Consider the following 56,624-nt stretch of genomic DNA (forward strand, 5'->3'; position numbering starts at 1 on the left):
GGATCGGCAGGCCGCGTGCGCGGCGCTTCAGGTCGGCGAGGTTGGCGTCGAGACAGTCGAGATCGACGAAGGCGGCCGGCAGCCGGCGGCCCGCGAGCGCGTCGCGATAGGTCGGATAGTCGTGGATGGCGGCGGGTGCGCGATGGGGAAGGTCTGCACGGCTCATGGAACGGGCTCGGCTGGGTGGGGTCTGCGTCGCGCCGACCGTTCGGCGCGTGTCGGAAATCAGCATAGGGCTCGCAAAAATGCCGACCAAGCGCTGAGCGGGTCGTTCGACGGGTCCGATCCGGCCATCCGTCGCGGCCGCGCGCATCGGCGGCCGTCGTGCGGCGCGCGGCTGGATCGCTGCTTGCTTGGCATTGCGATACGTCCGGCGCGTGGCGACGCGAAGCGCCGCAGGGCGGGCGCGGCGCGCACGTTGGCGGGTTCATGCGAGCGGCACGCGCATGCGTTTCAAACGTCGCGCCGGGCGTGGTCGACGCGCGAAGGTTTAGTGCCTGCGTTCTAGCGACGCTTTTGACTGCCTGCCGGATTCGACCTAGAACCTACTCGCGGATGCACCGGCGCAGAACGGCATGACGTGACGAGGAGGCGACGTGAAGAAGAACAGGGCACTCTGGCGGCGCACAGGCGCGATCGCGGCGATCGGCGTGGCGGTCGCGGTCTGGCGATACGAATCGGCGACGCCGGCGCACGCGGCGTCCTCCGCCGTACCCGACGCGACGGCGCGCGCGCAAACCGATGCGGCGGACACGTTCGGCACCGGCGCCGCGACGCCCGGCCCCGAGGAGCGGCGGCTCGACGTCGACGCGCTGCGCCGCAGCCTCGCGGGTCGCCCCGACGCGGATGCCGAAGTGAAGCGCATCGTCGCGTTCGCGCGCTTTCGCGACGAAGTCGCCGCGTACGGCAACGGCCGCAACAGCCTGCCGCCGGCGGAACGCACCGCGCTCGCGCGCCGGATTCTCGACGAGCTGCCCGACCATGTCGCGCGCAACGAGATCGTGCCCGTGCAGGCCGAGGCGCTCAGCGCGGCCTTGCTGACCGATACCGAAGCCGATCCGGCGACGCGCGGCGCGGCGATCCGGTCGATGCGCGCGCAATGGGACGCGTATGCGCAGCAGACGGTCGGCCCGTCGCCCGCGCAGGACCCGCGCTATCTCGCGTACGAGCAGCAGAGCCGCGACGTGGTGCGCCAGGTGCAGGCGAGCATTGCCGATCCCGATCAGCAACAGACCGTCATCGCGCAGCGCCTGCAGGCGCTGCGCGTCCAGCTGTACGACGGCGCTTCACCGTCCGGCGCGCACTGAGCGCCGCATCCGCGCCGCCGGGACGATGCCCGGCGGACGCGTCACGTCCATCGACCAGGAGGGGAAATGTCATCAGCACGATGCCTGCTGCGCGTCGCCGTCGCGACGCTGCTCGGTTGCGCGGCACTGAACGGCCATGCCGCCGATACGACGGTGCCGGACCCGTCGATTCCATATTATTCGTGGTACGAAGTCACGCTGCCGGAGAGCAGCGGCGCGTCGTGCGGCAACGGCACGCCGATGCGTTTCTACGTCAACCGCGCGCAGTCCGACAACCTGCTGTACATGATGGAGCCCGGCGGCGCGTGCTGGGACTACGGCACCTGCACGCAGACGTCCACCGGCGCGGAGGCCGGCCTCGGCGGCTTCAATCCGGACGGCATTCCGCACAACTACATGAACGGCACCGCGAGCGAGAGCCTGCTGTCGTCGTTCCTGTCGCCGCTGATCACGCGCATGGATCTCGCGCACATCCTCGTCGGCGAGCCGAAGGTTGAGACGCAGCAGTGGACACAGGTTTTCGTGCCCTATTGCACCGGAGATATCCACATGGGCAGCGCGGTGCGCGACTACACGTCGCCCACCGGCGACTGGCGCCTCCAGCACTTCAGCGGGCTGAAGAACGTCCAGGCGGTTGCGCAGTGGCTGGTGTCGCACGGCTTCGGCAAGCCGAGCCGGCTGCTCGTGTACGGGATGAGCGCGGGCGGCTACGGCACGCTCGCGAACTATGCGACGCTGCGCAACACGCTGCAGCCGCAGGCGCATAGCTCGCTGCTCGACGATGCCGGCACCGTGTTCAACACGCCGTTCGATGCGGACGCGGCCGCGCATCCGTCGGTCGGCCTGTACGACCGGGCGCGCACCGAGTGGGGGATGACGGGCCCCGACGGGATGATCACCGTGAACAGCCGGCTGACCCGCCAGTTCGACCCGGGCAACATGGGGAGTGCGTATGCGGCGCTGTCGGCCACGTATCCGCACGACCGCTTCGGCTTCTCCAGCTACCAGCGCGACAAGATCATCGCCGCGTATCACTATCGCGCGTTCGTGCCGGCGGTGATCGCGGCGCCCGACGACGCGACCAAGGATTCGCTGTCGCTCGCGATGTTCGCGCAGGAGCTGGACGGGCTGAAGCAGACGCTGAACCCGCTGCCGAACTTCGGCTACTTCATGCCGTGGGCGCGCAACGACTTCATCGACAACCACCAGGTGACGGCGGTCAGCTTCACCGGCTCGGGCATCCACGAGAACGGCATCGACGGCGATATCGGCACGTTCGTCGACAACCTGCTGAACCAGCAGGACCCGGCCGATACGCCGGTGATGAAGGCGTTCCGCACGCAGCAGTGGTCGGATTTCACGTTCTCGACGTTTCTCGCGTGGATCGACAGCGTGCTCAACCTGACCGGCGAGGCGGGGCCGATCTCGGGGCACCGGGCGTGACGGAGCGGCGGCAGGCCTGAACGGACGACGGCGGCGCGGTGCGCCGCCGTTTCGTCAGCGCGGGTACATCCGCGCTTAAAACGGATCGTCGTCGAAGCGGGACGATGCGGGCCGGCGCTTCATCGCCTTCAGCCATTCCCTGACGTTGTCCGGATCCTCGAACTCGCGCAGCGCGACGGTCAGGTCGTGGTTGCTGCGCTGCATGTCGGCCATGTCGCGTGCGAGCATGCGCAGGACGGTGTCGGGCGCGATCCTGACGGACGGCGCGATGCCGTAAGTCCGCCGGAAATCGGCCTCGACGTGCAGGATCTCCTGCTCCAGCTCGCGAAGCTGTTCCTCCAGGATGCCGTTGTAGTGCGTCAGCCGCTCTTCGCTCAGGCCGTCGATCGTGCGCCGGTCGATCTGCTCGATCTCCAGTTGCAGTTCGAGCAGTTGCAGCAGGTTGCCCTTCGCATACGCGTGGTTGACCCGCTGCATCAGCACCGTCTTGCGTTCCTGCTCCCGCGGATCGGTTTCACGATCGGGGTGCAGCGCGCTGGCGAGCTTGCGATAGACGTCGCGGATCGACTTGCTCGATGCGGCCTGCTCGGCTTCGCGCCTGACCTGCGCGGCCGACGGCCTCGGCGCTTTCCTGCGCTTCGCGCGCCGGGCCTCGCGGGCCTCGTGCGCGGCCATGTCGCGACGGAACTGTTCGTCCTGCTCGGCCTGCATGCGTTCGAGGAGCGCGTCGGGCGACAGCGTGTCGAGATCGACCGGCGGTTCGGCGCCGGGCGTCGGCTCGGGTTCCGGCCGTGCCGCCTCGGGATCGGTATCGCTGCCGTCGTCGTCCGCGCCGTACCGGTCGTGGATGGCTTTCAGCCGTGCGTCGTCGCTGATTTCCAGCAGGTTGCGCGCCATGCCTGCGATCAGCCCGGACAGCGTGCGTTGCTCGGCCTTGCTCAGGCCTTTCTGCAGGAACGCATCGTCGAGACGCTGAAGCAGCTCGATGCGCAGCGCGGTCGACGCCTGTTCGAGCGGCAGCAGCCCGTCGACGAATTTTTTCTGGAAGGCGGGCGTGATGGCGTCCCACGCGACGAGACGTTCGCGCCGCTTTTCGATCTGCTTGACGAGCGTGTTGAACGTTTTCTGGGCTTTCGACAGGCTGGCTGTCTCGTGGCCGGGCGCGATGGCGACCGCGGTTCCGCGACGTGCGGTCATGATGGCTTTCCTTCGGCTGCGGCAGGGGGCGCAGCAGGCCGGTATTTTAGCCGGATGCGCGCTTATTCCAGGAACAGTTGCCCCTGCCCGGAGATCACGCGTTCGAAATCGTCCTTGAGGAACGGCAGTATCGCATCGGCGACCGGCTGGAGCTGGCGGCTCAGGTAGAACGCATAGTCGATCGGCGAGCGCATCGTTTCGAGCGGCTCGGGGCCGGCCGTCGTCATCACGTAGCTGATCCAGCCGCCGCGCTGGTACTGCAGCGGCCGGCCCTGCGCCTGATTGAATTCGTCGGCGATCCGGGCCGCGCGCACATGCGGCGGCACGTTGCGCTCGTACTCGCGCAGCGGCCGGCGCACGCGCTTGCGGTACACGAGCTGGTCGTCGAATTCGCCGGCGAGCGTGCGCCGCACGTAGTCGCGAACGAAGTCCTGGTAAGGCTCGCGCAGGAACACGCGCCGGTACAGCTCGCGCTGGAACTGCTGCGCGAGCGGCGTCCAGTCGGTGCGCACCGTCTCGAGCCCCTTGAAGACGAGATCCTCGCCGCCGCCGGCGGCCGCCGCGAGCCCCGCGTAGCGCTTCTTGCTGCCTTCCTCCGCGCCGCGCACGGTCGGCATCAGGAAGCGGCGGTAGTGCCGCTCGTATTGCAGCTCCAGCGCGCTGTCGAGCCCGAAGTGCTCGCGCAGGTGCGACTGCCACCACCGGTTCACGTGCTCGACGAGCGCGCGGCCCTTGCGTCCTGCTTCGTCGTCGTCGTGCGCGCGGCCGAGCCACACGAACGTCGAATCGGTATCGCCGTAGATCACTTCGTAGCCCTGCGCCTCGATCAGCTCGCGCGTGCGATGCATGATCTCGTGCCCGCGCATCGTGATCGACGACGCGAGGCGCGGATCGAAGAAGCGGCAGCCGGTCGAGCCGAGCACGCCGTAGAACGAGTTCATGATGATCTTCAGCGCCTGCGACAGCGGCGCGTTGCGCTGCCGCTTCGCGTCGTCGCGGCCTTCCCATACCCCGCGCACGATATCGGGCAGGCAGTGCGCGGTACGCGAGAAGCGGGCGCCGAGAAAGCCGGGCACCGATGCGTCGTCGCCGGGATGCGCGAGCCCTTCGATCAGCCCGACCGGGTCGATCAGGAACGTGCGGATGATCGACGGATAGAGGCTCTTGTAATCGAACACGAGCACCGAATCGTACAGCCCGGGGCGCGAATCCATCACGAAGCCGCCGGGGCTGTTCTGGCCCGTCACGTCGCCGAGGTTCGGCGCGACATAGCCGAGCCGGTGCATGCGCGGCAGGTACAGGTGCGTGAAGGCCGCGACCGATCCGCCGGTGCGATCGGCCGCGAGGCCCGTCACGCTCGCGCGTTCGAGCGCGAAGGACAGCAGGTCGGCCTTGTCGAAGATGCGCGTGACGAGCTCGCAGTCCTTCAGGTTGTAGCGCGCGAGCGCCGGCTTGTCGTGATCGAAGCGGCGCTGGATCTCGTCCATCCGCTGATACGGGTTGTCGATCGACTTGCCTTCGCCGAGCAGCGACTGCGACACGTATTCGAGGCTGAACGACGGGAACGTCCACGTCGCGGATTTCAGCATGTCGATGCCGTCGAGGATCAGCCGGCCGGCCGCGCCCGCGAAGAAGTGGTCGGGCTGCTGGCCGTGCGCGCGCCAGTCGAGCACGGCGCCGCCGCGCCCGAGCTTCAGCGGCACGCCGTATTGCTCCGCGTGCGCGTGCAGGATGCGCAGGTCGAACTGCACGAGATTCCAGCCGATCACCGCGTCGGGATCGTGTTCGTCGAACCAGTCGTTGAGCCGCGCGAGCATCGCGGGCCGGCTGTCGCAGTAGTCGAGGCGGAAGTCGATGGCGGCCGCGTCGTCGCCGTCGCCGCCGCCGTTCGGCGGGCCGAGCATGTAGACCTGCCGCTGGCCGCACCCTTCGAGCGCGATCGAGTACAGCTCGCCGTGCACGCTGGTTTCGATGTCGAGCGACACGCAGCGCAGCGCCGGGCGGTAGCCGGTCGCGGCTTTCAGCTCGGCGCCGGTCAGCATGCCGTCGCGGCCCGGCTGCCCGCGAAACCGGACGCACGCGGTAATGAAGCGCTCCATCGCATAGCGGTCGGGCGGCTGCACGTCGGCTTCGTAGACGTCGACGCCCGCTTGCGTCAGCCGTTTCTGCAGCGCGGACAGGTGGCGGTAGCGGCGGCAGTAGAGGCCGACGACCGGGCGCTGCCGGAAGTCGCGCAGCGTGAGCGGGCGCAATTCGGCATCGTGCTCGCCGGTCAGCACGCGTTCGGCGAGCGCCTGCTGCTCGGCCGGGATGAACGCGACGGCTTCCTGCGGGCGCAACCGCACGCGGCGCGGACCGTGTTCGGTTGCCAGCCAGAACTCGATCTCGATGCCGGATGCGGTGTCCCGCCAGTGGCGGGTGAGGATGAAGCCCTGCTCGAACGCCGTCAAAACGCTTGCTCGTCGTGGATGCCCAGGCGGCGGATTTTAGCGCCTGGCGGCGGGCTGTGCCGCATCGGCGCGATCGACGGCCGCCTCGCCGTGCGCGATGAGCGGGCGGATGGCGGGTGCGGGCGTCCTGCCGAGGGTGCAGGCGGCGGTCGCACCGGGCGGGAGTATTGCCGTCGATTCCGCGCCGTCGCGTGCAGCGCGGGAAGCCGGCGCGGCGCGGATTCAGGCGACGGGGAGCTTCCGTGCGACGCGCCACGCGGTGTGCGTCGTACCGGACGGCTCGAGCAGCCAGCGCCGCGCGGCGACCGGGTGCCGCTTGTGCGTCACGTACGCGTCGACGGCGAGTTCCAGCGCATTGGCGTCGATGCGTACGAGCGTCGCGGCGGCGCCCGAGCCGTCGGCGAATTCGATCACGACGGCGTGCGGTTTCGCGGTGCGCGGCGCGTCATGGTCGAGCGTCACGATGCTGCCGGGGTACAGGTGCGAGCGGGTCGTGCGGAGCAGCAGGGCGGTGGGCATGGCGGGCGCTCCGTTGGTCGTCTGGCGATGGTGGCGCGCGATGGCCGAGGCGTACATGAGAATGAATGGCCCGTCGCGCGTTGCAACGATTTGAATTCCGCCCGATTGACGTAACGGAATCGTCATTCGTAGAATCGCCGATCGAGAACAACACGACACTGAGAGAAAAGCACGATGGATGCGTATCGCATGACCGGGGTGACGACGGCAGGGCCCGCGCGGTTTCCCGGGTGCGATGCTCCGCCTGGCAACCCTGTTCCAATTCCCCGCCGGACGTTCGCGTAGTCTCGCATCGATCGCGCCGGCGCGGCAACGCCGCGAGCACGTCGCGCGAGCGCGCGTCCCGATGCGGCGCGATCGGCGCATTCGGCGCCATGCCCGGCCGCCGCTCCCCGGCGCGGCAACGCCGCGATCGGCCGATTTGCCCGGAACCCGGACGCCACACCATCGGCTTGCGACCTCATCGACCCCGGAATCCACATGAATTCACCTGCCCGGCCCATTTCGTTACCCGGTATCGCCGCGCTCATCGCGGCCGTCTTCACCACGGCACCGTTTCTATACGGCCTGTACGTGCGGTCGACGATGTCGCCGCTGCCCGTCAACGTACTGGCGATGCAACTGTCCGGCTTCTTCGGGAGCCTGGTGTTTCGAACCGGCCTCGTGTACCTGATCGTCCGATGGCACGGCGAGCGTCGGGATCGGCTGGCGTTCCGCCGCCCTGCATGGCCGCTGGCGGCTTTCGCGTTGTGCCTGGCGATCGGGCAGGTCGCGCAGATGCTGATGTTCCAGACGGTCGTGCGATCGTTGCGCGGCGGCCCCTTCACCCTGACGCAGATCGTGACGCTCGTCGTTCCGCTGAGCGCCGCCCTTTTTGCGCTCGTGGCCTGGCTGGGATGGGCGTTCGTCGCGCACCTGTTCCGCAACGATGCGCTACCCACGGTGACGCGCGGCAATGCGCGGCCGCGCATTGCCGGCGTCGCCGCCTGGCTGTTTGCCAGCGTCATGCTGATCCTGGTGACCCAGGCGGTGCCGGTGCTGCTCGACTCCTTCGACGGCAATCCCGGGCTCGCCGCGTTGAACTACGCCGCAACGGTGGCCGTTCCCGTCGCGGTGGCTTTCGCGGGTGCGCTGTTCGGCCTGCCTCGCGGTCTCGAGCGGCTGCATGTCTGGCGTCTGCTGGGGGCGTCGCTCGCGGCGATGGCAACGGTGCTGCTGCTGGCTTACGAGATGCTGAGCCTGCTGGGCAGCGTGTTCGGGATCGTCAACCTGGTCACCGGGACGTTGCCGTGGATGGTTCCCGTCGGAATCGCCGTGGCTTACTGGTTGTGGTTCCGCGTGTTTTACGGCGTTGCGCGCCGGGAAACCGCCGGGACGGCCTGACGCGCGCCGTCGCGCGGAAAGCCGCGGGCGCGGAGACGGCGCCGTGTCGCATGAACGGGGCGGCGGCCCCCGCGGTGTCGGCGCGTTACGCGCCGGCCGCATGCGCCGGTGCCGCCCCTACACCGCCCCCTGCAAGAACTCGCGCTTCAGATGTTCGGGGCGCTGCGGCCGCTGGTACAGGTAGCCCTGCGCATACGGAATCCCGACCGCGTGCAGCGCGTGATGCTGCGCTTCGGTCTCGACACCTTCCGCGATGATCGACAGGTCGTAGTGATGCGCGACGGCGGCGATCCCCTCGATCAGCCCCGCGCTGCCGCCGTTCAGTTGCGACACGAACTGGCGATCGATCTTCACGTAGTCGAACGGAAAGCGCGACAGCGTGTCGAGATTGCTGTGATGCGTGCCGAAATCGTCGATCGCGAACTTCGCGCCTTTCGCCCTCAGCGCATGAAAGACCTCGGTGGTCCGCGCGTTCTTCTCCAGCAGGATGCGCTCGGTGACTTCGAGCACCAGCGTGAAGCCCGGCGGCAGCGCGCGGATCGCCTCCTCGACGACCGACACGAACCGCATGCGCTCGAGATCCTTCGGCGCGATGTTCACCGCGATGCGCAACGGCGCGGACGGCGTCAGCGCGGCCAGCTCCGCGACGGCCGTGCGCAGCACGAATTCGGTGACCTTCGGCAGCACCGCGCTCGATTCCACCTGCGGGATGAATACGGCGGGGCTGACGGCCCCCCACTTCGGATGCTGCCAGCGCAGCAGCGCCTCGACGCCGACGATCCTGCGCGTCCCGACGTCGACGATCGGCTGGTACACGACATGGAGTTCGTCGCGCCTGAGCGCGTTGCGGACGGCCTTCAGCAGCAGCCGGCGCGGCGCGATCGCCAGCAGGTACGCGGCCATCACGAGGGCGTCCGCCAGCAGCACGATCGTCATGCCGACCAGCCGGTCGTGGCTCCGGACCTGCGACGCATAGTGCGGCGACGCGGCGACCGACACCGTGAACGGCCAGCGGGACGACGCGAGCGCGGTGCCGCCGGCCGGGCCCGCGGCCGACTCGGGCGTGAACTTCCCGTACTGGTCGAGGCGCCCCGAACCCGCGATCGACAGCGTCGCGGTTTCCGTACCGGAGCGGGCGCCGTGCGCGAGCGCGTCGGTCACATAGTCGCCCTCGATCAGGTAGAGCACGCCCGCGCCGGGCGCGGTGGCGTAGAACACGGGCAGCACCGGGATGTCGTGCTGGAACGGCGTCTGACGCAGCAGCGTGACGCGCGTCGACCCGGGCTCCGGTTCGCGCGTGTACGCGTCGAGCGGCACGTCGATCGCGCCGAGCGCCGACGAGCACATGACGCGGCCGTCGTGCACGAGCGCCACCGCGCGCAGGTAGCGCAGGCGCGTGCCTATCTCGGCGAGCGTCCGGAATACCTCCGCGCAGGGCCGCCCGACGAGCGCGGTCAGCTCGTCCGTATGCTGCAGGCGCGCGCCGTCCAGGATGCGGTCCACCGACATGACGATGTCGTTCGCGACCATGCGTTCGTGCCGGGTGACGGTATTGCGCGCATAGCTGTCGGAAAGGGCGATTGCGACCGCCGGCAGGAGCACGCAAACGATTACGGCGACGAAAAAGGCGACTCGCGGCCACACGCCGCTATGCTGGAAAACTGGCTTCGAGCCTGGCGTGAACGCCGACATTCCCGCGGTCGCTTTCGGTGTTGTGTGTTTGGAGGGGCGCGTCGAACCGGTCGATGCACGCGCGGCACGCATGCGTCATGCCGGGAGCGGGCGACGCGGTGTGCGCGCCGGCGGGGCGACGCCAACGATTCTACGGTCGCGACGGATATCTGCGGCCACTCCGTCGCAATCGGCCGTTCATTTCGGAGGCCAGCCTCTAGAAACATGTGCTTGTGGCACACGAATATTGGCGTAGCACACCGAAAAAATCCCCGGCCGCACGGTTGCGCGACCGGGATGAAAGACACCGTCTCTTGGCACGAGGATGGTGCGCCGCAAGTATAAGATGCGACGCAAGATTACGAAATATTCTTATTCAACAATTGGTGTAATTTTGTGATCGCGCCTCGACAAGAAACATTCTTGCGAGTCGCTGTCATCGACGCGCGGGCCGGCCGGCTGCCCGGCTCGCGGTTCAGAAATCGTTGCGCATCTTGCGGAGCAGGTCGCCGGCCGGTTGACGCGTGTCCACCGCGGTGAGGACGTCCGTCAGGAACCACGGCAGGTTCAGCTGCGTATCGGAATCGCCGACGCACACGCGGATCGGCGGCGCCTTCGACAGCGCACGGGCGTCGGGCCCGGCGTCGCGCGACGGCACGCAATTCTTCGCGCCGGCCTGAACCGGCGCGGGCGCGGCGGCGCCGGCGTTCGCACCGGCGGCGGCCGGCAGGCTGAAGGCGGCAAGCAGGGTCAGGACAGCGGCGGTGGCGAGGCGTTTCATGGGATTCTCCGGCGATGCCCGTTCGACCGCGCGCGCGGTCGCAAGTTCGCCGCCGGCGCGGCGGCGTGCCGCGTTCAGTCGCGCGCGACGCGCGCTGCCCGGGCCGGTTGCCGGCTGCGCCACTGCTGCGGCGATTCGCCGGTCCAGCGCCGGAACGCCCGCGTAAAGGCGCTGTGTTCCGAATAGCCGAGCAGCCAGGCGACTTCCGCGAGCGTCAGGCGCGGATCGTTCAGGTGATCGATCGCGAGCCGTCGCCGCGTGTCCTCGCGCAGGGTCCGGAAGTTGAGCCCGAGTTCGGCCAGCCGCCGATGCAGCGTGCGCGACGACACATGCAGATCCGCCGCGATCGGTTCGATGCTTGCGTCACCCTGCGTGAGCAGGCGCGCGACGGCTTCGCGCACCGACTGCTCGAGATCGTCCGTCTGCCGCAGTTCGGCGAGCAGCGCGCCCGCCTGGCGTTCCATCATGCGCAGCAGCGCGTCGTCCGGCTGTTGCAGCGGCTGCGCGAGCAACTGCAACGGGAACGCGAGCCGGTTCACCGGCTGGCCGAACCGTACCGGGCAGCCGAAATAATCGACATACGGCCGTTCGTCGCCGGGCGGCGGGTGCACGAAGCAGACCTCGTCGGGCCCGTGACGCGTGCCGGTGATGTTGCGCGCGAACTGGACGATCGCCGTGAGCGCGACCTCGTCGACGAGCGGGCCGAGCGGTTCGGGCGCATCGTGCCATTCGATCGTCACCGACGTCGCCTCGACCCGCACTTCCATGCGCGCGACGTTCGCGATCAGGTGCTCGTATTGCTGCCAGCGCGCGAGCGCCGCGCCGGCGTCGCGGCACGCATGCAGCGCATAGCCGAGCGCGCCGAGATGCGCGGGCGTGATCCGCTGGCCCACGTGCAGGCCGAGCAGCGGATCGTCGAGCGCGCGCACCGCGCGTTCGAGCAGGCGCCGCCAGTGCGCGCTCGCATACAGCGTCAGCCCGCGATCGTCCTCGGGCGGCCGGGCCTCGCCGAGCACGCGCGCCGCATCCTTGCCCTGCTCGGACAGATAGTCGAACAGCAGCCGCACGTAGGTGCTCGAGTAGTAAACGCGCTGGGTCGAGAGCGGGGAGGCGGCGGGCATGGCGGAAAGTGTCAAGTAATCGTCTGCAAGTGTCAACGCGAGCCGACCCGCGCGCGACCATACTGCCCGTCCGTGCTTGAGCGAGGCCGCGAACATGCCGACCGGGTTGATGACATGGCTCCATGCGTTCCTGGGTAACGACGTGGACTGGAAGCAGGTCCTGCTGATCGGCATGACGCCGGTCTTCCTGATCGCGTTCGCGGTCGAATACGCGGTGATGACCCGGCGCGGCCGCCGCGCGCCGTTTCGCTGGAAGGAGATCGTCGCGAACCTGTCGCTCGGCGCCGGCTACCAGGTGGCGGAGACCGTGATGGGGCTCCTGTTCACGGGCGCGATCTTCGCGTGGGTCTACCGGCACCGGCTGTTCGACGTGCCGGTGAATGCCGTCACGATCGTGCCGATCTTCGTCGTCGTGGAGTTCTGCTACTACTGGTTCCATCGCACGTCGCACCGTGTGCGCTGGTTTTGGGCCGCGCACGTACCGCACCACAGCGGCGAAGTGATGAACTTCACGACGGCCATGCGGCAGTCGCTGCTGAACGCGTTCGTCGGCGTGTTCGTGTTCTACCTGCCGCCGGTCTGGCTCGGCATTCCGCCCGCCGTCGTGCTGTTCCTGCTCGCGGTCGATCTCGCGTACCAGTACTTCGTGCATACCGAGGCGATCGGGCGGCTGCCGCGCTGGTTCGAATACGTGTTCGATACGCCGTCGAACCATCGCGCGCATCACGGACGCAATCCGCGCTACATCGACCGGAATTACGGCGGTGTGCTGATCATCTTCGATCGCATGTTCGGTACGTATGTCGAGGAAACCGAGCCGGTCGACTACGGCATTACGCAGCAGATCCGTTCGTACAATGTCCTGGTGCTGAACCTGCACGAGTTCGTCGACATGTGGCGCGACGTGCTGGCGCCGGGGCCGGTCCTGCAGCGGCTGAAACATCTGTGGATGCCGCCGGAGTGGGAGCGGCCGGGCCATCGGCCGATCCATACATGGAGCGTCGAGCGCAAGGACGACGCGAACGGCGATGAGGTTCGGGCCGGCGTGACGACCGAAACGTCAAGAATGGTTTGAACCGCCGGCCGGACGCTTGCGACCGGCGATGCGCTCCTTTATCGTGCCGCCACGACGCCGACACAGGGCGTCAAGCCAGATCGCAAGGAGCATCCGTCATTACCGCATCGAATCGTCGCACGCCCGTGCGTGCATTTCTCGTGGCCTCGTTCGCCTGTCTCAATCTTGCCCATTCCGCGTCGGCGGCGTACACGGAGGCGTGGATGAGCGACAGCGACGTGAAGGAGTACGCACGGCAGGTCAGGCATCCGGCCGCGGCGGCCGGCAGTTCGTCGGTCGTGAAGCAGGCTCGCCCCGTTGCCGCGCGCGCGGCCAGCCAGGGCGCCGCCCGTGCCGGTGCGAAGCCTGCCGTGCAAGCACAGCCGGCCGTGGACCGGAGCCGGGGCCGGCCGCTTCATGACGCACGGCGCGCCGATCCGAAGCGGAAGGCCGTGGCGCGCACGGCCAGCCGTGCGGCCTCGAAGCAATGACGTGTCGAAGCGACGCCGGGCGTGGCATTGCCGCCGCGCTCGGCGATAATCGCTGCATTAGACGGATACGGAGCCTGTCGTGTCGCTGATGGATCGCCTGTTGTCACGTGGAGTGCCGAACGCGTCGTCGCGGCGGCAAGTGGTCGTGCGCGTATGGCTCGACGAGCAGGGACGCGTGCGCGACCTCAAGGTCCGGCGCAGTTGCGGCGACGCCGCGCTCGACGAGAAAGCGCTGCACGCGATTGCCGTGATGCGCTTCCCCGCCGGTCATCTCGGCTCCGGGGGGAAATCCGCGAAGCGCTGGCACGATTTCAACTATCCGGTGGACTGACGGCGCGCCGCGCCGCCGCCGGTCACTTGTACCCGTAACACTGCTTCAATCCCGCGTAGTCGTAGAAGTGGCTGCCGGGCGCGAGCTTCGCGCCGTCGCACGCGGCCTGGAAATCCGTCTCGCGCTCGTTGTACAGCATCTTCACGATGAGCCGCGACCCGTTGCGGTATACGTCCCACTGCATGTTCGCGGCCATCGGCGACACCTGGTCGCCGCGCCACGGGTTGTTTGCGTACGTGTACGTCTGCGCCTGCGGCGTCGGCACGAACACGTTCTTCAGGTTCATCGCCGACGCGAACGGAATCACGATTTCCGCGTGCGTGAAGCGCAGCTTCGCGGCGCGCGTCAGGTCGCCGCGGGCGATCGCGTCGACCTCGCCGAAGAAGTCGTCCTGCAGCACCTTCGCCATCCGGTACGTGACGGGGTTCGCTTCCTGGATACCGGGCCCTTTCTGGTAGTAGTCCTCGGCATCCTGCAGATACGCGAGATATTGCGCCTGCTCCGCGCCGATGTACTTCTCCAGCGTGATGCCACCGGTTTCCGCCGTCATCGCGGGCGCGACCTGCAGCAGGTTGTACAGCACGTTCACCGCGTCGACGGCCGTCGCGATCTTCGTCTTGCCGTCGCCCTTCAGCGTGTTGGTGAACTTGCCGTCCGCCGATGTGAACGCATAGGTGCCCGTGTTCGCGAACGTATAGCCGTCGGTGCCGAGCTTCGCGATGAACGCCGGCGACACGAGCGCGGCCAGCACCGTTTGCGCGACGTCGGCCGCCTGCGGCGCGGCCTTGATCGCCTTCAGCTTCGCGGCCGCCGTCGCGTCGTTCGCGTAGGCCTGGTACGTCTGGCTCGCCTGGTAGGTCGTGTAGTACGGGTCGCTCGTATCGGTCACGAGATCGGTGGCCGGCTTCAGCGCATGGAAATACAGCAGGAAGCGGTTGGTGCCGGCCGGCTGCGCGGCGGGTGCGTTTGCCGGATAGCCGGCCGGCGCGGCCGGCAGCGTGATGGCCGTTGCCAGCGCCGGCCGCGCGGCGGCAAGGGCCGCGGAGAAATACGTCGAGCTGTCGACCGCGCGATCCTGCCCCGAGTTGACGACGACGACCTGCCGGTTGCCGGCCGCGAGCAGCGCGGGCAGCCGTTGCGCGAGACGCGCGGCGAGCTGCTGGTGTTCGCGGATGCCGGCCTGCGTGAGGTTGCCGTAGCCGGGCGTCGAGATGCCCGGCACGCCGTAGCCGAGCAGCGCATTGGCCTTCATCATCGTGTACGTGTCGGCCTTGAGCTGCGCGCCGAGCGCGGTCAGCGCGCCGTCGGCCTCGGCCTTGACCAGCATCGCGTAGATCGCGCCGTCGTATTTGAAACCGGACAGCCCGCGCGAGCCGTGGCGCGCGACGAGTTCGGTATAGACGGGCGCATAGCCGGCGGGCGGCGCTTCGTACGTCGCGGCATCCTGCTGCGGACGGTACGGCGTCTTGGTCTGGTAGTAGGTCGCGGGCGTCGGGGTCGGCGTGGGTGTCGGCGTCGGCGTGGGGGCGGGTGTCGTGCCGCCGTTGTCGGCCGGCGTGGCGGGCGGCGTCGAGGGTTCTCCGCCGCAGGCGGCGAGCAACAGGCAGGCGAACGTGAGGGCGGCGGCGGTGCGGGTCGGGCGTGTCATCGTGGCAGGCAGCGAACTGGGCGACGCGGTTTCGCGTCGTTCAGTTTCCGGGAGGGTTCGGTCAAGCCCGGAAGTGTCGCAAGCGACTTTGACAGCAGAATGTCAGAATAGAGTCGGCCAATCGTCGGATTGGCGTCGAGTCGAGGCTGGCCGGCCGCCGCCGGCCCGTGTGCCGGCGCTCAGTGCAGGCCGGACGAGGCGATCGAGCGTACCGTGTCGGTGATGTTCACGCAGCGCGACAGGCCGAAATGCTCGGCTTCGCGGCGCTCCCGCTCGCTGCTCGCGATCGCCACCGCGCGCTCGGGCGGCACGCCGAGCGCCTGCAGCGCGACGTCGAAAGGATGCTGATTCGTTCCGGATTCCTGATGATGTGCGTCCGTGACGACGACCGAGAAGCGATCGAGGTTCGCGCGGCCGAACTGGCCTTCGAACATGTCGCTGAGCCGCGCGGCCGGCAGCGTCGTGACGAGACCGAGCCGATATCCTTCTTCCGATGCGCGGTCGAGCCACTGGATGATCGCGTCGCGCTGGTGGCGCGCTTCGTTCGAATCCGGTGTTGCTTCGATCTGTGCGAATGCTGCGTCGAGACGGGTGACGATGGCTTCGATAACCACGGTGATTCCTTTTCAGAAACGTGATGATCCGTTCGCCGACGGGAATGCCACACACCTTAGCGTCGATCCGGAAAACGCGACCAATTAATATTTTTATCAGACTCATATGATCTGACTAATGAATCGGGCGGCGCGCCAGAGCGGGCGCGGGATGCGTGCCGCACGGCAGGGTCCGCGCGAAACGCGTCGTCGGGATGATCGTCGATGCGATGCACCGGTGTTGGGCGTGTTCCGGGCGCTTCGGGCATATGCATATAAAAAAACGGCATATCGGACGAGGGTCGCCCGATATGCCGTCTTGCGCTGCCGCGTGCGAACCGGCGTGCTCAGTGCAGCTTGATCGACGGCTGATTCCGGCTTTGCAGCCAGTGGCTCAGCGACTGGAACAGCGCGCGCTTCACGCCGACCACGCTGAACAGATGCTTGCGGTACAGGAACTTGTACAGGCCGATCGCGGCGAGCCCGTCGACGATCAGCGAGCGGGAATGCACGCCGAGGTCGGCCTGGTACACGGCGCCGGCCTGCCCGAGCGACACGACGGTGCCCGCGTCGCGGAACGTGAAGCCGGCCACCGGCTTGCCGGCGACGCGGCGCGCGAACGCGTTGACGAGGTACACGGCCTGCTGGTGCGCGACCTGCGCGCGCGGCGGCAGGAAGCCGTTCGCTTCGGCGCTCGGGCACGCGGCGCAGTCGCCGAACGCATACACGTGCGGATCGTCGGGCGTCTGCAGCGTATCGGTCACGATCACCTGGTTCGCGCGATTGAGCACGATGTCGCCGATCTCCCGCAGGATCGCGGGGCCGGCGACGCCGGCCGCCCAGATCGTGATGTCGCTCGCGAGCCGTTCGCCCGTCGCGGTCGTCACGGCGTCCGCGCCGACTTCCGCCACGCGGGTGTCGGTCAGCACGTCGACGTTCAGCGCGCGAAGCTGCGCGTGCATCTTGCCGGACAGCCGCGCGTCGAGCGCCGGCAGGATGCGCGGGCCGCCCTCGATCAGCCGGATATGCACGTCGCGCGCGGACACCAGCGCCTTGAAGCGGTACGTCGTCAGTTGCTGGATTGCATGGCGCAGCGCGGCGGCCAGCTCGACGCCCGTCGCGCCCGCGCCGATCACGTTGATGCAGATCGGCGCCGCGCGCCGTGCAGGTTGCTGCTCGGCCAGATGATTCGCCTTCGTGCAGGCCGCGAGGAACTTGCGGCGGAAATCCTCGGCCTGGTCGAGGTTCTCGAGCGGCAGCGCATGGCGCGCCGCGCCCGGCACGTTGAAGAAGTTCGTCACGCTGCCGACGGCGAGCACGAGATCGTCGTAGCCGAGCGTGCGCGCCGGCAGGATTTCCGTGCCGTCGGCGTCGTGCACGGCCGCGATCGTCGCCGTGCGCGCCGCGCGGTCGACCCGCTGCAGCGCGCCCTGCACGAAGCGAAAGCCGTGGCGCCTGGCCTGCGCCGCGAATTCGATCGTGTGGGATGCCGGGTCGCGGTGGCCCGATGCGGCTTCGTGCAGCAGCGGCTTCCAGAAGTGCGTCGGGTAGCGGTCGACGAGCACGACTTCGGCTTGCCCGCGGCGTCCGACCGTATCGCCGAGACGCGTGGCGAGATGCAGGCCGCCTGCGCCGCCGCCGACGATCACGATGCGCGGCAGGCGCGGTGCAGGGTCCGTTGCAAGGGTGGGCGTGGTGTGGTCCATGTTGGGCTCCCGCTGATGACGATTCGGATGACATTGCTCAAGAACCGACGATATAGTTTCGAACCCACTCGAACAATTTAATGTTTATAAGCGACTCATATGTATTCACTTATAGGAAAGACCGCGACGTTCCGACAGTTGAAGGCGCTGGACATGATTGCGCGGCTCGGCAGCGTGTCGCGGGCGGCCGAGGAACTGAACCTGACGCAGCCGGCCGTGTCGCTGCAGGTTCGCCTGCTCGAGGAGGCGGTGGGCGCCGCGCTGCTGCAGCGGGTGGGGCGCGGCGTGCAGCTGACCGCGGCGGGCGAGATCGTGTCGCGCTATGCGCGCGAGATCCTGCATCTGTGGAGCGAGGCCGGCGACGAAGTCGCGGCGCTGACCGGCGACCTCGGCGGTACGCTGCGGATCGGCGCGATCACGACGGCCGAATACCTGATTCCGCCGCTGCTGGTCAAATTCACCGCGACGCGTCCGCACGTGAAGACGTACTTCAAGGTCGGCAATCGCGACGACATCATCCGCATGCTTGCGACGCATGAAATCGATCTCGCGGTGATGGGCAGCGCGCCGAAGGAGCTGCGCACGCACGCGGTCGAGTTCGCGAAGCATCCGATGGTGTTCGTTGCGTCGCCGGGCCATCCGCTGATGCAGCGCAAGCGCCTCTCGCTGAAGGATCTCGAATCCGCGCACCTGCTCGTGCGCGAACGCGGCGCAGGCACGCGCTCGACCGTCGAGAGCCTGTTCAAGACGTCCGGCCACCGTTTCCACGTGGGCTCCGAACTGTCGAGCAACGAGGCCATCAAGCAGATGGCCGAAGCCGGGCTCGGCGTCGCGTTCCTGTCGTTGCACGCGTGTGCACTCGAACTGCGCACCGGCCTGCTCGGGCAACTGCCGTTCCCCGGCAACCCGATCGAACGCGAATGGTATGTGGTCACGCTCGCCGACCGGCGGATCTCGCAGGTGACGGGGTTGTTCCGCGATTTCCTGATCAGGCAGGGCGCGCCGGTGATCGACGGCGCGACCGTGGCATCGCACGAGCGGCGGCGCAAGTGAGCGGGTGCGACCTTGGCCGGATCGCCGGTCGGGCATTCGCTGCGACTGGCGTCGACGGTGCGTGACGCGTCGGCCGGCGAGCGGCCGGGGTTGCCGGCCGGATCGTGGCGCGGAACGACGCGTTGCGGGTCGATGCGGCGGAGCCGTCCGGGCCGGGTGACGGGACCGTTGCCGATGGCCCGGCACGGGATGCGGTGACGGGAGGGCGGTGATCGTTCGACAGGCGGTCTAGACGCGGGGCCGTTGCCGACGACGGTTGCCGGAAACAACCCGGGCACGACATTTCGCCTGTCGGCAACGAGGCGCGAGCGACAGGGCCGTCGCGTGGGTTGGACGGCCCGACAGGTATCGCCTTGCACGACAGGAATTGGCCGGGCGCGAGGCGATCGTGTTCAACCGAGCCCGAAGTCGTCGTTGCTGTCGGGAATCGATGCGAGCAGCCGTTCGAACCGATACCAGCCGACGATGCGCAGGCACCACGCGGCGACCGCGGCGCGGACACCGGGCGAACCGGAGCGGGAGGGCGTGCGGGCGGCGCCGGACGGCGAGGGCGCGATGAACGACGTGCGCAGCGGGCAATGGTGGGGCATGACGGGCTCCGTAGGTGTCGGATGGGGCGATCGTAAGCGGTGCGGCGCCCGTCGGCGCACACGCAAGGATGGTCCCGAGCAGGAACGGATGATCTTTTTCCGCGCGACGCCGGCGCGGCCGCACCGGCCCGGCACGCCGGCCGGAAACGCGTCACAATGCGCGTTCGAGCCACGAGCGGGTGGAGCCCAGCCATGAGCGATCCGATTCTCGCCGCGCCGCCGGACAACGGCGTGCCGGTCATCCTGCGCTCCAGTCGCGGACGCGGCTGGCATGGCTTCGGCGCGGCGCTGCTCGACATTCGCGCCGGCACCTACCGGATTCCGGCCGCCGAACACCACCGCATCGGCGTGCATATCGGCGGCCCCGTCCGGGCGGACTGCGTGTGCGACGGCGAGCGCGTGTCGCGCATCCAGGCGCATGGCGACGTCGACGTGATTCCGGCCGGCTTGCCCGGCCAGTGGACCGACAGCGCCGACTGCCGGATCCTCCACATCATGCTCGGCGACGCATTCGTGCGGCGCACTGTCGAGCACCTCGAACTGAAGCCGTCGCACGCGCAGATCCGCCGCCGGCTGCAGGTGCGCGACCCGCGCTTGCAGCACATCGCGTGGGCGATGGCCGCCGAACTCGAAGCGGAAGACGCGTCGGACCCGCTCTTTGCGGAAAGCCTGTGCACGGCGCTCGTCGCGCGGCTGGTCGACGGCCAGCCGGCGTTCCGCGAACGCCGGCGCGCGCTCGCACCGAAGGCGGCGGCGCGCGTGATCGACTATGTCGAGGCGAATCTCGACCGGCGCATGACGCTCGCCGAACTCGCGGCGCTGGTGTCGATCAGCGTGCCGCATTTCAAGGTGCTGTTCCGCGAAACGCTCGGGATGCCGGTGCACCAGTACGTCGTGCGTCGCCGCGTCGAGCGCGCGAAGGCGTTGCTGCTCGAAGGCCGGCTGAGCATCAGCCAGGTCGCGCTGGAAGCGGGTTTTGCACACCAGAGCCACATGGCGAGCTGGCTGAACCGCGTGCTCGGCGTAACGCCCACGGAGATCGCGCGCTCGGGGGGGCGAAGCGGGTTGCGGCTCGCGTACGACGGCGACGACGGAAGGCCTGCACGCGGATAGCGTCCCGAAGGACGTGCCGGCCCCGCATCCCGTCATCCTTTCCTGCGCGATTCATCCCTTCGTGCGCGCCGCGCCGGACGCGCCCCACGACAATGGCCGCACCTTCATTTTCCAGGGAGCGGATCGTGTTCGTGATCTTCGGAGCATCAGGCAACGTCGGCCTGTCGACCGTGACGGCCTTGCGCAGCGCAGGCCACCCCGTGCGCGCGGTATTGCACGACGCACGCCATCGTGAACGCTTCGCGCAGCTCGGCTGCGACGTCGCGATCGCGCCACTGACGGACGCGCATGCGATCGCCGCGGCGCTCGAGGGCGCGCAGGCCGTGCAGATACTGTGCCCGGTGCCCGCCGCCGATCCCGATCCGGCCGCGACGATGGCGCAAACGATCGACATCGCGACCGCCGCGCTTGCCGCGAACCCGCCGCCCGTGCTGCTCGCGCTGTCGGACTACGGCGCGGAGCTGGCCGGCAATACGGGCATCACGCGTCTGTTCCATCGTTTCGAGGAACGACTGAAGACGATCCCGACGCCGCTGACGCTGCTGCGATCGGCCGAGCATCTGCAGAACTGGGCGCGGGTGCTGCCGGTCGCGCTGGCCACCGGCGTGCTGCCGAGCTTTCACGATCCGGTCGACAAGGCGTTTCCGACGGTCTGGGCGCCCGATGTGGGTGTCGCGGCGGCGCGGTTGCTGCTCGATGCGCCCGAACGCGGCAACGGCCCGCGCGTGGTCAGTGTGGAGGGGCCGCGCCGGGTCAGCGTGACGGAGATCGCGGACGCGCTGGGCGCGGCGGCCGGCCGTCCGATCGTCGCGCGCGCGCTGCCGCGCGACACGTGGGATGCGACGCTGCTGCGCGCCGGCCTCGGCGAACGGCACGCGCGGTTGATCGTCGATCTGTACGACGTCCACAACGCCGGGCGGATCGACGTCGAGGCCGGCGTGTCTGAGCGGCTTTACGGCACGACGCCGCCGGCGGATGCGCTCGCGCAACTGGTGCGCCGGCACGCGCGGTAATGGCGGCCGCGACGCAGGCGGCGCGTTACGCGCGCCGCCGCACCTTGTTCAGTACCGCATACGAAAGCGACCCGATCACGATCCCCCAGAAGGCGGAGCCGAGCCCGAGCCACGTCATGCCCGATGCGGTCGCGAGGAACGTGATCACCGACGCCTCGCGATGGTTCTCGTCCTCGAAGATCCCGTGCACGTTCGCGCCGATCGCGCCGATCAGCGCGAGCCCCGCGAGGATCGCGACGAACGCTTTCGGCAACGCGAAGAACACCGTGACGATCGTGCCCGCGAAGAGCCCGCCGACCAGGTAGATCGCCCCGTTCGCGAGCCCGGCGACGTAGCGCCGCTCCGGATCCTCGTGCGCGTCCTTGCCGGTGCAGAGCGCGGCGGTGATCGCCGCGACGACGATCGTGATTCCGCCGAAACACGCGACGACGAGCGACATCACGCCGGTCGCCGCGATGATCGGGAGCGCGCTCGTGCGGTAGCCGGACACGCGCAGGATCGTCATCCCCGGCAGGAACTGGCCGGTGAGGCTGACGACGACGAGCGGCAGCGCGAGGCTGAGCGTCGTGCCGAGCGTCCATTCGGGGGCGATGAAGATCGGGTGCGCGATGCTCGGCGACACGTTGCCGAGATGGGTCATCCCGAGCAGCGTCGCGAGTGCGGCGCCCGTCAGCAGCACGAGCACGATGCTGTAGCGCGGCAGCAGGCGCCTGAAGATCACGTAGGCCGCGATCATCCCGAACGCGAGCGCGGGTTGCTCCGACGCCGCCGCGAACGCGTGCGTGCCGAACGGCAGCAGGATGCCGGCCATCATGCCGCACGCGATGCCGCGCGGAATGTGGTGCACGAGCCGGTCGAAATAGCCGGTCACGCCGATCAGCAGGATGATCAGCGCGGCCGTGATGTACGCGCCGACGGCCTGGTTGAGCGTCAGGTGCGGAAACAGGCCGACGAGCAGCGCGGTGCCGGGCGCCGACCACGCGGTGACGACCGGGATCTTCAGCTTCCAGCTCGCGAACAGGCCCGATACGCCTGCGCCGATCGAGATCGCCCACACCCACGACGACACCATCGCGTCGGACACGTGGGCCGCCTGCGCGGCCTGGAAGAGGATCGCGAGCGGGCCCGCGTAGGAAATCAGGACCGCGAGAAAGCCCGCGGTGATCGCGGAAACGGACCAGTCGTTGCCGATCGCGCGGGTCGCGCCGGGCGTGGTGTTCGGTTGCATCGTCGTGGGGGCGTGCGGCGCGCGGCCGGGGGGCAGAGCCGGGGCGCATGATCGCTGGCAGCCCCGGACGAGCCGCCATTCTGGACATTGCGGGCCCGGTTGGCAATGCGCGGGCGCGTGCGCCTCTGTCGGCATTTCGTAAGGATTGCGACGCAGGAGGCTTATCGCCGGTCTTGCCGTCTGCCGCGCGTGTCGCCGAATCCGGCGGCTGCACGACGCACCGCGACGCCGTTCGAGGTCAGGTGCTGATCTGCAGCACCGTGTCGACCACGGCCACCTTCGCGCCGCTGCCCGCCGACAGCGACGCCGTGCCCGCGTCGAACGGATGCACGGGCGTATCGGTCGGCGTCCACGCATGGCGCGCGAGCAACTCGCGATACCCGCCGCGAATCACGAAGCCGCCGCATTTGCGCCCGTACGCGTCGCGCCGCATCCGGTATGCGCGCGGCAGGTCGTACCACGGCAGCTTCGGCAGGTCGTGATGGACGAGGTGGTAGTTGTTGTTCAGGTACAGCAGCCGCATCGCGAAGCCGGCTTCGTTGATCGTGATGCGCGCCTTCGGATGGCGCGCGGCGCGGTGCTCGTACAGCGAGCGGATCATCGCGATCGCCAGCGCGGGCCACGTGACGGCCAGCAGGTAGTACCACCACGGCACGCCGATCGCCCGTTGCAGCCACGTAAGCAGCGCGGCCACGCACGCGACGTGCGCCGCCCACATCGGCAGATAGCGGAAGTCGCCATGCCGGAACGCGGCGAACGCGCCGGCGACCGTCGCGGCGACGCTCAGCGGCGGCCCGACGACGATGCGTCCGACGAACGTCTTGCGCGCGAGCGTCAGGGCACGGCGCCAGCGCGGCAGCCTGGCCCAGCGGTCGCGCGTGACGTAGTTCGTTTCGGGGTCGACACCCGGCACGGTCAGGTCCTCGTCGCGGTGATGGTCGAGATGCGTGTCGCGATACAGCGTGTACGGATACCAGACCGTCAGCGGCGGATAGCCGAGCAGCTTGTTCACGAACGCGGAACGCGTCGGATGGCCGTGCAGCAGCTCGTGCTGCAGCGACAGGTGCCACGCGCCGAGCAGGATCAGCGGCGGCGTCGCGGCGGCGAGCGACAGGCGCCCGTCGCGCACGAGCAGCAGCACGGCGAGCCAGCCGCCGTAGATCGCGGCGACCAGCAGCCAGGTCGGCCATTCGGTGCGGGCGGTGAAGCGGGCGTCGAGTGCGGCGATCGCACGCGCGTGGTCGACGTCGAAGTATTCGGCCATGGCGTTGAGGCAGGATTGAACGGGCAGTGCGGGGAACGGGCGGTTGAACCGTTACGCGCCCCGGGTGCGCAGGTGTCTCGCGGATCACGGTCGGCCTGCCTGGCGCGACGCACGCCGGCGACGCCCGGGCAGGCATCAGGACGGTACCGGGATCGCGCGGCACGGCCAACCAATCGATTGGCATTTGCTTATCGTCGTGCCGCCGATAAGCATCGGGCGCATGGCGCCGTGTTCGCGCCCCCGTTTCGGCGCGATCGAACCGGGTTCCGCCGCGCCGCCGTCGATGCGTAGAATGCCCGCATGAGCCAATGGATCGCCGCCCTGCCGATGTACAACGTGACGCCGCGCCACGCCGCGCTGTGGCGCGCGCTGCTGCGCGACGCGCTTGCTGCGTTCGGGAAGGCGGGCGGGCCCGCCGGCGTCGCGCTTCCCGACGAACCGTTCGGCGACCTGCACGCGCTGTGGCGGCGCGGCGACCTGCTGCTGTCGCAGACCTGCGGCTACCCGTACCGGATGCTGGGCTTGCGCGATGACGTGCGACTGATCGCGACGCCGTGCTTCGATGCGGACGGTTGTCGCGGTGCGCTATACAGCAGCGTGCTGGTCGTCTCGGCGCGCGCGCATGCGGGCGGCGCGACGACGCTCGCCGCCTGCCGGGGGCTGCGGGCGGCCTTCAACGGCGACGATTCCCACAGCGGGATGAACGCGCTCCGGCATGCGGTCGCGCCGCATGCGCGCGACGGACGATTCTTCGGATCGGTTGCGGCGCTCGGCTCGCACCTGAACGTACTGCGAGCGCTGGCGTCGGGCGAAGCCGATTGCGCGGCGATCGACTGCGTGACGTTCGCGTACGTGCGTGACGAGCTGCCCGGGTTGTTGCAGGACATCCGGGTCGTCGGCCTGACCGCCGCCGCGCCGGGATTGCCGTTCATCGCATCGCGGGCGCTGGACGGCGCGCAGCTCGCCGCGTTGCGGGATGCGCTCGACCGGGCGGTCGCCGCCGATGCGGAGCGGGCGCGCGTGCTGAGGCTGAAGGGGTTCGAACGGTTGTCGCCGGCCGACTACGACACGATTGCGCGGTTTGCCCGGGACGCGGCCGGATACGGCTATCCCGAACTGGCCTGAGCGCGGCGCCCGCGCCGTCCGGCGCAGAAACGGCAGCGCGCCGGACGGCGCGCACCGCGCGACGGCGAGCGCCGTGCGATGCGTGACGTCGAGGGCGCGCCGCGCGCGGGCGTCACTCCTCGTCCATCAACCGGACCTTGACCCGCTTGCCCTTGATCTTCCCTGCATTGAGCTTGCGCAGCGCATCGTGCGCGACGCCGCGCTCGATCGCGACATAGGTCGAGAACTCGGTCACGTTGATCTTGCCGATCTGCTTGCCGTCGAACCCGGCGTCGCCGGTCAAGGCGCCGAGCACGTCGCCCGGGCGGATCTTGTCCTTGCGTCCGCCGAGGATCTGCAGCGTTTCCATCGGCGGCAGCAGCGTGTCGTTGCCCGCCGGCGTCAGTTCGGCGAGCGGATGCCATTCGACGTCGCGCTTCTGCGCCTGTTCGATCGCGCCGACCCGGCCCATCTCGTCCATGCTCGCGAGGCTCAGCGCCCAGCCGTCCTGATCCGCGCGGCCCGTGCGGCCGATGCGGTGCACGTGCACTTCGGGGTCGGGCGTCACGTCGACGTTGATCACCGCTTCGAGCTGCGCGATGTCGAGCCCGCGCGCGGCGACGTCGGTCGCCACCAGCACCGAGCAGCTGCGGTTCGCGAACTGGATCAGCACCTGGTCGCGCTCGCGCTGGTCGAGCTCGCCGTGCAGCGCGAGCGCGTGGAAGCCCTGCGCATGCAGCACGTCGAGCAGGTCGCGGCATTGCTGCTTCGTATTGCAGAACGCGATCGTGCTCACCGGCCGGTAGTGGTTCAGCAACTGGCCGACCGCGTGCAGCCGCTCGTTCTCGGTCACTTCGTAGAAGCGCTGGCGGATCTTGCTGTCGTCGTGACGCTCCTCGAGCTTCACTTCCTTCGGGTTGCGCAGGAACTGCTGGCTCAGCTTCGCGATGCCGTCCGGATAGGTCGCGGAGAACAGCAGCGTCTGGCGGGTCGTCGGGCACATCCGCGCGACTTTCGCGATGTCGTCGAAGAAGCCCATGTCGAGCATCCGGTCGGCTTCGTCGAGCACCAGCGTGTTCAGCGCGTCGAGCTTCAGGTTGCCGCGATCGAGGTGATCCATGATGCGGCCCGGCGTGCCGACGACGATGTGCGCGCCGTGCTCGAGGCTCTGCGCCTGCGGCCGCATCGGCGTGCCGCCGCACAGCGTCAGGACCTTCACGTTTTCCTCGGCGCGCGCGAGACGGCGCACTTCCTGCGCGACCTGGTCGGCGAGTTCGCGCGTCGGGCACAGGATCATCGCCTGCACGTCGAAGCTGCGCGTGTCGAGGCGCGCCAGCAGCGCGAGCGAGAACGCGGCGGTCTTGCCGCTGCCCGTCTTCGCCTGCGCGATCAGGTCCTGGCCGGCCAGCGCGATCGGCAGGCTCGCGGCCTGGATCGGCGTCATGTCGGCATAGCCGAGCTGCGCGAGGTTGGCGAGCGTGGCGGGTGTCAGCGGCAGTGCGCTGAAGGGCGTGGGCGTCGGTCGGCTCATGTCAGGACAGGTCTCCGAGGTAGGGGCGGCCTTCCATCTGCTCGTAGAGGACGTTGCCTTCCTCGTCCTCGAAGCGCTCGAGATAGTTGCGCGCGCCGCACAGCGGGCAGCGGAACAGCAGTCCCTGGCCCTCGTCCTTGATGGCGACGTCGGACGTCTCCCACTGCGTGCCGCAGCTCTGGTTTCGGCAGGTAAACACGGTCTTTCTCCAGCTGAATTCGGTTGATGGCGCGCCCGGGCGGGCGCTGCAACGGCGGGCGGCGCCCGCGCGGCCCGGGCGCGGGCCACACCGGGCGTCGCCCGGGCTTGCGTCGATGCGGATGGCGGATCGGGCGACCACGGGGTCGCGCGTGCCGCAATTCTAGCGGAAGCGGGCGGCCGGCTGGCGGCCGCCGCCGGCGCGCATCAAGAAAAAACGGCCGCCCCGGGGGGGCGGCCGTATCGTGCGGCGCGACGGTGTCGCGGTGTCGCGCGGCGACCGGCGCGTTACAGCGCCATGTCGGCCGATGCCTTCGCCGGGTGGGCCGGCGTGTTGCCGGTTGCCTGCGACGGCGCGGTGAGGTCGATCTTCGGCGGCGGCGAGAGCTGCAGCACGTCGCTCGTGTAGGTCCATTCCTCGACGACCTTCGCCGGGCTGTCGTTCAGCTTCGTGCCGTAGCTCGGCACGATCTGGCGAATCTTCTGCTGCCACGCGGGCGTCGCGACCTTGTCCTTGAACACCTTCTTCATCAGGTTCAGCATGATCGGCGCGGCCGTCGACGCGCCCGGCGATGCGCCGAGCAGGCCCGCGATGCTGCCGTCCTGCGACGCGACGATCTCGGTGCCCAGCTTCAGCACGCCGCCCTTCACCGGGTCGCGCTTGATGATCTGCACGCGCTGGCCGGCTTGCCACAGGCGCCAGTCTTCCTTCTTCGCGTCCGGGAAGTATTCCTTCAGCGCGTTGAAGCGGTCGTCGTCGGACAGCATCAGCTGGCCCGCGAGGTACTGGACCAGCGGGAATTCGTCGACGCCCACGCGCATCATCGGCGCGACGTTGTGCAGGTTGGTGCTCTTTGCGAGGTCGAAGTACGAGCCGTTCTTCAGGAACTTGGTCGAGAAGGTCGCGAACGGTCCGAACAGGATGATCTTCTTGCCGTCGATGATCCGCGTGTCGAGGTGCGGCACCGACATCGGCGGCGAGCCGACCGACGCCTTGCCGTACGCCTTCGCGAGATGCTGCTTCACGACGTCGGGGTTCTCCGTCACGAGGAACGAACCGCCGACCGGGAACGCGCCGTAGTCGCGGGCTTCGGGAATGCCCGACGCCTGCAGCAGGTGCAGCGCGCCGCCGCCCGCGCCGATGAACACGAACTTCGCGTCGACCGATTGCGGCGGCTCGTCCGAGTGCAGCTTGACCCACGTCACGTGCCACGTGCCGTCGGCATTGCGCGTGATTTCGCGCACTTCGCTCGACAGCGACAGCGTGAAGTTGGGCTGCGTCTTCAGGTAGCCGACGAACTGGCGCGTGATCTCGCCGAAGTTCACGTCGGTGCCGATCGGCGTCCACGTCGCCGCGACCTTCTGGTTGCGGTCGCGGCCTTCCATCATCAGCGGCACCCACTGCTTGATCTGGTCGTAGTCTTCCGAGTACTGCATCCCGCGGAACAGCGGGCTTGCCTGCAGCGCTTCATAGCGCTTCTTCAGGAAGCGGACGTTGTCGTCGCCCCATACGAAGCTCATGTGCGGCGTCGAGTTGATGAACGAGCGCGGGTTCTTCAGCACGCCCTGCTTGACCTGCCACGCCCAGAACTGGCGCGAGATCTGGAACGACTCGTTGATCTCGATCGCCTTCGAGATGTCGATCTTGCCGTCGGCCTTTTCCGGCGTGTAGTTCAGTTCGGCGAGCGCCGAGTGGCCGGTGCCGGCGTTGTTCCAGCCGTTCGAGCTTTCCAGTGCGACGCCGTCGAGGCGTTCGACCATCGTCATCGACCAGTCAGGCTGAAGCTCGTGCAGCCAGACGCCGAGCGTCGAGCTCATGATGCCGCCGCCCACCAGCAGGACGTCGACCTTCTTCGTATCGTCGGCATGCGCGGACGATGCGGCGACGCACAGCGCGAGCGCCGACAGTATTACCCGTAACGTTTTGATCACAGCAGATCCCTTTTTCAACTTGGATGCATCGGTTTGCCACGCCGCCCGGCGCGCGTGTCGATCGCGGCGAAACATGGATCCGGAGTTCCGGATCGCGAATCCGGAATTCCGGATCGACGCGTCGCGCCGTTGCATTTGCGCACGCGAAACCGTTGCGAAGGAGACCTTCGGATCGGCTCGCGACAGGCACGCAATGGCCGGCTTCACGGCGCGCGCTGGGTGCCGGGGCCCTTGCGGCAAGCCTGAGCGGTTGGGGGTTCAGGCTGCGTCGAAAAGGGCCGCACGCGACGTCGTTGCCGGGGGCGGGGTGGCAAGGGGCGCGTAATGTAACCGAACTCGTTTGCTGTGTCACAAACGAAAAATACCGTTGTTTTCGTGGGGTTTTTTGCGTGTCCGGGTTTCCGGAATGACGGTCGTGGAAACCGGGGAAGGTGTGGACAACTGCGCGGGATCGGGAGGGGGACGAGGGCGATCGCGTCGCGGCCGCACGCCGCGGCACGATCGCATCGGACTATTTCACGTCACTTCGCCGAACCGTTCCCGCAAAACTGCCCGTACGCCTGCGCCGAGTTCTCGAAACCCTTCTGCTTCGCGAGTTCCCACGGGCGCTCGCATTGTTGCGTCGCTTCGCACCACGAATAGCCGGCCGAGCCGATGCACCCGTGCGCATCGCGATCGCCGCCGACCACCGGCGGTGCGGGCGGTACCGAAGATTGCGCGGGCGGCGCGGAGGGCGCGGAACAGGCGCTCAAGGCGAACGCGCAGGCGAGCGCGGCGGCCAGCGATGCGGAAGGGCTGAAACGTTTCATGAGGGCGTGCTCCATGGCGGAATGAATGGGGGAGGACCGGAGGCGGCGCGCACGTTGGCCGCGCCGTTCACGCGTCCGGCACCGGCACGCGCGACGAGAACTTCACTTCGCGCAACGCGAGGCTCGACTGGATCGACGATACCCCCGCCTGCTTGCGCAGCACGCGCTCGACGAATTCCGCGTACGCGTCGAGATCGGCGGCGACGACCTGCAGGATGTAGTCGGCCGCGCCGGTGATCTTGTGGCACGACAGCACCTCGTCGTGTCGCCGGATCACGTCCTCGAAGTGGTCGGAATCCTGGTCAGAGTGCATGTTGAACGTGACGTGCACGAACGCGAACACGTTCATGCCGAGCGCGCGCCGGTCGAGGTTCGCCTGGTAGCCGGTGATCACGCCTTCGTCCTCGAGCCGCTTGCGGCGGCGCCAGCACGGCGTGACGCTGAGCGACAGCTTCTCGCCGAGCGTCGCGTTCGACAGCGCGCCGTCGTCCTGCAGCAGGCGCAGCATGGCGCGGTCGACGCCGTCCAGTTCGGCCGGAGCGCGATTTTTGCTCATTTTCGTGATTCCGTAGGCGGTTTTCTCAAAAGTGTACGAAAGGTGCGCGCGAAAAGCAAAGCTATTGCCGGTATCCGTCAATAAACTGTTGCCATCCTCACCGCAACGGTCAACCATGCTCACGGTCTATAGCAGCGATCACCAACTGCATCGCGGCGTCGAACTGAAGGACGGCGCGATCACCGATTCGTTCGAAAACCCCCTTCGCGCCGAAACGGTGCTCGCGCAGGTGCGCGCCGCCGGCCTCGGCGACGTGATCGCGCCGAAACCGTTCGACCGCGCGTGCTATGCGGCCGCGCACAGCGCGCGCTATGTCGAGTTCCTCGCCGGCGCGTGGGACGAATGGACGGCAACCGGCCGCACCTGCCAGGCGCTGCCGCTCGTATGGCCGGTGCGCGCGATGCCCGCCGCCGCGACGCCGCCCGCGTTCATCGACGGCAAGCTCGGCTTCTACGCGATGGACGCCGGCGCGCCGATCAACGCCGGCACGTGGGACGCGGTGAGCGCGAGCGCGAACTCGGCGCTGACCGGCGCCGACCTGCTGTCGAGCGGCGCGGCGCGCGCGGCGTTCGCGCTGTGCCGCCCGCCCGGCCACCACGCCGGCCGCGAGTACGCGGGCGGCTACTGCTACCTGAACAACGCGGCGATCGCCGCGCAGCATTGCATCGCGCAGGGCGCCGCGCGTGTCGCGGTGCTGGACGTCGATTTCCATCACGGCAACGGCACGCAGGACATCTTCTACGATCGCGCGGACGTGCTGTTCGCGTCGATCCACGGCGAGCCGCCGGTGTCGTACCCGTACTTCTCCGGCTACGCGGACGAGCGCGGCGCCGGCGCGGGCGAAGGCTTCAACCTGAACCTGCCGCTGCCGAAGGGCACGCTGTGGGCCGCTTACGAGCAGGCGCTCGACCACGCGGCCGCCGCGATCGCCGCGCATGCCCCCGACGCGCTCGTCGTGTCGCTCGGCGTCGACACGTTCGAGCACGACCCGATCAGCCATTTCCGGCTGCGCTCGCCCGACTACCTGCGCATCGGCGCGGCGCTCGCGCGCCTGAACGTGCCGACGCTGTTCGTGATGGAGGGCGGCTACATGGTCGACGAGATCGGCATCAACGCGGTCAACGTGCTGCTGGGATTCGAAGGGCGCGCGTAACGCGGCGCCGACCGTTTCAACGGCGGCCCCGGCCGCCGCAACCTTGGAGCAAGGGCATGACGCGATATCTGGATGTGACGAGCGTATCGACGCTTGTGGCCGAAGTCGGGATGACGCAGATCCTGACGACGATGGCCTCGTATATCGAGCAGGACTACCGGCGCTGGGAGACGTTCGAGAAGACCGCGCGCCTCGCCAGCCATTCGACCGACGGCGTGATCGAGCTGATGCCGACCTCGGACGCGCGGCTGTACGCGTTCAAGTACGTGAACGGCCATCCGAAGAACACCCGGGCCGACCTGCTGACCGTGATGGCGTTCGGCGTGCTGGCCGACGTCGACACCGGCTACCCGCTGCTGCTCAGCGAGATGACGCTCACGACGGCGATCCGCACCGCGGCGACGTCCGCGCTGGTCGCGCGCTTTCTCGCGCGCGCCGATGCGCGTTCGATGGCGCTGATCGGCAACGGCGCGCAGAGCGAATTCCAGGCGATCGCGTTTCACGAGATGCTCGGCATCGACGAGCTGCGCGTGTTCGACATCGATCCGGCGGCGACCGACAAGCTGATCCGCAACCTCGCGCCGTTCGCGGGGCTGCGCGTGATCCGCTGCGCGTCGGCGGCGGACGCCGTGCGCGGCGCGGACATCGTGACGACGGTGACCGCCGACAAGACCAACGCGACGATCCTGACGCCGGACATGATCGAGGACGGGATGCACGTGAACGCCGTCGGCGGCGATTGTCCCGGCAAGACCGAACTGCACGCGGACGTGCTGCGGCGCGCCCGCGTCGTCGTCGAATACGAGCCGCAGACGCGCATCGAAGGCGACATCCAGCAGATGCCGGCGGAATTTCCGGTGATCGAGTTCGCGCGGATCGTCTCGGGCGCCGAGCCGGGCCGCGAGTCGGACGCGCAGGTGACGGTGTTCGATTCCGTCGGCTTCGCGCTGGAGGATTTCTCGGCGCTGCGCTACCTGAACGCGGCCGCGCGCGAGCGCGAGATCGGCATCGAGCTCGACCTGATTCCCGCGCCGCGCGATCCGAAGGACCTGTACGGCGTCGCGACGGGCGGCGACGCGGGCGTGCTGCCGGCCGGCACGGGCCGCGCGGTGCAGGAAGCGCTGCGCCATTGAGCGCGGCCGATGCGTCGTCGGAACCACAACACGTCCCGCATGGCACGGGGCACACAAGACTGACCAGGAGACAGACATGATTCGACATCACATGACGGCACTGGCTGCTGCTGCGGCGCTGACCTGCGCGCTGTCCGCGCATGCGGACGAGATCGTGCGCATCGGGCACGTCGCGCCGCTGACCGGCGCGATCGCGCATCTCGGCAAGGACAGCGAGAACGGTGCGCGCCTCGCGGTCGAGGAGATCAATGCGAAAGGGCTCGTGATCGGCGGCAGGAAGGTCACGCTGCAACTCGACGCGCAGGACGACGCGGGCGATCCTCGCACCGCGACGCAGGTCGCGCAGCGGCTCGTCGACGACAAGGTGGTCGGCGTCGTCGGCCATCACAATTCGGGCACGTCGATTCCGGCGTCGCGCGTCTATCGCGACGGCGGCGTCGTGCAGATCTCGCAGGCTGCGACCAACCCGACGTACACGCAGCAGGGCTTCAAGACGACCTATCGCGTCGTCGCGACCGACGCGCAGCAGGGGCCGGCGCTTGCGATGTACGCGGCGAAGAACATGGGAATCAAGACCGTGGCCGTGGTCGACGATTCGACCGCGTACGGGCAGGGGCTCGCGACCGAGTTCGAGAAGGCCGCGAAGGCGGCCGGCCTGCAGGTCGTGTCGCGCGACGCGACCAACGACAAGGCGATCGACTTCCGCGCGATCCTCACGAAGATCAAGGGCGTGAACCCGGACGCGATCATGTACGGCGGGATGGACGCGACGGGCGGCCCGCTCGCGAAGCAGGCGCGCCAGCTCGGCATGCGCGCGAAGATACTCGCCGGCGACGGCGTGTGCTCGACGGACCTGCCGAAGCTCGCGGGCCCGGCGTCGGACAACGTCGTGTGTTCCGAGGCGGGCATCGCGCTCGAGAAGATGCCCGGCGGCGCGGCGTTCGCGAAGCGCTACGAGGCGCGCTACCACCAGCCGATGCAGGTGTATGCGCCGTTCTCGTACGACGCGGTGTACATCATCGTCGATGCGATGAAGCGCGCGAACTCGACCGATCCGGCGAAGGTGCTCGCCGCGATGCCGGCCACCGACTATCGCGGCGTGATCGGCGAAACCAGCTTCACGCCGCAGGGCGACCTGAAGCACGGCGCGATTTCGGTGTTCACGTACAGGAGCGGCAAGAAGGCGCTGCTCGATATCGTGAAGATGTAACGCGGCGGGTCCGGCAAAAAAAACGCCGCCCGTGATGGGCGGCGACAAGCGGAGATGGTACGACGGATGCCGGACGGGATGGCTGTCTCGTCCGGCACGGCCATTGTCGCGGAATGCGGGTGCGCAGTGAATCAGACGAGTCTGATTTGGTGGCGGGCCGCGCGGCGCATCCATCCGGAGCGATTCCGGGCGGCGTGTGGACGCGGGCGCGGGCGTGACGGCCGCCGTGCGAGCCGGGCGCAGCGGCCGCCCGCGCGCCTCACCGCGTTGCAGCTTGCGCGGCGTCGGTGCGGCGTGGCGCGTCGTGCACGATGTGCAGCTCGCGCGTGCGGATCGGCAGCGCGCAGTTCGCGTCGGCGAGCGTCTTGCGCACCTGGCGGGCGAGGCGCCAGCGCATGGCCCAGAACTTGTCGGTGTGCGTCCATACGCGCAGGTTCGCGACGGCCGTGCTGTCGTCGAAGCGCATCACCATCACGTCGGGCGCCGGATCGTGCAGCACGTCGGGATCGGCCGCGGCCAGCGCGCGCAGCGCATCGAGCGCGCGCTCGATATCGTCGTGCACCGACACCTCCACTTCGAGATCGAGACGGCGCGTCGGATTGCGTGTGTAGTTGCGGATCGCGCTGCCCCACAGCGCGCTGTTCGGCACGTATTCGCAGATGCCGTCCGGCTTCGTCAGCCGCGTCATGAACAGCCCGACCTCGTCGACGGTGCCTGCGACCCCCGCGCCGCCGTCGATGTAGTCGCCGACCTTGAACGGCCGCAGCAGCAGGAGCATGATGCCGGCCGCGATGTTCTGCATCGTGCCCTGCAGCGCGAGCCCGATCGCGAGGCCGGCCGCGCCGAGTACCGCGACGATGCTCGCGGTTTCGATGCCGAGCTGCGACAGCGCGCCGACGATCGCGACGATGCGGATGCCCCACACGGCGACGTCGCACAGGATCGGCCGCAGCGTGTCGTCGACGCGCTCCTTGTTCGCGAGCAGCCGGTTCAGCCAGTTGCCGATGCGCTTCGACAGCCACCAGCCGGCGACGAGCAGCGCGAGGCCGGCGCACAGCTTGAGGGACAGGGTGGACAGCGCGTTCCACAGGAACGTCCAGCGTTCCGGATGAAGTTGATCGAGAGACATGCGGGATTCCGGTTGGATGGCTCGATGCGCGACACGCGACGGGCCGCCGCATGCGCAGCGGGCCGGCGCGCGCGCCGGCAGCGTTCGACCATGCACGGTACGCAATGGTTCGCGCCCGTGCATGGGGTCGGGTCGTCAGCCGACGTGAAATCCGCATTTCGTTCGAGTACTAAGAGATGGGAAATAAAAATAAGATTGGTCCCATTTAGCGAGTTCGTGCGCGCCGATACACTCGCCTTCATGTTGCCGGGCCGCGAACGCAGCGCTTCCGCGATACCCGGCTTTTCCCCTGTTTCCATTGATAGCGAGTGACGACGTCATGCGGTTAGACCTGCGTTCCCGTCTCGCACGCGAACAAGGTCGATCCGCCGTGCGCGGCGTCCGACGTTTTCCGGATCTCCGCGCGCTGGTGCGCGGTGTCGTCGCGGCGGCCTGCGTGGCCGGCGCGCACGGGGCGGCGGCACAGGCGGCTCTCGATGCCGCCGCCTCCGCGCCCGCGATTCCGGAGTCCGCCGACCTTGCCGACGTGCCTTTTTTCAGTTCCGCGCGAACCACGTGGGGCGGCTTGCGCACGCCGGCGGTGCCGCTCGACGTCGCGTACGTATCGCATGCGTCGCCCGATCCGGCGGCTGCCGGGCGCGACGGCCCCGTGGCCCGCTTCGGCGCGTGCGTGGCTTACCGCGTGCTGTGCGACGCGGCGCGCGGCGCGGTCGAGCGCAGCCATGCGGCGCGGTTCGATTACGGCCTTGCGTCGCCCTTGCCCGCGCTGGACGCGCAACCGGCGTTCGGGCGGACGGCCGTCGGTCTCGCGTCGGCCGAGCCGTTCATGCTCGATGTACCGGCGAGCGGCGCGCGCGCCGGCGCGATCGCCGGCACCCTGCGGGCGTCGCTGGCGCGCGCCGACCTGCCGGCCGGCGTGGCCGCGCAGATCGTCCGCTTGCTCGCCGGGCGCATCGATCCGTCGCAGCGCGGTGCGGCCGGCGATACCTTCCGCGTCGCGTTCGAACCCGACGGCCGCGCGACGCATCCGGGCCGCGCGCGCGTGACGGCGCTCGACATCCGCCTGCGCGGCCAGCGTGTCGCGGCCGTATGGTTCGCGCCCGATGCCGGTTCGCCGGGCGCGTACTACGACCTCGACGGCATGCCGCTTGCCGGGACGCGGTTCGCGATGCCGGTCAGGGCGACGCGGATCAGCTCGCGGTTCGGTGCGCGCGTGCATCCGGTGACGGGCGCGCGCCACGTGCATTCCGGCGTCGATCTGGCGGCACCGGCAGGGCGGGCGGTTCACGCGTCGGAGCGCGGTGTCGTGACGTTCATCGGCACCGAGGCGCGCGGCTACGGCAAGTATGTGGTGATCCGCCACGACGGCGGCTATGCGTCGTACTACGCGCACCTGTCGGCATTCGAGCCGACGCTGCGAACCGGCGCGCGCGTCGCGCGCGGCCAGCGCATCGGCGCGGTGGGCAGCACGGGCACCGCGACCGGCCCGCATTTGCACTTCGAGGTGCGGCAGCGTGCGCGCCTCGTCGATCCGGTCGGGCTGGTGCGCGCAGCCGACGCGGCGAGGCTGACGGGCGAACGGCGGGTGGCGTTCAACCGCGCGGCCCGTGGTGCGCGTACGCAACTGGCGGCGGCCGAGTGGCTGTCGCCGGTTGCGATGTCGAAACCCGCTACTTCGCGGGCCGGCTGACCCCGCGGGATGCCGGCCGTCAGCCGGGTGGCCGGTTGCGCCCGGCTACGCGCCGGCACTCGCGCCGCAGGTGCTGTTCGTGCGCCAATGACTGCCGGCCCGTCCGCTTCAACGCCGGGATCGCACGCGATCCGGGGTAGTGGCGATTCGCTCTACGGCCGGGGCGGGAGACACCCCGGCCGGGCAACGCGCACCGCTCACGCGGCCGCTACGACCGGCAACCAGATTTCAAGCACCCCGGTTTCCGCAACGGGATCGAAATCCTCGCTGTAGCGCTCGAATTCGGGCGCGTCCACGGCCTTGAAACCCGACGTCGGCAGCCAGCCGTTCCAGATGCTGTAGATGGTCTGATGGAGCGTGGAGATGTGTCCGCCGTGTTCGAAGACCGCATACCGCTGCGGTTCGAGCTCGACGCAGCGAAACGGCGCGGGCAGCCGGTCGCGATGCGCGACTTCGACGCCGGCGATGTACTCGAAGCTGCCATCCGCATCCGGGTTGCAGCATACGCCGTAGGTCACGTCGCCGATCTGGCCGGGGATCGTGCCGAGGTACGGGACGAACGCCTGCCAGAGCGCCGGGATTCCTTCGTTGGTTTCAAAGGTGTAGCGGTCGCTCATGCCGGCGATCAGCCGTTTTTCCGCGACTTCGAAGCGGGACGGCGTCACGGCGATCAGATTCAGTTCTTTCATGCGAAGCGGCTCCACAAGAGACAATCCGTCGAGGGTGCGCCGTGTCCGCACTTCCTCGGGCGTCATGCCGAAGAGGTCGCGGAAGGCGCGCGTAAACGCCTCATGGGAGCCATAGCCGGCGTCGAGCGCCACGTGCAGGATGTCCGGCGCGCCTTGCGCCAGCGCGTGCGCCGCACGCGTCAGCCGCCTCGACCGGACATAGCGCATCACGGGCCACCCGGTATTCATCGAGAACAGCCGCGAAAAGCCGAAACGCGTCATGTCGCAATCGGCGGAAATCCTGTCGAGCGTCAGTGCCTTGTCGAGCGCGGTTTCGATGTACCAAAGTGCTTTGCCAACCGGATTCATAGCGTGCCAATGAGGGTGTCGGACGGAACTATAGGGTACCGGCGGCGGGTGCATTTGATCGTTCTTGCGGCGCGTGCGGCAGACAGGTGCAAGCCGCTGCGCGCCGCGCCGCGCCGCATCGCGTCACGGAGCCGGGCGGGTCGGGATCGACGCGCCGGCGGGGGCGATCGGGCTTCGGCGCGGACGCCCCGTGCGGGCACCAGGCCGCGCCGGTTTCAACGTCGGCACGCTGTTGGCGGCCGCGCCTGTCGGCCGCCAACGAACGCCCGCGGCACGCCGATGGCAGCGGGAAGAGTGTGCGGCAACCGGCGAAGATCGTTGACCAACTCACTCCGAACGTGAACGGGGGCGCCATCGGTGCGGCACCCGTGAAGCATGGCGGCGGGCTATCGGACAGGACTGATTCCGGCGGCCGCGCGGACGTGCGACGGGCGAGTCACCCATTGACAACCCCGGTCGCCCTGTGATCTGATTCCGGCCATGCAAGCCGCCCAGCCCCTCTTCTCGCTACGACTACTAGCCCGTTTCTCCGGGCTGGGTCTGCGGCTGCGCGCTTCCTTCCTGCTTCGTTCCTGAAGCGCCAGATTTCCCCCGTATCACAGACCTGGCCCCGGTTGTCGACCGGCGCCTGAGTTCGTCCTTCTTCCGTACCGCTCCGCTCCGTCCCGGTCGCTCAACCGCCAAGGCCGTCGTTCGCCGTACCGCTTTGCCGTTGTGCCGTTTCCACCGTTTCAACCGCTGCGCGCGCAGCCGCCGCCATGACCGATGGCCGCCGCGCCGCGGTGTTCCGATCAACCGACCGAGGACCGACATCATGATGCTGAAGAACCCCGCCGCGAAGTACCGACCGTTTACGCCCGTCAACCTGCCGGATCGCACGTGGCCGTCGCGCACGATCACGCAGGCCCCGATCTGGATGAGCACCGACCTGCGCGACGGCAACCAGTCGCTGTTCGAGCCGATGGACGCGGCGCGCAAGATGCGGATGTTCAAGATGCTGGTCGCGATCGGCTTCAAGGAGATCGAGGTGGCGTTCCCGTCGGCATCCGAGACCGACTTCAATTTCGTGCGCGAGCTGATCGAGGGCGGCCACATTCCGGACGACGTCACGATCGAGGTGCTCACGCAGGCGCGCGACGACCTGATCGAGCGCACCTTCGAATCGCTGCGCGGCGCAAAGCGCGCGATCGTGCACCTGTACAACGCGACCGCGCCGGAATTCCGCAAGATCGTGTTCGGTCTCGACCGCGATGGCGTGAAGCAGCTCGCGGTGAACGCGGCGCGCACGATCAAGCGTTGCGCCGACGCCGCCACCGATACGCATTTCACGCTGCAGTACAGCCCGGAAACCTTCACCGCGACCGAGCTCGATTTCGCGAAGGAAGTCTGCGACGCCGTGTTCGACGTCTGGCAGCCGACGCCGGAGCACAAGGCGATCGTGAACCTGCCGGCGACCGTCGAAGTCGGCACGCCGAACTTCTACGCGGACCAGATCGAATGGATGCACCGCAACCTCGCGCGCCGCGACGCGCTGATCGTGTCCGTGCACCCGCACAACGACCGCGGCACCGCGGTCGCGGCGGCCGAGCTGGCGGTGATGGCCGGTGCGGACCGGATCGAGGGCTGCCTGTTCGGCAACGGCGAGCGCACCGGCAACGTCGATCTCGTCACGCTCGCGCTGAACCTGTACTCGCAGGGCGTCGATCCGGGCCTCGATTTCTCGCAGATCAACGAAGTCGCGCGCACGTCCGAGGAATGCACGCAGTTGCCGATCCATCCGCGCCATCCGTACGTCGGCGATCTCGTGTTCACCGCGTTCTCCGGCTCGCACCAGGATGCGATCAAGAAGGGCTTCGCGGTACAGAAACCCGACGCCGTCTGGGAAATGCCGTACCTGCCGATCGATCCGAGCGATGTCGGCCGTACGTACGACTCGATCATTCGCGTGAACAGCCAGTCGGGCAAGGGTGGCATCGCGTACCTGCTCGAGCAGAGCTACGGCGTCGCGCTGCCGCGCCGCCTGCAGGTCGACTTCAGTGCGGCCGTGCAGCGCCTGACCGACAACAGCGGGCTCGAGGTGACGAGCGCGCAGATCTGGTCGCTGTTCCAGCAGGAATACGTGGAAGGCGATGCGCCGCTGCGTTACGTCGGCCATGAGCTGAGCGAGCGGGACGGCCGCGAGACGATCGTGCTGACCGCCGACGTGCACGGCGAGCGTCGCGTGCTGCGCGGCGAAGGCAACGGCCCGCTCGACGCGCTGATGCACGCGTTGCGTACGCCGCTGCGCATCCAGCATTACGAGGAGCGCGCGCTGTCGCAGGGCGCCGATGCGAAGGCGATCGCGATCGCGGAGCTGGCCGGCACGGGCGTGCGCGGCAGCGCGTTCGGCGTCGGCATCGACGCGAACCTGACGACGGCGTCGATCCGCGCGGTGATCAGCGGCGTCAACCGCGCGTATGCGCGCGCGGACGAAGCGGCACAGGCGACGTTTTTTGACGCGCATCGCGCGATGCAGGCAGTCGCGTAAGCGGGGCGGCAGCGGCCGCGCCGGCGCTGGCCGGCGCGGCTGCCTCGCCTTCCCCGGCGTGGCCGCCGCGCACCCCGTCGAGCGCATTCCGCAGTTCCGTCTTCATGAAATCCACCCACGCGCGCGTCTTCGCGTCGAGATGCCGGCGTGACGGATACACCAGAAACACCCCCACCTCATCCGCCCGGTAATCGGGCAGCACGCGCACCAGCGCGCCCGACCGCAGCCCGTCGTCCGCGACGAACGCCGGCAGCAGGCCGATTCCCGCGCCTTCCCGCACCGCGATCGCGAGCGACGCCGCGACGTCGGCCGTCATCGAAGGTTCGAACGCGATCGTCTCCGCCTCCGTGCCGCGCGTGAGGGTCCACTCGCGCGCCGGGTACGCGGGCGCAACCAGTTGCAGGCAGCGATGCCGCGCGAGCGCGCGCGGCGTGTCCGGCATCCCGTGGCGCTCGACATACGCGGGCGCCGCGCACAGCACGTTGCCGATCCGCCCGACGTCGATCGCCACCTGATCGGAGCTGGGCAGGCTCGGCATCGCGACCACCGCGACGTCGTAGCTGTCGCGGATCAGGTCCGGCACCTGCGGCGCGAGCGTCAGGTCGACGCTGACGTCCGGATAGCGCGCCTGGAAGCGCGCGACGAGCGGAATCACGAAGCGGTTCGCGATGCTGGCGCTGCAGTGCGCGCGCAGCCGGCCGTGCGGATGCAGCCGCGCGCCGCGTGCCTCGCGTTCGCTCGCATCGACGGCGAGCGTGATGTCGCGTGCGCGCGCCAGATAGCGTTCGCCGGCCTCGGTCAGGCACATCGAGCGCGTCGTGCGGTTCAGCAGCCGGATGCCGAGATGCGTTTCCAGCGATGCGATCGTGCGGCTGACGTACGCGGTCGTGAGGTTGAGCCGTTTGCCGGTTTCGGTGAAGGTGCCCGCATCGGCGAGCGTGACGAAAACCTGCATGCTTTGAATCAGATCCATCGGCGTGGCGGGCGCGTGGCGCCGGTGTCGTGCGATGCCGCTACTGTAGCGAGCGGCGGGTCGCGCCGCGCACGCGCGTATGCGCTCGATCGTCGCGAAACGGACAGTGCGGTTCAGCGCCGCCGGAAGTATTCGCTCGGAGGCACGCCGAGCGCCTTGCGGAACATCGCCGCGAACGCACTGGGGCTGTCGTAGCCGTGCTCGAGCGCGAGCTCGAGGATCGGCGTACCGGCGGCCAGGCGCGGCAGGCTCAGCAGCAGACGCGCATGGCGGCACCACGCGCCATGCGTCATGCCCGTTTCACGCTTGAAGGCGCGCGCGAGCGTGCGCTCGTTCATGTGCGCGTCGCGCGCCCACGACTGCAGCGTGACGACCGACGACGGTTCATGGATGAGCCGCGTGCACAGCGCGGCGAGCGCCGGATGGCGCGGCATCGGCACATGCAGCGACAGCAACGGCGCGATTTCGATTTCGTCGAGGATCAGCGCGAGCACGCGTCCCGCACGATGCGAAAGGTCGTAGTCGGCCGGCAGTTCGCATGCGGTCACGATCAGTTCGCGCAGCAACGTGCCGACCTCGATCACGCGGCACGCGTCCGGCAGGCTCGGCCGCACTTCGCGTGCGACGAACACCGAGCGCATCTGCACGTCGCCGGCCATCCGGATCTCGTGCTGCGTGCCGGCCGGCACCCACACCGCGCGCCCTGTCGGCACCACCCAGCTGCCGGCATCCGCATGCACGAGCATCACGCCGGAAATGGCGTGAATCAGCTGGCCATGCTGGTGCGAATGCGGCGGATACAGGACGCCGGACGCCGCGTCGGACGCGACGACCGCGATCTGCTTGTGCTTGTCCTTGCGCTCGAGCGCGCTGAAAAATGGGTCCACGTGTCCTTTTCTCGACGACGAATGCGCTTTGCGCGCGAGATCGACCGAATGGGTCGAAATTACCATAGGTCCACCGTTTGCTCGACTGTCATTGCACGATGCGCGCCTCGCCATTTCCTCCGGTTTCCCTCCGTCTGTCCGTTGCCGCCGCGCTGCTGAGCGCCGCGGCGCTCGCCGCCTGCTCGGTCGGCCCCCCGTACCGGCCGCCCGTGGCCGACGCGGTGCGCGCGGCGCCGTTCGATGCGGCGGCCGATGCGCCTGTCGCGTCCGGCGGCGCGTTGCCCGACCGCTGGTGGCAACTGTTCGACGATCCGGCGCTGGACGCGCTCGTGCGCGAAGCGCTCGCGCAGAACCGCGATCTCGCGGTGGCGGCGGCACGCGTGGCGCGGGCGCGGGCCGTGCTCGACGAAGCGGATGCCGCGCGGCTGCCCGATACGACGGCCGGCTTCGGCGTCGACTACGGCAAGCACGCGCCCGACCAGATCGCCGCGAGCGCGAAGGGGACCGATGCGCGTACGCGCTGGGGTTTCGCGCCGTCGTTCGCGGTGTCGTGGGAAGTCGATCTGTGGGGGCGTGTCGGTCATCTCGTCGACGCCGCGCGCGCCGATTCGGAGGCCGTGCAGGCCGCGTCCGACGCGATGCGCGTGGCGGTGGCCGCCGAGACGACGGCCGCCTATGCGCAGGCCTGTGCGTACGGCGAGCGGGTCGACGTGGCCGAGCGTTCGGTCGCGATCGCCGACCGGCTCGCCGCGTTGACCGAGCGGCAGCGCGCGCACGGTCTCGTGTCCGACCTGGAAGTCGCGCGATCGCGCGCGTTTGCCGACGATACGCGCGCCGAACTGCCGGCGCTCGCGGGTGCGCGCCGCGCCGCGTTGTATGAACTGGCCGTGCTGACCGGACAGGCGCCCGGCGCGATTCCCGATGCGGCCGCGCGCTGCCATGCGACGCCCGCGCTCGCGCGGCCGTTCCCGGTCGGCGACGGCGCGGCGCTGCTCCGTCGCCGCCCCGATCTCCGCGAAAGCGAGCGCCGGCTCGTCGCATCGAATGCGCGAATCGGCGTTGCGACGGCCGAACTGTATCCGTCGATCGTGCTGGGCGGCTCGGTGAACTGGCTGTCGACGAGCGGCGCACCGTCGTCGCTCGGCGACAAGTACGCGATCGCCTGGGGCGTCGGGCCGTTGATCACGTGGCGCTTCCCGAATCTCGCGGCGAGCCGCGCGCAACTTGCGCAGGCGCGCGCCGACGATGCCGCCGCGCGCGCGTCGTTCGATGCGCAGGTGCTGCGCGCATTGAAGGAAACCGAGCAGGCGCTGGCGCGCTATGGCGCCGAGTGGCGCCGCAAGTCCGCGCTCGAGACCGCGCGTGCGGAACACGCACGCGCTTACCGGCTGGCCGAACTGAACTACGACGCGGGCGCGCTGGATTTCCTCGGCGTGCTCGACGCGCAGCGCAGCCTCGTTACGGTCGATGCGGCGCTTGCCGCGTCGACGCAGCAGGTCGCGCTCGATCAGGTGGCCGTCTTCAAGGCACTGGGGGGCGGCTGGCAGCCCTAGCCGGCCGTTTGTCAATCCGTACGCAATCAACCATTCCGATTCCGATCATGAGCACCACAGCCGTACCCGAGAAATCCGCCCGCTTCGCGCGGCGCCACTGGATCGCCGCGGGCGCCTTCATCGCCGTCGTCGCGCTTGCCGGGTTCGGCTGGCGCTGGTGGACGGTCGGCCGCTTCATCGAACACACCGACGACGCGTACGTGCGCGCCGACATCGTGACCGTCAGCCCGCGCGTGGCCGGCTATGTCGCGCGGGTGGCCGTCGACGACAACCAGCCCGTGAAGCGCGGCGACGTGCTCGTCACGCTCGACGATCGCGACTATCGCGCGAAGCTCGACGATGCGCAGGCGGCCGTCGCTGCCGCCGATGCGACGTTGCAGGCCGAGGAAGCCGCGGCCGCGACGCTCGACGCCCAGGTCGGCCAGCAGCGCAGCGTGATCGAGCAGGCGCAGGCCGACGCGGCCGCCGCGCGCGCCGAGGCCGCGCGGCGCGATGCCGATGCGGCGCGCTACCGGCAGTTGCTCGCCGAATCGGCCGCCAGCGGCCAGCGCTGGGAACAGGCGCACGCCGATGCGCTGAAGGCGCGCGCGGAGCTGGCCCGCGCGAGCGCGGCCGTGCACGCGCAGGACGACCAGCAGACGGTGCTGCGCCGGCGGCGCGCGCAGAGCACGGCCGCGATCGAACAGGCGCGTGCGCGGCTCGCGGCGTCGCGCGCGAAGCTCGCGCTGGCGCAGCTCGATCTCGAGCACACGGTGATCCGCGCGACGCGCGACGGCACGATCGGCCAGCGCGCGGTGCGCGCGGGCCAGTATGTCGAGGTCGGGATGCCGCTGCTCGCGGTCGTGCCGCTGCGCGACGTGTACGTCGTCGCGAATTTCAAGGAGACGCAGCTCGGCGCGATGCACGACGGCCAGCCGGTCGAGATCGACGTCGATACCTATTCGGGCCGCACGCTGCACGGCCGCGTGCTCGGCCTTGCACCGGGCTCGGGCGCCGAATTCGCGCTGCTGCCGCCCGACAATGCGACCGGCAACTTCACGAAGATCGTGCAGCGCGTGCCCGTGAAGATCCGGCTCGATGCGCCGCCGCCGGGCCTCGTGCTGCGGCCCGGCATGTCGGTGATCGCGCGCGTCGACACGCGCGGTGAACCGGGAGCCGGATCGTGACGGCCGCGACGACACCGGCCGCGCAGGCCGCGCGGGAGGACGAAGTCTCGCTGCGCGCGTGGGTCGCGGTGCTCGGCGGCGTGTTCGGCTGCTTCATGGCGGGGATGAACGTGCACGTGACGAACGCGTCGCTGCCGGACATTCGCGGGTCGCTGGGCGCGAGCTTCGAGGAAGGCTCGTGGATCTCGACCGCCTACCTCGTCGCCGAGATCGTCGTGATCCCGCTCACCGGCTGGCTCGTGCAAGTGTTCTCCGCGCGCCGCGTGCTGCTCGTCGGCGCGACGGGCTTCCTCGCGTGCTCGATCGCGTGCTCGGTCGCGCCGGGCATTTCGTCGATGATCGTCGCGCGCGCGCTGCAGGGGGCGTTCGGCGGCGTGCTGATTCCGTTGTCGTTCCAGCTGATCGTCACCGAGCTGCCGCCGTCGAAGCATCCGCTCGGCATGGCGCTGTTCGCGGTCGCGAACAACGTCGCGCAGGCGGCCGGGCCGTCGCTCGGCGGCTGGCTCACCGACATGTACTCGTGGCGCTGGATCTTCTATCTGCAGATCCCGCCCGCGATCGCGCTGATCGCGGCGATCGCGTGGGCGATCCGTCCGGTGCCCGTGCAGTTGTCGAAGCTGCGCCAGGCCGACTGGTTCGGGATCGCGACGATGGCGATCGGCTTGAGCGCGTTGCAGATCGTGCTGGAGGAGGGCGGGCGCAAGGACTGGTTCGCATCCAGCCTGATCGTCGAGCTGTCGATCGTCGCGCTGATGGGGCTCGTCGCGTTCGTCGCGATCGAGCTGCGGCGCAAGGCGCCGTTCATCAACCTGCGGCTGCTCGGCCGCTACAACTTCGGGATCGCGAGCCTGATGCAGTTCCTGTTCGGCGCGGTGGTGTTCGGCGTCGTGTTTCTCGTGCCGAACTACTTCGCCGAGCTGCACGGCTACAGCGCGCGCGACATCGGCCTCGCGATGATTCCGTACGGACTCGTGCAGTTCGTGATGTCGTTCCTGACACCGCCGCTGATGCGCCGCACGAGCCCGCGCACGACGATCGTGCTCGGCTTCGTGCTCGTCGCGGCCGGCTGCCTGATGAACATCCACCTGACCGCCGACGCCGCGTCGAACGTGATCGTGCCGTCGCTCGTCGTGCGCGGGATCGGGCAGTCGCTCGTCGTGATCGCGCTGTCGGTGATGGCCGTCGACGGGATCGAGAAGGCGCAGCTCGGGTCGGCGTCCGGCGTGTTCAACATGGTGCGCAACGTCGGCGGCGCGATCGGCATCGCGGTGGCGAGCCAGATCGTCGTCGAGCGGCAGAAGCTGCACGCGATGCGGATCGGCGAAGCGGTGACGCCGTTTTCGGCGGCGTTCCAGGAGCGCATGGCGACGCTCGCGCGGCTGCTGGCGCGCGTGCATGTGCCGCGTGGCGACGCACTGCCGGGCGCGGCGACCGGCGGCGTGCACGAGCTGGCACTCGCGCTCGTGAACCAGCGCGTGATGCGGGAGGCGCTGCTGATGGCGTATAGCGATACGTTCCTGATCGCGGGCGTGGCGATGGCGGGATGTACGGTGGCGGCGTTCGCGCTGAAGGGGAAAAAGAAAGCGTGATGGGGACGGACACCCGTTATCGAGGCCTGACATACCTGACAGGCGAAGAAATCCTGCAATGGGCGTATCTTTCACGCGGCGCAGGCGGGACGACCGGCCTGCGGCCGATATCGTGAGCCAGGCCGGCGCAGGTCGCCGGCCTGTCGTTCGTGGTGGCCACGCGCGCCAGGGTCGCGCAGATCCGCGCTGCAGGCCGCCCGCTCTCCGTGGTCCTTGTCCATTCAACCGGCCCGTTGTCGGGCTCATCGCGAGGAAAGCGTCATGACGAAACCCGATTCCCTGAAAGGCGACATCAAGGAGCAAGCTCAGGATGCCGATCGCCACAACCTGGCGCGACCCGCCGCGAACGGCGCGCTGTGGGCGCGCGGGCTGACGACGCAGCGGGTGGCCGACCTGTTCCGGACGCAGCGGGGCCTGCCGGGGCACTGGATGCAGATCCAGAACGAGGTCAACGCCGGGAACCGTTATTTCTATGGCGTCCAGAACGGCCACCAGACGACCGACGAAGGCAAGGAGCTGATCCGCTGGATCGCCGACGCGGTGATCAGCGCCGCACAGCGCGCGGACTTCGATTTTCCGTTGCAGCAGCTTCAATTCACGGCCGATACGGGGTGGCTGAAGCTGCAGCGCGTGTCGGGGCGCGTGATGGTGTTGTCGCGGCCCTGAGCGCCGATCCGGCGCATCGTCGAAACCCGGGGCGATCGGTACGCTGCCGGTGCGCCGAGGATGATTGTTGCGGGCTGGCGCGGTGCGCCCGCTCGCCGGTGACGGGCGTCCGGCGGCGGCCGGGGCCGGACGCTACGCACGGCTTTTCGTTGATTCCGCCGGCCGTCAGACTGACACCGCGATGCCTGCCGAACGCGGTGGCCCCGCCGGTCGCACGACGATTTCCACATGCCGGCCCAGCGACGCGAGCGTCTGCATCAGCAGTTCCAGCGAAACGTTCCGGAGCCTTTCGCGTTGCTCGGGCGTGACGACCGGCCGGGCCATCTCCGCGAGCGCCGCCGCCTCGTCTTCGTTCAGGCCGCGCGAGGATGTCATGGGCGTCGCGCCGTTGCCGGCCGAACCTGCGCGGGAACGCCGCCGCGCTTTCCGCCGCGCCAGCCGCGACTCATGCGTGCAGCGCATCCATCTGCCGGCGTGCGTTCGCGAGCCCCGTTTCGAAGCCGTACGGCTTCATGTCGAGCCCTTCCGCATAGACGAATTCCACGTCGGTGATGCCCATCAAGCCAAGCACGGCACGCAGGTACGGCGTGACCGCATCCGTTTCCTGGCCGACGTGCACGCCGCCGCGCGAGCTGAACACGATCGCGCTGATGCCTTCGACGAGCCCCACCGGATAGGTCTCCGTGTACCGGAACGTGACGCGTGCGCGCGCGACGAGGTCGAACCAGTTCTTCAACTGGGTCGGCACGTTGAGGTTGTACATCGGCGCGCCGATCAGCAGCAGGTCGCTGTCCTTGAGTTCGGCAATCAGTGCGTCGGACAACACGACGGCGCGCTGCGCACGCGCGCTCGGATCGGCCGCGCCGCGCAGCGCGTGAAACAGTTCGCTGTCGAGCATCGGCAGATCGGCATCGACGAGATTGCGCACGATCACGTCGTCGGCATGGCCGTTGGCCTGGCGCCGGGCCAGGAACGTGTCGATCAGCGCGCCGGTGTGCGACTGGCTGCCGTTGATGCTGGATTTGAGGACGAGGATCCTGGCCATGCGGGGTGCTCCGTTGCGAAGGTGAAGACGGGAATCGATCCTAGCATTCACTTTTTGTCGCCAGAAGCGATAAGATCGACGCACTGTGTAGCGTATTTATCCCCAATTGCATGCGAAACAACCTGAAGGGCATCGACGTTTTCGTCGCCGCGGCGGAAGCGAGCAGCTTCGCGCAGGCCGCCGACAAACTGCACCTCACGCGGTCCGCGGTCGGCAAGAGCATCGCGCGCCTCGAGGAGCGGCTGGGCGTCGTGCTGTTTCAGCGGACGACGCGCAGCCAGAGCCTGACCGACGAAGGGGCGTTGTTCCACGACCATTGCCTGCGCGCGATGGAGCAGATCCAGGCGGGCGAGGCGCTGCTGGAAACCGGCAAATGGCAGATGAAGGGGCGCCTGCGCGTGTCGATGCCGACGCTCTTCGGTCATCTTTGCGTGGCGCCGATCCTGATCGAACTGGCCAAGGCGCATCCCGAACTCGATCTCGACCTGTCGTTCACCGATCGCTCCGTCGACCTGGTCGAAGAGCGTTTCGATCTGGCGGTGCGCGTCGGCACGTTGCCGAACAGCAGCGGCCTGATTGCGCGTCCGCTGGGCGAGCACCGGATGGCGTTCTGCGCATCGCCGGCATACCTGGGCCGCTGCGGTGAACCCGCGACCTATGAAGAACTCGAACGGCACAAGGCGCTGGCCTACACGCGTTTCGGCCAGGTGCATCGCTGGCCCGTCATCGTCGATGGCCAGCGCGTGGAATTGCAGCCCGCCACTCGCCTGCTGTCCGACGACCTGAGCGCGCTGATGGATGCGGCCATTGCGGATCTCGGTGTCGCGTGGCTGCCGTACTGGCTGGTGCGCGACGCGTTGCGCGGCGGCGCGTTGCGGGAGTTGCTGCCCGATCGGCCGGGCGTGATCTTTCCGATCCAGGCGGTATGGCCCTACACGCTGCATCTTCCGCTGAAAGTGCGGGCCGCCGTCGATGCGCTGCTGGACCATCTTCCGGCCCGGCTGACCGCGGTCGAGGCGCGGACGTGACGAAGCGATGCCGCTCGCGTTCGGCCGGGCGCGTTACTGGCCGAAGCGGTCCGCCACGGCGTCCTTCAGCCGCGCGGCGGTGATCTCGCCCATGTGCGATTCGACGAGATTGCCTTTCGCATCGAAGAAGAGCGTCGTCGGCAGCCCGCGCGAACCGTAGGCCTGCATCGCGTGCAGCGTGCGATCGAGCAGCACGTGATCGAACCGCAGCCCCTTCCGTTCGAGGAACGTGCGCACCGCTTGCGCGTCTTCGCCCTGGTTGAGCATCAGCACGGTCATCCCCGGATGATCCTGCTGCGCCTGCGCGAGGATCGGCATTTCGCGCTGGCACGGCGGGCACCACGTGGCCCACAGGTTCACGACGACGGGCTTGCCCGCGAAGCGTTGCACCGGCACCGGCGTGGCGTCGAGCGCTTCGAGCTGCAGCGCGGCAAGCGGCGGCGCGCTGTGCTGCAAGGTTGCGAGCGTGCCTTGCGCGATGCCCCACGCGGCGAGGCCCGCCACCATGCCGGCCATCACCGGGCGGCGCAGCGCGGGCAGGCGGCGCAGGCGCCAGCCGGCGAACACGATCGCGGCCGCGACGCCGATGCGCCAGTCGAAGCCGCCGTCGCCGAGCGAGACGATCGAGCGTGGTACGGCGGCGTACTCGTGCCACCACTGCGCGACATAGGCGATGCGCGCGGCGATCAGGCCGAACAGCAGCGTGTCGAGGATCAGGCTCGGGGCGGTCTTGTGATGGCCGTCGGGCGGGCGGTGCTGGATGAAGCGCGCGACGAGCCACGCCAGCAATGCGGCGATGGCTACCGCGACGACGCGGATCGAAAAGGGGCCGATGCTCAGCATGAAAGGACGCGGGTAGACGTGATCGAGCGGGGCAGGAAACTGGATTGTCCGCCTCGGCGGGGCAGCCGTCGACGGTCGTGCGGCGTTTCGACCGGCGGTTGCGCATGCGGGTTCCGTGGCGAACTTCACCGCATCGCGCGGGGGCGATGCACACGGTCGGCTTGCGACGACGCGACTGTCATGCGGGCAGGCTGCAGTTCAGGTGGATCAGAGGGGCGGACGGCCTTGCATCGCCTTCCCGAAATCGGCGGTGCGGCGCGCGAGCGCGGTGGGGATGGTGGCGGCGGGGCGTGCCGGTTGCTGAAGCGCATGCCGGGAAGCGCGTCCTGCCGATGCCGGTCGTGGTGCACGACTTCCGCATCGGCGGCGGCGGACGAGCGTGGCCGCTGCCGCCCGACGGGCCGCACAGGTGCGGCCGGCCGGGCGTCGGGCGCGGGTTACTGCGTCTTGGTCTGCGTGGCGTTCGCCTGTTGCGCGTCGGCCGCCGGTTCGAGCGTCGTCAGCGTCTTCTCGGTGAACTTCTCGTACAGCCAGTTCAGGCGCGTCTCGTCCATGCCGCCGGCGAGGCCGCCGAGTGCATACGATGCCGATACCTTGAAGTGGTCGATCTGATGATTGTCGGCGTCGAGCAGCGTCACGGTGCCGTCGACGTGATCGTTGCCCGCCATGAAGCCGAACATGACGGCGGAGAAGCTCGAGCGCACGCGAATGCCGTTGACTTCGACGTTCAGGTGCATCGCGTCGGTCGAATCAGCCGTTGCCAGCAGCTTGCGTGCCGCCAGTGCGCTTTCGATTTTCCCCTTCAGGTTTTCGGGGCTGAATTTCAGATTGTCTTTCAACGCTTCCTGGGCGGCATTGTCCAGCGTTACGTTCACGATGATGGGTTTCGTGCCGAACTTGGGCGCCGATGCCGTAGCGATGGCCCCCGCCTGATCGCCGGCGTCGCGCGTCACGCTGCTTGCGCAGCCGGACAGAAAGCCGATCGTAACCAATGCCAGTGCGGCGTGACGGATGACAGATTTCATGATTTGGCCTTTTGATTTAGGTTTTTTTTGAGATGGCTTTTTAGCCGGGCTGAAATTTAACATGGGGCGATCCGTTTCAAATAGTCGAATAGATCGGGAAAAATTTCGATTTTCATTCGCCACGGGTTTGTTCGGCATTCCAAGATGCCGGTCGCGTGTGCCGATTAACGGAGCGGTGCGACGCCCGCCTGTCGTGTGCGCGATTTCGTGCGTGGAATGGAACCGGACGGGAAGGCAATGTCGACGGTCGCGCGGCGATTGACCGTGGTGCGGGTGCCGGCGGCGCGGTAAACGGGTCGCCGGGGGTGTCGGTCACGGACGCTTGTCGCCCGTTGCCTCGCCGAGCCGGTATGCGGTGAAGAACTCGTACCACGGCGACCCTTCCCCGGTCGGTACGCCGAGCGCCGACGTGCGCTGCTTCAACGCGACGAACACGTCGTTGATGAGGGGCGTCAGCGTCGTGTCGCGGAACGGAACCGGTTGCGCGCGGCCTGCCGCGAACGCGCCATACGCGATCGCCAGCAGGCGCGCGCGATCGTCGGTGCCCGAGATGGCCGCGTCGATCGCATCGACGAAGCGCGGCCGATCCTCCGCGTGCGATCCTGACAGGCACAGGAACACGATCGCCGACAGTTCATGGAGGTCCTTCACCTGCAGCAATACCGGCAGCCGCGCGAGGACGTGCCCGACCGGCTCGTCACGCAGCGCGTCGCCGAAGTCGAGCACGGCGGTCATCGGATTCCGCTCTGCCGTCAGCCGATCGAGCGCGGGCGGCGTGGCTGAAGCCGCATTAGGGAGGCCGCGCGGCGCGGACCGCAACGCATCGGCCACCTGCTGCGTCCATTCCGGAAAGATCATCCGCACGTTGCCGAATTGCTCGCCGCCTTCCGCCGCCGGATTCCACCGATAGACGATCGTGCCGCCGCGGAGAAACGGCGAATACAGATGCTCGGGCGTCTGCGGCAACGGCCGCCGGTTGATCGGCAGCCACGCGAGCGTCAGCCAGTCGTAGCGGCCCGTCGAGGGCACGGAGGGGCTCGAACTCGCGACGACCTGCCACGTGCCGCGATTCGCGTAGCGGCGCCGCGCGTCGGGCACGGGGACGGTCCGGCCTTTCGCGGTGTCGAAATACGTCGTGCCGGTCACGACCGCGCCGCTGTCCGCGCCCGGGGTGACGATCGAGATGACCCACGACGCACCGTCCGCCGACCGGTAGTCGGACGGCTTCAGCGTGGCGACGTCGTGCACCATGCGCGTTTCCGCCGCGACGGGGCTCGGGGGCGCATCGGCAGGCGCGGCGAAGATACTCGGCATGGGCTGTCCTCGGAACAGGGTGCGGCGTCGGAGGCAACGTGTCGGACGCGGATCACGCACGGCGGCGCAGGTTGTTTTCAATCACTGTAGAACTTCGCCGCCGGAAACGGAAATCGTCAGATTCGGCGCAGGCGCACGCGCACGTGTTCCGCCGCTTCCCTCTGCTACACATTGACATGTAGCCTTGGGGCTGCAAGATCCGATAGGCAAAAGGATTTCGTACCCCCGGGGCCACCAGGATGCCGGGATGATCGTCGTCGATATCGGGCATGGCGTTCGATCATGCGGGGCCATCCAGGAGCGACGCTTGCCAACGATCCGGTATTTCTCCCATTGCGGCAGTGGCACGCGTGCCGCTGTTTCCGTGGATCAACGCTCGGCCGGTGCGGTAACTGTCGGTCCCGCCTCGCTCAACGCGGCAACACTTTCCTGTAAACCACACCGCCCGTTTTGTTCGCGACGCTGTCGTAAAGCCGCATCGCCGTGTGATTTGTCTCGTGCGTTTGCCAGGTCACGCGTTCCGCGCGATGTTTACGCGCGGCGTCGTACACGGCCTCGATCAGCGCGCGGCCGACACCCTTGCCGCGTTCGCTGTCGAGCGTGAACAGATCCTGCATATAGCAGGTCGGCCCGGCGTGCGTCGTGCTGCGGTGATACAGGAAATGCGCGAGCCCGACGAGCCGGCCATCGCGTTCCGCGACGAAAGCATGCACGGGTTCGTAGCCGTCGAAGAAGCGCGACCACGTGAGCTGCGTGATTGCCAGCGGCAGTGCCGTGTCGTCGAAGCGGCCGTAGAAGCGGTTGTAGCCGTCCCACAGCGGCAGCCACTGATCGTAGTCGTCTTCTTGTGCCGCGCGTACGGTCAGGCGGGTGTCGGTGTCGCTCATGTTTGCGGACCTTTCGAGGAGAAGTGGGGGCGTTGCCGGCGGCGCCGGCCCGTCGCAGCTCTCTACGATAGAAAGTTCGCGGCGAGACGGGTAGGCCCATGACGACGGCGCTTTCTGGTGCCACACCCGCGAAATTCTCTCGAGGCCGGCCACCGGCCGGGGCGCGCGACGATCCCGTTCATCGAAAACCGGCGACACTCCGTCATGCGCCGACGGCTCGACCGCAATCGCGCTTTTTCCGCGAATGCCATTCTTCGGGCTTTCCAGCCTCGCGCGGGCGAGCGGAACGTCGGCAAGGGAATGGACGGCGCCGACGTGCGGCCGCAATTGACCCCGCGCAACGAGTGCGCTCAACTCGTCGAGCTTGCCCTCGGTTCTGTCTCGTGAAAACGAAGAGATGGCTCGCGTTCCTGCCCCATGCCTGGATGAGGTTTTGCGGTTGTGCAATGTCCACGATCGTGACCACGCGGCCAGGCTGTGCGAGCACATCGGGGCTGCGCGACAAGGTGTTGCCGCCGCTGGTGTCGAACACGACGTCGACGTCGCGGCCGCCCGTTTCCCGCATGACGGCGTCGACGCAATCGTCCTTCCCGTAGTCGACGACCACGTCGGCGCCCGGGCTTCGCGCGAACCGGATGTTTGCTTCCCGCACGGTCGTGAACACCCGAACGCCGCCGCGCCTTTCCTTTCAGTCTGTTAGACTTTTCGGCCGCTCGCCGCCATCCGGGCCGTGCCCGGTCTTATACGCCATGAACGAACGCCACGCGCCGAATCCGGTCACCGAGGTCCTGCATGCGTACTGGAAGGCCGATCGCTGGATGTTGCTGACGGTCGTGGCGGTCGTCGTCCTGTCGAGCGCAAGCGCGGTTGCCGCGCCCTATCTGTTCTCGCGCCTGATCGACGCGCTGTCGCATCGCGGCGCGCTCCACGCGCTGCTGCCGGGCTTCGTGCTCTACGCGGTGCTGCTGGGCGTGTCCGGCGCGCTGCAGCGCGTGGTGCAGTACTTGTCCTTCATGAGTTCCGAGAACCTGGGATTCATCACCAGCACGCGCTTTTTCGAGCGCATCCTGAAGAAGACCGCGGCGTTCTTCGTCGAACACAATCCCGCGGAAATCCAGAACGCGAACGAGCGCGGGAGTCGGGCGCTGTCGGTGCTGGTGCAACTCGGCCTGATGGACCTGGTTCCCGGCACGTTGCAGATCGCGCTCGCCCTCGTCACGCTCGGCGCGCTGATCAATCTGGAAGTGGTGGCGATCGCCGCGGTGTACGGCGTGGTCGCGGTGACGATCGCGATCGTCGCCGCGCGGCGTTCGCGCGTATTCCTCGACCGTGCGATCGAGGCCGCGCAGGAGAATGCGCGTTTCGTCGGCGGCGCGATCGGCGCGATGGAAACACTCCGGCATTTCGGTAGCCATCGCTGGATGAGCGAACGCTTCTCGGAGAAAGCGCGCGTCGAGCGCGACAGCTGGCGCGCGTACGTGCTGCAGCACGTCGGCTTTCTCGTGCTGCTGGGCCTGGGCCTCGCGATCCAGTTCTCGGTGACGTACTGGCTGCTGTTGCCGCGCCATGCGGCGGGCGCGCTGTCGATCGGCGACATCGTGCTGTTCAATACGTTGCTGCTGCAACTGAATTTGCCGTTCGAAATGATCGCGCGCGCCGTCGACGAAAGCGCGCGCTCCCGCGCGGCGCTCGCGCCGTTTGTGGCGCTGTGGACGGCGCCCGAGGAGCGGCAGGTGTCGCATGCCTCGACGTTCGCGCCGCGGGACGGGCGCATCGTGTTCGAGCGTGTCGCCCATGCGTACGGCAACGGCCGTGGCGTAACCGGCGTCGACTTCGTCGCCGAACGTGGCGCGCTGACCTTTCTCGTCGGTGAAACCGGCGCGGGGAAATCCACTGTCTTCAAGCTGGCGCTGAAGTCGATCGAACCGACCGGCGGGCGGATTCTCGTCGACGGCGTGGATCTCGCGACCATCGATCGCGCCGACTGGTACGGCGCGGTCGCCGTCGTGCCGCAGGATGTCGTGCTGCTGAACGAAAGCCTGGAGGACAACATCCTGCTCGGCCGGCCGCACGACGCGCGGCGTTTGCGCGAGGCGGCCGCGAAGGCGACGATCCTGCCGTTCATCGACGGCCTGCCGGACGGCTTCCGCACGACGGTGGGCGAACGCGGGCTGAAGCTGTCGGGCGGCGAGCGCCAGCGCATCGCGATCGCGCGGGCGCTGTACGGGAATCCGACCGTGCTGTTTCTCGACGAGGCGAGTTCCGCGCTCGATGAAGCGACGGAGCGCGACATCATGGAGCACGTGCGGCTGCTGGCCCGCGACGTCACGGTGATCGCGATCACGCATCGGCGCTCGGTCATCGGTGCGGCCGACACTGTCGTGCGGCTCGGCGAGGCGGGCGTCTCGGCGTAGTGCACCTCGACCGCGGCGCCGATCGGCCGTCGCCGCTTACCGAAGGATCGGAGGGTTGAGCTGCGCGAACGCCGGTTGCCGGCGATACGGGAAGTACGGATAGGGCGCTTCCACCGCGCTCGCCGCATCGAGCCTGGCGACCTGCGCATCGGTCAGCGCCCAGCCCGCCGCGCCGAGGTTCTGGCGCAACTGTTCCTCGTTGCGCGCGCCGATGATGACCGACGACACGGTCGGCCGCTGCAGCAGCCAGTTCAGCGCGATCTGCGGCACCGTCTTGCCGGTTTCCTCCGCGATCGCGTCGAGCACGTCGACCACGTCGTACAGGCGTTCGTCGTCGACCGGCGGCCCGTAGCTGGCCGTTTCATGCAGGCGGCTGCCTTCGGGCAGCGGCGCGTTGCGCCGGATCTTGCCGGTGAGCCGGCCCCAGCCGAGCGGGCTCCACACGAGGGCGCCGAGGCCCTGGTCGGCGCCGAGCGGCATCAGGTCCCACTCGTAGTCGCGGCCGACGAGCGAGTAGTAGACCTGATTCGCCACGTAACGCGACCAGCCGTGCCGATCCGCCGCTGCCAGCGACTTCATGATCTGCCATCCCGCGAAGTTCGACACGCCGATGTAGCGCAGCTTGCCCGCGCGCACGAGAGCGTCGAGCGTCGACATCACTTCCTCGACCGGCGTGCCCGCGTCGAACGCGTGCAGTTGCAGCAGGTCGATGGTGTCGGTGCCGAGGCGGCGCAGCGCGTTGTCGACGGCGCTTGCCAGTCGCGCGCGCGACGTGCCCGCGTCGTTCGGGTCGTCGCCGGTCGGCAGGCCCGTTTTCGTCGAGATCAGCACCCGGTCGCGACGCCCCTTGATCGCGGCGCCGAGCACGCGCTCGGATTCGCCGTCCGAATACACGTCGGCCGTGTCGAACAGGTTCACCCCGGCTTCGAGGCAGATGTCGATCAGGCGGCGCGCTTCGTCGACACCCGTGTTGCCCCATGCGCCGAACAACGGGCCGGTGCCGCCGAACGTGCCGGCGCCGAAGCTCAGGACGGGAACCTTGAGGCCGGAGCGGCCGAGGGGGCGATATTCCATGGCGGGTTTCCTTTGGATGTTCGAACTGCCGAGGGGGCGGCCGCGAGGCCAGGCGTCGCCCCACTGTATCGCTTGCGGATATTCCGGATAATTGGGCAGACTTCGAAAATATCCTTCGACAGAGGCGAACAATGCTGCTCGACAATCTCGCGCTGTTCCTGCGCATCGTGGAGAAGGGCGGGCTGGCCGCGGCGG

Annotated in this window: 51 protein-coding genes and 1 pseudogene (2 of these 52 only partly in view); 22 read left to right on the top strand and 30 right to left on the bottom strand. The window is 68.6% G+C overall.

The genetic code is table 11. From position 1 onward, the window contains the following. Window positions 1–166: the 5' end (the start) of an amino acid deaminase/aldolase gene (locus tag GQ57_RS01910; protein ID WP_052001002.1), read on the bottom strand. Its footprint begins 1,061 nt before the window's first position; only the first 166 of its 1,227 coding nucleotides appear in the window; its start codon is at window positions 164–166; the stop codon falls past the left edge of the window. Window positions 167–596: 430 nt separating this feature from the next. Between GQ57_RS01910 and plcR the strand changes: the two genes are divergently transcribed. Next, window positions 597–1,307: a phospholipase C accessory protein PlcR gene (plcR, locus tag GQ57_RS01915; RefSeq protein WP_034196920.1), complete on the top strand. Its 711-nt coding sequence runs from the start codon at window positions 597–599 to the stop codon at window positions 1,305–1,307. Window positions 1,308–1,373: 66 nt separating this feature from the next. Continuing rightward, entirely contained in the window at window positions 1,374–2,750 is a 1,377-nt protein-coding gene (locus GQ57_RS01920; RefSeq protein WP_031397265.1) for a pectin acetylesterase-family hydrolase, read from the top strand. Between the two features lie 75 nt (window positions 2,751–2,825). Here GQ57_RS01920 and GQ57_RS01925 read toward each other — a convergent pair whose 3' ends face one another. The 3 genes from GQ57_RS01925 to GQ57_RS01935 all read right to left on the bottom strand — a co-directional run bounded on the left by GQ57_RS01925 (window position 2,826) and on the right by GQ57_RS01935 (window position 6,916). After that, window positions 2,826–3,947, bottom strand: a complete 1,122-nt coding sequence (locus GQ57_RS01925; RefSeq protein ID WP_034196921.1) for a J domain-containing protein — start codon at window positions 3,945–3,947, stop codon at window positions 2,826–2,828. Window positions 3,948–4,009: 62 nt separating this feature from the next. Further along, window positions 4,010–6,397 (bottom strand): DNA polymerase II, encoded by a 2,388-nt coding sequence (locus GQ57_RS01930; protein WP_034196922.1) that lies wholly within the window; start codon window positions 6,395–6,397, stop codon window positions 4,010–4,012. Window positions 6,398–6,619: 222 nt separating this feature from the next. Then, the gene (locus GQ57_RS01935) at window positions 6,620–6,916 is read right to left on the bottom strand and encodes a hypothetical protein (protein ID WP_031397268.1); all 297 of its coding nucleotides are present in this window, start codon (window positions 6,914–6,916) and stop codon (window positions 6,620–6,622) included. Window positions 6,917–7,396: 480 nt separating this feature from the next. Between GQ57_RS01935 and GQ57_RS01940 the strand changes: the two genes are divergently transcribed. After that, window positions 7,397–8,299 carry a hypothetical protein gene (locus GQ57_RS01940; protein ID WP_034196923.1) on the top strand — a complete coding sequence of 301 codons (903 nt, stop codon included), beginning with the start codon at window positions 7,397–7,399 and terminating at the stop codon, window positions 8,297–8,299. A 117-nt stretch (window positions 8,300–8,416) separates the two neighbouring features. Here the strand turns inward: GQ57_RS01940 and GQ57_RS01945 are convergent, their stop codons facing one another. From GQ57_RS01945 to GQ57_RS01955, 3 genes are all read right to left on the bottom strand, one after another. Further along, a complete protein-coding gene (locus GQ57_RS01945; protein WP_031397270.1) occupies window positions 8,417–10,063 on the bottom strand; it encodes an EAL domain-containing protein in 1,647 nt (548 codons plus the stop codon). 382 nt (window positions 10,064–10,445) lie between these two features. Next, window positions 10,446–10,751, bottom strand: a complete 306-nt coding sequence (locus tag GQ57_RS01950) for a hypothetical protein (RefSeq protein WP_034196991.1) — start codon at window positions 10,749–10,751, stop codon at window positions 10,446–10,448. Window positions 10,752–10,825: 74 nt separating this feature from the next. Next, window positions 10,826–11,887 carry an AraC family transcriptional regulator gene (locus GQ57_RS01955; protein ID WP_235212612.1) on the bottom strand — a complete coding sequence of 354 codons (1,062 nt, stop codon included), beginning with the start codon at window positions 11,885–11,887 and terminating at the stop codon, window positions 10,826–10,828. Window positions 11,888–11,981: 94 nt separating this feature from the next. Between GQ57_RS01955 and GQ57_RS01960 the strand changes: the two genes are divergently transcribed. The 3 genes from GQ57_RS01960 to GQ57_RS01970 all read left to right on the top strand — a co-directional run bounded on the left by GQ57_RS01960 (window position 11,982) and on the right by GQ57_RS01970 (window position 13,748). Next, on the top strand, window positions 11,982–12,947 hold the full coding sequence (locus GQ57_RS01960) for a sterol desaturase family protein (protein ID WP_235215001.1): 966 nt from the start codon (window positions 11,982–11,984) through the stop codon (window positions 12,945–12,947). Window positions 12,948–13,150: 203 nt separating this feature from the next. Continuing rightward, window positions 13,151–13,417 (top strand): hypothetical protein, encoded by a 267-nt coding sequence (locus GQ57_RS01965; protein WP_152603171.1) that lies wholly within the window; start codon window positions 13,151–13,153, stop codon window positions 13,415–13,417. An 88-nt stretch (window positions 13,418–13,505) separates the two neighbouring features. Next, entirely contained in the window at window positions 13,506–13,748 is a 243-nt protein-coding gene (locus GQ57_RS01970; protein ID WP_031397275.1) for an energy transducer TonB family protein, read from the top strand. 22 nt (window positions 13,749–13,770) lie between these two features. On the opposite strand, the gene GQ57_RS01975 is transcribed toward GQ57_RS01970, so the two are convergent. From GQ57_RS01975 to GQ57_RS01985, 3 genes are all read right to left on the bottom strand, one after another. After that, window positions 13,771–15,396, bottom strand: a complete 1,626-nt coding sequence (locus tag GQ57_RS01975; RefSeq protein ID WP_034196925.1) for a histidine-type phosphatase — start codon at window positions 15,394–15,396, stop codon at window positions 13,771–13,773. A gap of 179 nt (window positions 15,397–15,575) precedes the next feature. Beyond that, window positions 15,576–16,010: a phosphatase gene (locus tag GQ57_RS01980; RefSeq protein WP_031397277.1), complete on the bottom strand. Its 435-nt coding sequence runs from the start codon at window positions 16,008–16,010 to the stop codon at window positions 15,576–15,578. A 326-nt stretch (window positions 16,011–16,336) separates the two neighbouring features. Then, window positions 16,337–17,695, bottom strand: coding sequence for an NAD(P)/FAD-dependent oxidoreductase (locus tag GQ57_RS01985; protein ID WP_034196926.1), 1,359 nt, complete (start codon window positions 17,693–17,695; stop codon window positions 16,337–16,339). A gap of 99 nt (window positions 17,696–17,794) precedes the next feature. Between GQ57_RS01985 and GQ57_RS01990 the strand changes: the two genes are divergently transcribed. Continuing rightward, window positions 17,795–18,748, top strand: a complete 954-nt coding sequence (locus GQ57_RS01990; protein ID WP_034196927.1) for a LysR family transcriptional regulator — start codon at window positions 17,795–17,797, stop codon at window positions 18,746–18,748. A 392-nt stretch (window positions 18,749–19,140) separates the two neighbouring features. Here GQ57_RS01990 and GQ57_RS01995 read toward each other — a convergent pair whose 3' ends face one another. Further along, window positions 19,141–19,338 carry a hypothetical protein gene (locus GQ57_RS01995; protein ID WP_031397280.1) on the bottom strand — a complete coding sequence of 66 codons (198 nt, stop codon included), beginning with the start codon at window positions 19,336–19,338 and terminating at the stop codon, window positions 19,141–19,143. Between the two features lie 192 nt (window positions 19,339–19,530). Between GQ57_RS01995 and GQ57_RS02000 the strand changes: the two genes are divergently transcribed. Both GQ57_RS02000 and GQ57_RS02005 read left to right on the top strand, forming a co-directional pair. Then, window positions 19,531–20,451: an AraC family transcriptional regulator gene (locus GQ57_RS02000; RefSeq protein WP_034196928.1), complete on the top strand. Its 921-nt coding sequence runs from the start codon at window positions 19,531–19,533 to the stop codon at window positions 20,449–20,451. A gap of 125 nt (window positions 20,452–20,576) precedes the next feature. Next, window positions 20,577–21,464, top strand: a complete 888-nt coding sequence (locus GQ57_RS02005) for an NmrA family NAD(P)-binding protein (protein ID WP_034196929.1) — start codon at window positions 20,577–20,579, stop codon at window positions 21,462–21,464. A 25-nt stretch (window positions 21,465–21,489) separates the two neighbouring features. On the opposite strand, the gene GQ57_RS02010 is transcribed toward GQ57_RS02005, so the two are convergent. Continuing rightward, a complete protein-coding gene (locus tag GQ57_RS02010; protein WP_034196930.1) occupies window positions 21,490–22,692 on the bottom strand; it encodes a benzoate/H(+) symporter BenE family transporter in 1,203 nt (400 codons plus the stop codon). A gap of 238 nt (window positions 22,693–22,930) precedes the next feature. Continuing rightward, on the bottom strand, window positions 22,931–23,956 hold the full coding sequence (locus GQ57_RS02015) for a fatty acid desaturase (RefSeq protein ID WP_034196931.1): 1,026 nt from the start codon (window positions 23,954–23,956) through the stop codon (window positions 22,931–22,933). 300 nt (window positions 23,957–24,256) lie between these two features. Here GQ57_RS02015 and GQ57_RS02020 point away from each other — a divergent pair, with 300 nt between their 5' ends. Next, the gene (locus GQ57_RS02020) at window positions 24,257–25,081 is read left to right on the top strand and encodes a phosphate/phosphite/phosphonate ABC transporter substrate-binding protein (RefSeq protein ID WP_034196932.1); all 825 of its coding nucleotides are present in this window, start codon (window positions 24,257–24,259) and stop codon (window positions 25,079–25,081) included. Window positions 25,082–25,193: 112 nt separating this feature from the next. Here the strand turns inward: GQ57_RS02020 and dbpA are convergent, their stop codons facing one another. The 5 genes from dbpA to GQ57_RS02045 all read right to left on the bottom strand — a co-directional run bounded on the left by dbpA (window position 25,194) and on the right by GQ57_RS02045 (window position 30,086). After that, entirely contained in the window at window positions 25,194–26,591 is a 1,398-nt protein-coding gene (gene dbpA / locus GQ57_RS02025; RefSeq protein ID WP_031397286.1) for an ATP-dependent RNA helicase DbpA, read from the bottom strand. 1 nt (window position 26,592) lies between these two features. Next, entirely contained in the window at window positions 26,593–26,790 is a 198-nt protein-coding gene (locus tag GQ57_RS02030; protein ID WP_031397287.1) for a hypothetical protein, read from the bottom strand. 287 nt (window positions 26,791–27,077) lie between these two features. Then, the gene (gene mqo / locus GQ57_RS02035; RefSeq protein WP_034196933.1) at window positions 27,078–28,721 is read right to left on the bottom strand and encodes a malate dehydrogenase (quinone); all 1,644 of its coding nucleotides are present in this window, start codon (window positions 28,719–28,721) and stop codon (window positions 27,078–27,080) included. A 521-nt stretch (window positions 28,722–29,242) separates the two neighbouring features. Beyond that, window positions 29,243–29,530 carry a hypothetical protein gene (locus GQ57_RS02040; RefSeq protein WP_034196993.1) on the bottom strand — a complete coding sequence of 96 codons (288 nt, stop codon included), beginning with the start codon at window positions 29,528–29,530 and terminating at the stop codon, window positions 29,243–29,245. A gap of 67 nt (window positions 29,531–29,597) precedes the next feature. Continuing rightward, window positions 29,598–30,086, bottom strand: coding sequence for an Lrp/AsnC family transcriptional regulator (locus tag GQ57_RS02045; RefSeq protein ID WP_031397292.1), 489 nt, complete (start codon window positions 30,084–30,086; stop codon window positions 29,598–29,600). Between the two features lie 115 nt (window positions 30,087–30,201). Between GQ57_RS02045 and GQ57_RS02050 the strand changes: the two genes are divergently transcribed. The 3 genes from GQ57_RS02050 to GQ57_RS02060 all read left to right on the top strand — a co-directional run bounded on the left by GQ57_RS02050 (window position 30,202) and on the right by GQ57_RS02060 (window position 33,582). Next, on the top strand, window positions 30,202–31,239 hold the full coding sequence (locus tag GQ57_RS02050; protein WP_034196934.1) for a histone deacetylase family protein: 1,038 nt from the start codon (window positions 30,202–30,204) through the stop codon (window positions 31,237–31,239). 56 nt (window positions 31,240–31,295) lie between these two features. Then, the gene (locus GQ57_RS02055) at window positions 31,296–32,372 is read left to right on the top strand and encodes an ornithine cyclodeaminase (RefSeq protein ID WP_034196935.1); all 1,077 of its coding nucleotides are present in this window, start codon (window positions 31,296–31,298) and stop codon (window positions 32,370–32,372) included. A gap of 76 nt (window positions 32,373–32,448) precedes the next feature. Then, window positions 32,449–33,582, top strand: coding sequence for a branched-chain amino acid ABC transporter substrate-binding protein (locus GQ57_RS02060; RefSeq protein WP_031397295.1), 1,134 nt, complete (start codon window positions 32,449–32,451; stop codon window positions 33,580–33,582). 259 nt (window positions 33,583–33,841) lie between these two features. Here GQ57_RS02060 and GQ57_RS02065 read toward each other — a convergent pair whose 3' ends face one another. Continuing rightward, complete coding sequence (locus tag GQ57_RS02065; protein ID WP_034196936.1) at window positions 33,842–34,711, bottom strand: mechanosensitive ion channel family protein; 870 nt, start codon at window positions 34,709–34,711, stop codon at window positions 33,842–33,844. A 319-nt stretch (window positions 34,712–35,030) separates the two neighbouring features. On the opposite strand from GQ57_RS02065, the gene GQ57_RS02070 reads away from it, so the two are divergent. Further along, window positions 35,031–36,401 carry a M23 family metallopeptidase gene (locus GQ57_RS02070; protein ID WP_034196937.1) on the top strand — a complete coding sequence of 457 codons (1,371 nt, stop codon included), beginning with the start codon at window positions 35,031–35,033 and terminating at the stop codon, window positions 36,399–36,401. A gap of 197 nt (window positions 36,402–36,598) precedes the next feature. On the opposite strand, the gene GQ57_RS02075 is transcribed toward GQ57_RS02070, so the two are convergent. Beyond that, window positions 36,599–37,438 carry an AraC family transcriptional regulator gene (locus tag GQ57_RS02075; protein ID WP_031397298.1) on the bottom strand — a complete coding sequence of 280 codons (840 nt, stop codon included), beginning with the start codon at window positions 37,436–37,438 and terminating at the stop codon, window positions 36,599–36,601. A gap of 817 nt (window positions 37,439–38,255) precedes the next feature. Between GQ57_RS02075 and leuA the strand changes: the two genes are divergently transcribed. Next, on the top strand, window positions 38,256–39,965 hold the full coding sequence (leuA, locus tag GQ57_RS02080) for a 2-isopropylmalate synthase (RefSeq protein ID WP_034196994.1): 1,710 nt from the start codon (window positions 38,256–38,258) through the stop codon (window positions 39,963–39,965). Here the strand turns inward: leuA and GQ57_RS02085 are convergent. Together GQ57_RS02085 and GQ57_RS02090 are read right to left on the bottom strand one after the other, a co-directional pair. Continuing rightward, window positions 39,883–40,938, bottom strand: a complete 1,056-nt coding sequence (locus GQ57_RS02085) for a LysR family transcriptional regulator (RefSeq protein WP_034196938.1) — start codon at window positions 40,936–40,938, stop codon at window positions 39,883–39,885. The two genes, leuA and GQ57_RS02085, sit on opposite strands and share 83 nt — an antisense overlap. A 113-nt stretch (window positions 40,939–41,051) precedes the next feature. Beyond that, window positions 41,052–41,825: an AraC family transcriptional regulator gene (locus GQ57_RS02090; RefSeq protein WP_031397301.1), complete on the bottom strand. Its 774-nt coding sequence runs from the start codon at window positions 41,823–41,825 to the stop codon at window positions 41,052–41,054. Between the two features lie 98 nt (window positions 41,826–41,923). On the opposite strand from GQ57_RS02090, the gene GQ57_RS02095 reads away from it, so the two are divergent. From GQ57_RS02095 to GQ57_RS02110, 4 genes are all read left to right on the top strand, one after another. Continuing rightward, on the top strand, window positions 41,924–43,378 hold the full coding sequence (locus tag GQ57_RS02095) for an efflux transporter outer membrane subunit (RefSeq protein ID WP_034196939.1): 1,455 nt from the start codon (window positions 41,924–41,926) through the stop codon (window positions 43,376–43,378). A 47-nt stretch (window positions 43,379–43,425) separates the two neighbouring features. Next, window positions 43,426–44,544, top strand: coding sequence for an HlyD family secretion protein (locus tag GQ57_RS02100; RefSeq protein WP_034196940.1), 1,119 nt, complete (start codon window positions 43,426–43,428; stop codon window positions 44,542–44,544). Next, window positions 44,541–46,133 (top strand): DHA2 family efflux MFS transporter permease subunit, encoded by a 1,593-nt coding sequence (locus GQ57_RS02105; protein WP_034196941.1) that lies wholly within the window; start codon window positions 44,541–44,543, stop codon window positions 46,131–46,133. Before GQ57_RS02100 ends, GQ57_RS02105 begins: the two co-directional genes overlap by 4 nt. Window positions 46,134–46,394: 261 nt before the next feature. Further along, complete coding sequence (locus tag GQ57_RS02110; protein ID WP_031397305.1) at window positions 46,395–46,799, top strand: hypothetical protein; 405 nt, start codon at window positions 46,395–46,397, stop codon at window positions 46,797–46,799. A gap of 165 nt (window positions 46,800–46,964) precedes the next feature. Here the strand turns inward: GQ57_RS02110 and GQ57_RS02115 are convergent, their stop codons facing one another. Together GQ57_RS02115 and GQ57_RS02120 are read right to left on the bottom strand one after the other, a co-directional pair. Further along, a complete protein-coding gene (locus GQ57_RS02115) occupies window positions 46,965–47,174 on the bottom strand; it encodes an XRE family transcriptional regulator (protein WP_235212614.1) in 210 nt (69 codons plus the stop codon). Window positions 47,175–47,244: 70 nt separating this feature from the next. Further along, window positions 47,245–47,844 carry an FMN-dependent NADH-azoreductase gene (locus tag GQ57_RS02120; RefSeq protein WP_034196942.1) on the bottom strand — a complete coding sequence of 200 codons (600 nt, stop codon included), beginning with the start codon at window positions 47,842–47,844 and terminating at the stop codon, window positions 47,245–47,247. 110 nt (window positions 47,845–47,954) lie between these two features. On the opposite strand from GQ57_RS02120, the gene GQ57_RS02125 reads away from it, so the two are divergent. Then, window positions 47,955–48,872, top strand: a complete 918-nt coding sequence (locus tag GQ57_RS02125; RefSeq protein ID WP_034196943.1) for a LysR family transcriptional regulator — start codon at window positions 47,955–47,957, stop codon at window positions 48,870–48,872. Window positions 48,873–48,905: 33 nt separating this feature from the next. Here the strand turns inward: GQ57_RS02125 and GQ57_RS02130 are convergent, their stop codons facing one another. The 5 genes and pseudogenes from GQ57_RS02130 to GQ57_RS38700 form a co-directional block, all read right to left on the bottom strand. Further along, entirely contained in the window at window positions 48,906–49,715 is an 810-nt protein-coding gene (locus tag GQ57_RS02130; protein WP_034196944.1) for a TlpA disulfide reductase family protein, read from the bottom strand. Between the two features lie 437 nt (window positions 49,716–50,152). Next, complete coding sequence (locus tag GQ57_RS02135) at window positions 50,153–50,740, bottom strand: DUF4410 domain-containing protein (protein ID WP_034196945.1); 588 nt, start codon at window positions 50,738–50,740, stop codon at window positions 50,153–50,155. A gap of 312 nt (window positions 50,741–51,052) precedes the next feature. Next, window positions 51,053–52,054, bottom strand: a complete 1,002-nt coding sequence (locus GQ57_RS02140) for a hypothetical protein (protein WP_034196946.1) — start codon at window positions 52,052–52,054, stop codon at window positions 51,053–51,055. Window positions 52,055–52,464: 410 nt separating this feature from the next. Then, a complete protein-coding gene (locus tag GQ57_RS02145) occupies window positions 52,465–52,941 on the bottom strand; it encodes a GNAT family N-acetyltransferase (RefSeq protein ID WP_034196947.1) in 477 nt (158 codons plus the stop codon). A 207-nt stretch (window positions 52,942–53,148) separates the two neighbouring features. Further along, a pseudogene (locus tag GQ57_RS38700) lies at window positions 53,149–53,614 on the bottom strand (zinc-binding dehydrogenase); the annotation flags it as partial. Here GQ57_RS38700 and GQ57_RS02155 point away from each other — a divergent pair. Further along, window positions 53,577–55,355, top strand: coding sequence for an ABC transporter ATP-binding protein (locus GQ57_RS02155; RefSeq protein WP_235215002.1), 1,779 nt, complete (start codon window positions 53,577–53,579; stop codon window positions 55,353–55,355). The pseudogene GQ57_RS38700 and the gene GQ57_RS02155 sit on opposite strands and share 38 nt — an antisense overlap. Window positions 55,356–55,391: 36 nt before the next feature. Here the strand turns inward: GQ57_RS02155 and GQ57_RS02160 are convergent, their stop codons facing one another. Beyond that, window positions 55,392–56,429 carry an aldo/keto reductase gene (locus GQ57_RS02160; RefSeq protein ID WP_034196950.1) on the bottom strand — a complete coding sequence of 346 codons (1,038 nt, stop codon included), beginning with the start codon at window positions 56,427–56,429 and terminating at the stop codon, window positions 55,392–55,394. 131 nt (window positions 56,430–56,560) lie between these two features. On the opposite strand from GQ57_RS02160, the gene GQ57_RS02165 reads away from it, so the two are divergent. After that, window positions 56,561–56,624: the start of a LysR family transcriptional regulator gene (locus GQ57_RS02165; protein ID WP_034196951.1), read on the top strand. 824 nt of this gene lie beyond the right edge of the window; the window shows 64 of its 888 coding nt (coding positions 1–64); it begins with the start codon at window positions 56,561–56,563; the stop codon falls past the right edge of the window.

Origin of the sequence: Burkholderia sp. MSh2 (assembly GCF_000731655.1) — a bacterium.
In the GTDB taxonomy this organism is placed as follows: domain Bacteria; phylum Pseudomonadota; class Gammaproteobacteria; order Burkholderiales; family Burkholderiaceae; genus Burkholderia; species Burkholderia paludis.

Bases quoted from the DNA above. Each gene is read 5' to 3' on its own strand.
- GQ57_RS01920 (WP_031397265.1), top strand. From the start codon at position 1,374: ATGTCATCAGCACGATGCCTGCTGCGCGTCGCCGTCGCGACGCTGCTC.
- GQ57_RS01925 (WP_034196921.1), bottom strand. From the start codon at position 3,947: ATGACCGCACGTCGCGGAACCGCGGTCGCCATCGCGCCCGGCCACGAG.
- GQ57_RS01935 (WP_031397268.1), bottom strand. From the start codon at position 6,916: ATGCCCACCGCCCTGCTGCTCCGCACGACCCGCTCGCACCTGTACCCC.
- GQ57_RS01940 (WP_034196923.1), top strand. From the start codon at position 7,397: ATGAATTCACCTGCCCGGCCCATTTCGTTACCCGGTATCGCCGCGCTC.
- GQ57_RS01945 (WP_031397270.1), bottom strand. From the start codon at position 10,063: ATGCGTGCCGCGCGTGCATCGACCGGTTCGACGCGCCCCTCCAAACAC.
- GQ57_RS01950 (WP_034196991.1), bottom strand. From the start codon at position 10,751: ATGAAACGCCTCGCCACCGCCGCTGTCCTGACCCTGCTTGCCGCCTTC.
- GQ57_RS01960 (WP_235215001.1), top strand. From the start codon at position 11,982: ATGACATGGCTCCATGCGTTCCTGGGTAACGACGTGGACTGGAAGCAG.
- GQ57_RS01965 (WP_152603171.1), top strand. From the start codon at position 13,151: ATGAGCGACAGCGACGTGAAGGAGTACGCACGGCAGGTCAGGCATCCG.
- GQ57_RS01970 (WP_031397275.1), top strand. From the start codon at position 13,506: ATGGATCGCCTGTTGTCACGTGGAGTGCCGAACGCGTCGTCGCGGCGG.
- GQ57_RS01975 (WP_034196925.1), bottom strand. From the start codon at position 15,396: ATGACACGCCCGACCCGCACCGCCGCCGCCCTCACGTTCGCCTGCCTG.
- GQ57_RS01985 (WP_034196926.1), bottom strand. From the start codon at position 17,695: ATGGACCACACCACGCCCACCCTTGCAACGGACCCTGCACCGCGCCTG.
- GQ57_RS01990 (WP_034196927.1), top strand. From the start codon at position 17,795: ATGTATTCACTTATAGGAAAGACCGCGACGTTCCGACAGTTGAAGGCG.
- GQ57_RS01995 (WP_031397280.1), bottom strand. From the start codon at position 19,338: ATGCCCCACCATTGCCCGCTGCGCACGTCGTTCATCGCGCCCTCGCCG.
- GQ57_RS02000 (WP_034196928.1), top strand. From the start codon at position 19,531: ATGAGCGATCCGATTCTCGCCGCGCCGCCGGACAACGGCGTGCCGGTC.
- GQ57_RS02010 (WP_034196930.1), bottom strand. From the start codon at position 22,692: ATGCAACCGAACACCACGCCCGGCGCGACCCGCGCGATCGGCAACGAC.
- GQ57_RS02015 (WP_034196931.1), bottom strand. From the start codon at position 23,956: ATGGCCGAATACTTCGACGTCGACCACGCGCGTGCGATCGCCGCACTC.
- GQ57_RS02020 (WP_034196932.1), top strand. From the start codon at position 24,257: ATGAGCCAATGGATCGCCGCCCTGCCGATGTACAACGTGACGCCGCGC.
- dbpA (WP_031397286.1), bottom strand. From the start codon at position 26,591: ATGAGCCGACCGACGCCCACGCCCTTCAGCGCACTGCCGCTGACACCC.
- GQ57_RS02040 (WP_034196993.1), bottom strand. From the start codon at position 29,530: ATGAAACGTTTCAGCCCTTCCGCATCGCTGGCCGCCGCGCTCGCCTGC.
- GQ57_RS02045 (WP_031397292.1), bottom strand. From the start codon at position 30,086: ATGAGCAAAAATCGCGCTCCGGCCGAACTGGACGGCGTCGACCGCGCC.
- GQ57_RS02050 (WP_034196934.1), top strand. From the start codon at position 30,202: ATGCTCACGGTCTATAGCAGCGATCACCAACTGCATCGCGGCGTCGAA.
- GQ57_RS02055 (WP_034196935.1), top strand. From the start codon at position 31,296: ATGACGCGATATCTGGATGTGACGAGCGTATCGACGCTTGTGGCCGAA.
- GQ57_RS02060 (WP_031397295.1), top strand. From the start codon at position 32,449: ATGATTCGACATCACATGACGGCACTGGCTGCTGCTGCGGCGCTGACC.
- GQ57_RS02065 (WP_034196936.1), bottom strand. From the start codon at position 34,711: ATGTCTCTCGATCAACTTCATCCGGAACGCTGGACGTTCCTGTGGAAC.
- GQ57_RS02070 (WP_034196937.1), top strand. From the start codon at position 35,031: ATGCGGTTAGACCTGCGTTCCCGTCTCGCACGCGAACAAGGTCGATCC.
- GQ57_RS02075 (WP_031397298.1), bottom strand. From the start codon at position 37,438: ATGAATCCGGTTGGCAAAGCACTTTGGTACATCGAAACCGCGCTCGAC.
- leuA (WP_034196994.1), top strand. From the start codon at position 38,256: ATGCTGAAGAACCCCGCCGCGAAGTACCGACCGTTTACGCCCGTCAAC.
- GQ57_RS02085 (WP_034196938.1), bottom strand. From the start codon at position 40,938: ATGGATCTGATTCAAAGCATGCAGGTTTTCGTCACGCTCGCCGATGCG.
- GQ57_RS02095 (WP_034196939.1), top strand. From the start codon at position 41,924: ATGCGCGCCTCGCCATTTCCTCCGGTTTCCCTCCGTCTGTCCGTTGCC.
- GQ57_RS02100 (WP_034196940.1), top strand. From the start codon at position 43,426: ATGAGCACCACAGCCGTACCCGAGAAATCCGCCCGCTTCGCGCGGCGC.
- GQ57_RS02110 (WP_031397305.1), top strand. From the start codon at position 46,395: ATGACGAAACCCGATTCCCTGAAAGGCGACATCAAGGAGCAAGCTCAG.
- GQ57_RS02115 (WP_235212614.1), bottom strand. From the start codon at position 47,174: ATGACATCCTCGCGCGGCCTGAACGAAGACGAGGCGGCGGCGCTCGCG.
- GQ57_RS02120 (WP_034196942.1), bottom strand. From the start codon at position 47,844: ATGGCCAGGATCCTCGTCCTCAAATCCAGCATCAACGGCAGCCAGTCG.
- GQ57_RS02125 (WP_034196943.1), top strand. From the start codon at position 47,955: ATGCGAAACAACCTGAAGGGCATCGACGTTTTCGTCGCCGCGGCGGAA.
- GQ57_RS02130 (WP_034196944.1), bottom strand. From the start codon at position 49,715: ATGCTGAGCATCGGCCCCTTTTCGATCCGCGTCGTCGCGGTAGCCATC.
- GQ57_RS02135 (WP_034196945.1), bottom strand. From the start codon at position 50,740: ATGAAATCTGTCATCCGTCACGCCGCACTGGCATTGGTTACGATCGGC.
- GQ57_RS02140 (WP_034196946.1), bottom strand. From the start codon at position 52,054: ATGCCGAGTATCTTCGCCGCGCCTGCCGATGCGCCCCCGAGCCCCGTC.
- GQ57_RS02145 (WP_034196947.1), bottom strand. From the start codon at position 52,941: ATGAGCGACACCGACACCCGCCTGACCGTACGCGCGGCACAAGAAGAC.
- GQ57_RS02155 (WP_235215002.1), top strand. From the start codon at position 53,577: ATGTTTGCTTCCCGCACGGTCGTGAACACCCGAACGCCGCCGCGCCTT.
- GQ57_RS02160 (WP_034196950.1), bottom strand. From the start codon at position 56,429: ATGGAATATCGCCCCCTCGGCCGCTCCGGCCTCAAGGTTCCCGTCCTG.